Source organism: Pseudomonas sp. P4_C3, from assembly GCF_056402075.1.
The window spans coordinates 1-57,286 of record NZ_JBFUIC010000007.1; the positions used below are offsets into that span (position 1 = coordinate 1).

General features: G+C 59.0%; 51 protein-coding genes, 1 tRNA gene and 2 pseudogenes (1 of these 54 cut by a window edge). 30 read left to right on the forward strand and 24 right to left on the reverse strand.

Features of this window, described 5'->3' with window-relative positions; genetic code table 11:
* Together AC1DVH_RS03015 and AC1DVH_RS03020 are read left to right on the forward strand one after the other, a co-directional pair.
* The coding region (locus tag AC1DVH_RS03015; RefSeq protein ID WP_477752620.1) for a hypothetical protein at positions 1-70 on the forward strand (70 nt) is incomplete at its 5' end.
* A 95-nt stretch (positions 71-165) separates the two neighbouring features.
* On the forward strand, positions 166-888 hold the full coding sequence (locus AC1DVH_RS03020) for an amidotransferase (RefSeq protein WP_477752568.1): 723 nt from the start codon (positions 166-168) through the stop codon (positions 886-888).
* A 110-nt stretch (positions 889-998) separates the two neighbouring features.
* Here the strand turns inward: AC1DVH_RS03020 and AC1DVH_RS03025 are convergent, their stop codons facing one another.
* The 3 genes from AC1DVH_RS03025 to AC1DVH_RS03035 all read right to left on the reverse strand — a co-directional run bounded on the left by AC1DVH_RS03025 (position 999) and on the right by AC1DVH_RS03035 (position 3,756).
* Positions 999-1,970 (reverse strand): magnesium and cobalt transport protein CorA, encoded by a 972-nt coding sequence (locus AC1DVH_RS03025; protein WP_218431334.1) that lies wholly within the window; start codon positions 1,968-1,970, stop codon positions 999-1,001.
* Between the two features lie 161 nt (positions 1,971-2,131).
* Positions 2,132-2,854 (reverse strand): lysophospholipid acyltransferase family protein, encoded by a 723-nt coding sequence (locus tag AC1DVH_RS03030; protein ID WP_477752569.1) that lies wholly within the window; start codon positions 2,852-2,854, stop codon positions 2,132-2,134.
* 212 nt (positions 2,855-3,066) lie between these two features.
* On the reverse strand, positions 3,067-3,756 hold the full coding sequence (locus tag AC1DVH_RS03035) for a crotonase/enoyl-CoA hydratase family protein (protein WP_477752570.1): 690 nt from the start codon (positions 3,754-3,756) through the stop codon (positions 3,067-3,069).
* A 308-nt stretch (positions 3,757-4,064) separates the two neighbouring features.
* Between AC1DVH_RS03035 and AC1DVH_RS03040 the strand changes: the two genes are divergently transcribed.
* Positions 4,065-4,154, forward strand: a tRNA-Ser gene (locus AC1DVH_RS03040).
* A 310-nt stretch (positions 4,155-4,464) separates the two neighbouring features.
* On the opposite strand, the gene AC1DVH_RS03045 is transcribed toward AC1DVH_RS03040, so the two are convergent.
* The 4 genes from AC1DVH_RS03045 to phbB form a co-directional block, all read right to left on the reverse strand.
* Positions 4,465-4,731: a hypothetical protein gene (locus AC1DVH_RS03045; RefSeq protein WP_477752571.1), complete on the reverse strand. Its 267-nt coding sequence runs from the start codon at positions 4,729-4,731 to the stop codon at positions 4,465-4,467.
* An 81-nt stretch (positions 4,732-4,812) separates the two neighbouring features.
* Positions 4,813-6,516, reverse strand: coding sequence for a class I poly(R)-hydroxyalkanoic acid synthase (gene phaC, locus AC1DVH_RS03050; protein ID WP_477752572.1), 1,704 nt, complete (start codon positions 6,514-6,516; stop codon positions 4,813-4,815).
* Positions 6,517-6,676: 160 nt separating this feature from the next.
* Positions 6,677-7,855, reverse strand: coding sequence for an acetyl-CoA C-acetyltransferase (locus AC1DVH_RS03055; protein WP_477752573.1), 1,179 nt, complete (start codon positions 7,853-7,855; stop codon positions 6,677-6,679).
* 64 nt (positions 7,856-7,919) lie between these two features.
* Entirely contained in the window at positions 7,920-8,666 is a 747-nt protein-coding gene (gene phbB / locus AC1DVH_RS03060; protein ID WP_477752574.1) for an acetoacetyl-CoA reductase, read from the reverse strand.
* Positions 8,667-8,936: 270 nt separating this feature from the next.
* On the opposite strand from phbB, the gene AC1DVH_RS03065 reads away from it, so the two are divergent.
* A complete protein-coding gene (locus AC1DVH_RS03065) occupies positions 8,937-10,046 on the forward strand; it encodes an AraC family transcriptional regulator (RefSeq protein WP_477752575.1) in 1,110 nt (369 codons plus the stop codon).
* Positions 10,047-10,072: 26 nt separating this feature from the next.
* Here AC1DVH_RS03065 and AC1DVH_RS03070 read toward each other — a convergent pair whose 3' ends face one another.
* On the reverse strand, positions 10,073-12,511 hold the full coding sequence (locus AC1DVH_RS03070; protein ID WP_477752576.1) for a DUF3141 domain-containing protein: 2,439 nt from the start codon (positions 12,509-12,511) through the stop codon (positions 10,073-10,075).
* Between the two features lie 252 nt (positions 12,512-12,763).
* Here AC1DVH_RS03070 and phaP point away from each other — a divergent pair, with 252 nt between their 5' ends.
* The gene (gene phaP, locus AC1DVH_RS03075) at positions 12,764-13,348 is read left to right on the forward strand and encodes a TIGR01841 family phasin (protein ID WP_477752577.1); all 585 of its coding nucleotides are present in this window, start codon (positions 12,764-12,766) and stop codon (positions 13,346-13,348) included.
* 35 nt (positions 13,349-13,383) lie between these two features.
* Here the strand turns inward: phaP and phaR are convergent, their stop codons facing one another.
* Positions 13,384-13,917 (reverse strand): polyhydroxyalkanoate synthesis repressor PhaR, encoded by a 534-nt coding sequence (phaR, locus tag AC1DVH_RS03080; RefSeq protein ID WP_477752578.1) that lies wholly within the window; start codon positions 13,915-13,917, stop codon positions 13,384-13,386.
* Between the two features lie 59 nt (positions 13,918-13,976).
* Positions 13,977-14,210: pseudogene (locus tag AC1DVH_RS03085) on the reverse strand (IS630 family transposase); the annotation flags it as partial.
* A 370-nt stretch (positions 14,211-14,580) separates the two neighbouring features.
* On the opposite strand from AC1DVH_RS03085, the gene AC1DVH_RS03090 reads away from it, so the two are divergent.
* The 8 genes and pseudogenes from AC1DVH_RS03090 (at position 14,581) to AC1DVH_RS03125 (ending at position 17,735) form a co-directional block, all read left to right on the forward strand.
* Complete coding sequence (locus AC1DVH_RS03090; RefSeq protein ID WP_477752579.1) at positions 14,581-14,775, forward strand: type II toxin-antitoxin system HicA family toxin; 195 nt, start codon at positions 14,581-14,583, stop codon at positions 14,773-14,775.
* Positions 14,772-15,104 (forward strand): type II toxin-antitoxin system HicB family antitoxin, encoded by a 333-nt coding sequence (locus AC1DVH_RS03095; protein ID WP_477752580.1) that lies wholly within the window; start codon positions 14,772-14,774, stop codon positions 15,102-15,104. Before AC1DVH_RS03090 ends, AC1DVH_RS03095 begins: the two co-directional genes overlap by 4 nt.
* A gap of 59 nt (positions 15,105-15,163) precedes the next feature.
* Positions 15,164-15,579: pseudogene (locus AC1DVH_RS03100) on the forward strand (6-aminohexanoate hydrolase); the annotation flags it as partial.
* A 39-nt stretch (positions 15,580-15,618) separates the two neighbouring features.
* Positions 15,619-15,939: a YbjQ family protein gene (locus AC1DVH_RS03105; RefSeq protein ID WP_477752581.1), complete on the forward strand. Its 321-nt coding sequence runs from the start codon at positions 15,619-15,621 to the stop codon at positions 15,937-15,939.
* 146 nt (positions 15,940-16,085) lie between these two features.
* Entirely contained in the window at positions 16,086-16,274 is a 189-nt protein-coding gene (locus tag AC1DVH_RS03110; RefSeq protein ID WP_032829518.1) for a hypothetical protein, read from the forward strand.
* Positions 16,275-16,586: 312 nt separating this feature from the next.
* The gene (locus AC1DVH_RS03115) at positions 16,587-16,955 is read left to right on the forward strand and encodes a hypothetical protein (protein WP_007988063.1); all 369 of its coding nucleotides are present in this window, start codon (positions 16,587-16,589) and stop codon (positions 16,953-16,955) included.
* Positions 16,956-17,068: 113 nt separating this feature from the next.
* Positions 17,069-17,536, forward strand: coding sequence for a glycine zipper domain-containing protein (locus AC1DVH_RS03120; protein ID WP_477752621.1), 468 nt, complete (start codon positions 17,069-17,071; stop codon positions 17,534-17,536).
* A gap of 16 nt (positions 17,537-17,552) precedes the next feature.
* On the forward strand, positions 17,553-17,735 hold the full coding sequence (locus tag AC1DVH_RS03125; protein WP_477752582.1) for a hypothetical protein: 183 nt from the start codon (positions 17,553-17,555) through the stop codon (positions 17,733-17,735).
* A 30-nt stretch (positions 17,736-17,765) separates the two neighbouring features.
* On the opposite strand, the gene AC1DVH_RS03130 is transcribed toward AC1DVH_RS03125, so the two are convergent.
* Positions 17,766-21,077, reverse strand: coding sequence for an RHS repeat-associated core domain-containing protein (locus tag AC1DVH_RS03130; RefSeq protein ID WP_477752583.1), 3,312 nt, complete (start codon positions 21,075-21,077; stop codon positions 17,766-17,768).
* A gap of 247 nt (positions 21,078-21,324) precedes the next feature.
* Between AC1DVH_RS03130 and AC1DVH_RS03135 the strand changes: the two genes are divergently transcribed.
* A complete protein-coding gene (locus AC1DVH_RS03135; RefSeq protein ID WP_477752584.1) occupies positions 21,325-22,020 on the forward strand; it encodes an HAD-IA family hydrolase in 696 nt (231 codons plus the stop codon).
* A 51-nt stretch (positions 22,021-22,071) separates the two neighbouring features.
* Here AC1DVH_RS03135 and AC1DVH_RS03140 read toward each other — a convergent pair whose 3' ends face one another.
* Positions 22,072-22,818, reverse strand: a complete 747-nt coding sequence (locus AC1DVH_RS03140; RefSeq protein WP_477752585.1) for a 3-oxoacyl-ACP reductase family protein — start codon at positions 22,816-22,818, stop codon at positions 22,072-22,074.
* A 124-nt stretch (positions 22,819-22,942) separates the two neighbouring features.
* On the opposite strand from AC1DVH_RS03140, the gene AC1DVH_RS03145 reads away from it, so the two are divergent.
* The gene (locus tag AC1DVH_RS03145) at positions 22,943-23,866 is read left to right on the forward strand and encodes a LysR family transcriptional regulator (protein WP_477752586.1); all 924 of its coding nucleotides are present in this window, start codon (positions 22,943-22,945) and stop codon (positions 23,864-23,866) included.
* A gap of 130 nt (positions 23,867-23,996) precedes the next feature.
* Here AC1DVH_RS03145 and AC1DVH_RS03150 read toward each other — a convergent pair whose 3' ends face one another.
* The 3 genes from AC1DVH_RS03150 to AC1DVH_RS03160 all read right to left on the reverse strand — a co-directional run bounded on the left by AC1DVH_RS03150 (position 23,997) and on the right by AC1DVH_RS03160 (position 27,606).
* Positions 23,997-24,725 carry an aspartate/glutamate racemase family protein gene (locus tag AC1DVH_RS03150; RefSeq protein WP_477752587.1) on the reverse strand — a complete coding sequence of 243 codons (729 nt, stop codon included), beginning with the start codon at positions 24,723-24,725 and terminating at the stop codon, positions 23,997-23,999.
* A 56-nt stretch (positions 24,726-24,781) separates the two neighbouring features.
* Positions 24,782-26,323 (reverse strand): NCS1 family nucleobase:cation symporter-1, encoded by a 1,542-nt coding sequence (locus AC1DVH_RS03155; RefSeq protein WP_477752588.1) that lies wholly within the window; start codon positions 26,321-26,323, stop codon positions 24,782-24,784.
* A 548-nt stretch (positions 26,324-26,871) separates the two neighbouring features.
* On the reverse strand, positions 26,872-27,606 hold the full coding sequence (locus AC1DVH_RS03160) for a phosphoadenylyl-sulfate reductase (RefSeq protein ID WP_477752589.1): 735 nt from the start codon (positions 27,604-27,606) through the stop codon (positions 26,872-26,874).
* A gap of 173 nt (positions 27,607-27,779) precedes the next feature.
* On the opposite strand from AC1DVH_RS03160, the gene thrH reads away from it, so the two are divergent.
* Entirely contained in the window at positions 27,780-28,397 is a 618-nt protein-coding gene (gene thrH / locus AC1DVH_RS03165) for a bifunctional phosphoserine phosphatase/homoserine phosphotransferase ThrH (protein WP_477752590.1), read from the forward strand.
* Positions 28,398-28,522: 125 nt separating this feature from the next.
* Here thrH and pabB read toward each other — a convergent pair whose 3' ends face one another.
* From pabB to rloA, 4 genes are all read right to left on the reverse strand, one after another.
* On the reverse strand, positions 28,523-29,866 hold the full coding sequence (gene pabB, locus AC1DVH_RS03170) for an aminodeoxychorismate synthase component I (protein ID WP_477752591.1): 1,344 nt from the start codon (positions 29,864-29,866) through the stop codon (positions 28,523-28,525).
* Positions 29,867-30,002: 136 nt separating this feature from the next.
* Complete coding sequence (locus AC1DVH_RS03175; RefSeq protein WP_477752592.1) at positions 30,003-30,989, reverse strand: alpha-L-glutamate ligase-like protein; 987 nt, start codon at positions 30,987-30,989, stop codon at positions 30,003-30,005.
* On the reverse strand, positions 30,989-32,524 hold the full coding sequence (rloB, locus tag AC1DVH_RS03180) for an osmotic stress tolerance membrane protein RloB (protein ID WP_477752593.1): 1,536 nt from the start codon (positions 32,522-32,524) through the stop codon (positions 30,989-30,991). The genes AC1DVH_RS03175 and rloB overlap by 1 nt, the downstream gene beginning before the upstream one ends.
* 5 nt (positions 32,525-32,529) lie before the next feature.
* Positions 32,530-33,066, reverse strand: a complete 537-nt coding sequence (rloA, locus tag AC1DVH_RS03185) for a retropepsin-like aspartic peptidase RloA (RefSeq protein WP_217837642.1) — start codon at positions 33,064-33,066, stop codon at positions 32,530-32,532.
* 297 nt (positions 33,067-33,363) lie between these two features.
* Between rloA and AC1DVH_RS03190 the strand changes: the two genes are divergently transcribed.
* From AC1DVH_RS03190 to prpD, 6 genes are all read left to right on the forward strand, one after another.
* Positions 33,364-34,083 (forward strand): GntR family transcriptional regulator, encoded by a 720-nt coding sequence (locus AC1DVH_RS03190; protein WP_218431358.1) that lies wholly within the window; start codon positions 33,364-33,366, stop codon positions 34,081-34,083.
* The gene (gene prpB / locus AC1DVH_RS03195) at positions 34,080-34,970 is read left to right on the forward strand and encodes a methylisocitrate lyase (protein WP_477752594.1); all 891 of its coding nucleotides are present in this window, start codon (positions 34,080-34,082) and stop codon (positions 34,968-34,970) included. The genes AC1DVH_RS03190 and prpB overlap by 4 nt, the downstream gene beginning before the upstream one ends.
* A 164-nt stretch (positions 34,971-35,134) precedes the next feature.
* Positions 35,135-36,262, forward strand: coding sequence for a bifunctional 2-methylcitrate synthase/citrate synthase (gene prpC / locus AC1DVH_RS03200; protein WP_477752595.1), 1,128 nt, complete (start codon positions 35,135-35,137; stop codon positions 36,260-36,262).
* A gap of 203 nt (positions 36,263-36,465) precedes the next feature.
* Positions 36,466-39,060, forward strand: coding sequence for a Fe/S-dependent 2-methylisocitrate dehydratase AcnD (gene acnD / locus AC1DVH_RS03205; RefSeq protein WP_477752596.1), 2,595 nt, complete (start codon positions 36,466-36,468; stop codon positions 39,058-39,060).
* Between the two features lie 66 nt (positions 39,061-39,126).
* Positions 39,127-40,317 carry a 2-methylaconitate cis-trans isomerase PrpF gene (gene prpF, locus AC1DVH_RS03210; RefSeq protein WP_477752597.1) on the forward strand — a complete coding sequence of 397 codons (1,191 nt, stop codon included), beginning with the start codon at positions 39,127-39,129 and terminating at the stop codon, positions 40,315-40,317.
* A gap of 148 nt (positions 40,318-40,465) precedes the next feature.
* The gene (gene prpD, locus AC1DVH_RS03215) at positions 40,466-41,950 is read left to right on the forward strand and encodes a 2-methylcitrate dehydratase (RefSeq protein ID WP_477752598.1); all 1,485 of its coding nucleotides are present in this window, start codon (positions 40,466-40,468) and stop codon (positions 41,948-41,950) included.
* A 132-nt stretch (positions 41,951-42,082) separates the two neighbouring features.
* Here the strand turns inward: prpD and ppsR are convergent, their stop codons facing one another.
* Positions 42,083-42,901 carry a posphoenolpyruvate synthetase regulatory kinase/phosphorylase PpsR gene (gene ppsR / locus AC1DVH_RS03220; protein ID WP_477752599.1) on the reverse strand — a complete coding sequence of 273 codons (819 nt, stop codon included), beginning with the start codon at positions 42,899-42,901 and terminating at the stop codon, positions 42,083-42,085.
* Positions 42,902-43,075: 174 nt separating this feature from the next.
* Between ppsR and ppsA the strand changes: the two genes are divergently transcribed.
* From ppsA to AC1DVH_RS03260, 8 genes are all read left to right on the forward strand, one after another.
* Positions 43,076-45,451, forward strand: coding sequence for a phosphoenolpyruvate synthase (gene ppsA / locus AC1DVH_RS03225; protein ID WP_477752600.1), 2,376 nt, complete (start codon positions 43,076-43,078; stop codon positions 45,449-45,451).
* Positions 45,452-45,669: 218 nt separating this feature from the next.
* The gene (locus AC1DVH_RS03230) at positions 45,670-46,659 is read left to right on the forward strand and encodes an alpha/beta fold hydrolase (RefSeq protein WP_477752601.1); all 990 of its coding nucleotides are present in this window, start codon (positions 45,670-45,672) and stop codon (positions 46,657-46,659) included.
* Positions 46,660-46,799: 140 nt separating this feature from the next.
* Complete coding sequence (rraA, locus tag AC1DVH_RS03235) at positions 46,800-47,288, forward strand: ribonuclease E activity regulator RraA (RefSeq protein ID WP_477752622.1); 489 nt, start codon at positions 46,800-46,802, stop codon at positions 47,286-47,288.
* Positions 47,289-47,315: 27 nt separating this feature from the next.
* Positions 47,316-48,311, forward strand: coding sequence for a zinc transporter ZntB (locus AC1DVH_RS03240; protein ID WP_477752602.1), 996 nt, complete (start codon positions 47,316-47,318; stop codon positions 48,309-48,311).
* A gap of 62 nt (positions 48,312-48,373) precedes the next feature.
* Positions 48,374-48,622, forward strand: coding sequence for a hypothetical protein (locus tag AC1DVH_RS03245; RefSeq protein ID WP_007996720.1), 249 nt, complete (start codon positions 48,374-48,376; stop codon positions 48,620-48,622).
* 2 nt (positions 48,623-48,624) lie between these two features.
* Positions 48,625-49,449, forward strand: coding sequence for a mechanosensitive ion channel family protein (locus AC1DVH_RS03250; RefSeq protein WP_477752603.1), 825 nt, complete (start codon positions 48,625-48,627; stop codon positions 49,447-49,449).
* A gap of 90 nt (positions 49,450-49,539) precedes the next feature.
* Positions 49,540-50,130: an RNA polymerase sigma factor SigX gene (gene sigX, locus AC1DVH_RS03255; RefSeq protein ID WP_477752604.1), complete on the forward strand. Its 591-nt coding sequence runs from the start codon at positions 49,540-49,542 to the stop codon at positions 50,128-50,130.
* A gap of 107 nt (positions 50,131-50,237) precedes the next feature.
* Positions 50,238-51,284, forward strand: a complete 1,047-nt coding sequence (locus AC1DVH_RS03260) for an OmpA family protein (RefSeq protein ID WP_477752605.1) — start codon at positions 50,238-50,240, stop codon at positions 51,282-51,284.
* Positions 51,285-51,359: 75 nt separating this feature from the next.
* On the opposite strand, the gene cobA is transcribed toward AC1DVH_RS03260, so the two are convergent.
* The 4 genes in view from cobA to nirB are tightly spaced (at most 10 nt apart) and all read right to left on the reverse strand, a layout consistent with a single transcriptional unit that may run on beyond the window.
* Positions 51,360-52,145, reverse strand: coding sequence for a uroporphyrinogen-III C-methyltransferase (cobA, locus tag AC1DVH_RS03265; RefSeq protein WP_477752606.1), 786 nt, complete (start codon positions 52,143-52,145; stop codon positions 51,360-51,362).
* 10 nt (positions 52,146-52,155) lie between these two features.
* The gene (locus tag AC1DVH_RS03270) at positions 52,156-54,873 is read right to left on the reverse strand and encodes a nitrate reductase (RefSeq protein WP_477752607.1); all 2,718 of its coding nucleotides are present in this window, start codon (positions 54,871-54,873) and stop codon (positions 52,156-52,158) included.
* The gene (gene nirD, locus AC1DVH_RS03275) at positions 54,873-55,190 is read right to left on the reverse strand and encodes a nitrite reductase small subunit NirD (protein ID WP_046042889.1); all 318 of its coding nucleotides are present in this window, start codon (positions 55,188-55,190) and stop codon (positions 54,873-54,875) included. Before nirD ends, AC1DVH_RS03270 begins: the two co-directional genes overlap by 1 nt.
* Positions 55,187-57,286, reverse strand: the 3' portion of a protein-coding gene (gene nirB / locus AC1DVH_RS03280) for a nitrite reductase large subunit NirB (protein ID WP_477752608.1). 354 nt of this gene lie beyond the right edge of the window; only the last 2,100 of its 2,454 coding nucleotides appear in the window; its start codon lies off the right edge, out of view; its stop codon occupies positions 55,187-55,189. The genes nirD and nirB overlap by 4 nt, the downstream gene beginning before the upstream one ends.

Sequence of the window (57,286 nt, forward strand, 5' to 3'; positions counted from 1 at the left end):
GCAATATGGCGAGCGGTTCGCGCCGCCCGCCTTGCTGCTGGAGAAGGCGGCCAAAGGGGAGGCGTTCTAAGGGGGAGATGTTGCATTTCGGGGCTTGCCTTGTCACAGCGTTTCAAGGCAGGCTCTGAGGTGTGCATTATTCCCATCACGTGTCAGGTATTTTTTATGTCGTTACGCATCTGCATTCTGGAAACCGACCACCTGCGTCCGGAATTGGTTGACCAATATCAGGGCTACGGGCAGATGTTCAAACACCTGTTTTCGCAGCAGCCGATTGCCGCCGAGTTCACCGTCTACAACGTGGTGCAGGGTGAATACCCAAGCGACGACCTGACGTTCGACGCCTACCTGGTGACGGGCAGCAAGGCCGACTCCTTCGGCACCGACCCGTGGATCGAAACCCTCAAGAAGTATCTGCTGACCCGCTACCAGCGCGGCGACAAGTTGCTGGGCGTCTGCTTCGGTCATCAGTTGCTGGCACTGCTGCTCGGTGGCAAGAGCGAGCGTGCGACCCAAGGCTGGGGCGTCGGCACCCACAACTACAAATTGGCCGCCAAGGCGCCCTGGATGAGTCCGGTGCGCGAAGAACTGACGTTGTTGATCAGTCACCAGGACCAGGTTACGTCACTGCCGGAGAACGCCACTGTCATCGCTTCCAGCGATTTCTGCCCGTATGCCGCCTACCACATCAACGATCAGGTGCTGTGCTTCCAGGGGCATCCGGAGTTCATCCACGACTACTCCCGCGCCTTGTTGGAGATTCGCCAGCAGGCACTGGGTGAGCAGGTCTACTCCAAAGGTATCGCGAGCCTGGAACAGGAACACCACGGCGCCACGGTGGCCGAGTGGATGATGCGGTTTGTGGCGCACAAGCCAGCAGCTGATTGAAACTAAAAGCATCGCGAGCAGGCTCGCTCCTACATTGATCTCTGCAACACCGAAGATCCACTGTGGGAGCGAGCTTGCTCGCGATCGAGTGCGAAGCACTCGCCTTGGATTTAAAGCCACCCCGACTTCTTGAAACTCGCCCACAACCCCAGACAACCCACCGTAATAAACCCCAGCACTCCGAAATACCCGTAGTGCCAGCTCAACTCCGGTATGTTCTGGAAATTCATCCCGTAAATCCCCGCCACCGCCGTCGGGAAAGCCAGAATCGCCGCCCAGGCCGCAAACTTGCGTTGCACCACGCTCTGGCGAGAGGCCTCCAACAGCACCCCGACCTCAATCGTCTGGCTGGCAATATCCGCCAGCGTCGTCAGGTCTTCCATCTGCCGCGTTACATGAATCTGCACATCGCGAAAGTACGGCCGCATGTTCTTGTCGATGAACGGGAAGCTCAGCCTCTGCAATTCCTCTCCTATCTCAATCATCGGGGCCACATAACGACGCAAGCGCAAAACATCACGACGCAGGCCATGTAGCTTCTGGATGTCGTAATCATTCAGCGAGCCACACAACACATTGCGCTCCAGTTCATCGATTTCCCCGTGAATGGCTTCGCCCATCGGCTGGTAGTTCTCGATCACAAAATCGAGGATGGCATAGAGTACAAAATCTTCCCCGTGCTCAAGCAACAGCGGACGCGCCTCACAGCGTTGTCGGACATGGGCGTAGGACGCTGAGTGGCCGTTGCGCGCAGTAATGATGTAGCCATTGCCGGCAAAGATATGTGTCTCGATGAACTCGAGTTTGCCTTCATGGCGGATGGGCGAATACGTCACGATGAACAGTGCATCGCCGAAGGTTTCCAGCTTCGGCCGGCTGTGCTTTTCCAGGGCGTCTTCGATCGCCAGTTCGTGCAGGTTGAACTGGCGTTGCAGATTGTAGAGTTCCTCGGCGTTCGGCTCTTCGAGGCCGATCCAGACAAAGTGTCCGGGCTTGGCAGCCCAGGCTGCGCCTTCGTCGAGGGTGATATTGGTGACTCTCTTACCGGCGCTATAAACCGCTGAAGCAACAACTCTACCCATGATGGTGATTCACTTCTTTTGGCAGCTTTCAAGTGGCAACAAATGCAATGGCAGTGTGGATCAGCTTAGCCTCGCAATGGTTGAGAGTCAGTTAAATCTGGCGAGTTCTGGGGGAAAGACTCGCAGGCAAAAGAAAACCCGCACCAGGCGGGTTTTCTTGTTCAGGCGGCTTGCAGTTGCCGGTCCATCGACTCGATGCATTCACGCATCTGCTCGCGGCACTGGGCGATCAGCAGGGGCATGTCGTCCAGGCTCAATCCGGCGGTGGGGATCGCTGGCAACGAACGAATCAGGATTTTCCCGCTGCGCCAGCGGTTCAATCGCATGTGTTTGACGTAACTGCTGACACACACCGGCACGATCGGCACCCCGGCGGCAATGGCCATCTGGAAGGCGCCTTTCTTGAAGGGCAGCAAGTCCTCACCCAGGTTGCGTGTGCCTTCCGGGAAAACCCAGATCGAGGTGTCTTTGTTTTGCAGGGTGTGGGTAGTGGTCAACATCGAGTTGCGCGCCTTGTGCGCATTGCCGCGGTCGATCAGCACATTGCCGGCCAGCCAGAACAACTGTCCGAACAGCGGCACCCATTTCAGGCTCTTTTTGCCGATGCACACGGTACGGCGGGGCACCACATTGCCAAACACAAACAGGTCGTAGTTGGACTGGTGATTGGCGATGATCACGCAACTGTCCGGTTTATCCATCAACGGCCCGACGTCGGCTTTCACCCGCAAACGCAAAATACACATGGCCGGCCATGCGTACAGGCGTGCGCACAGACGGCTGTTGTCCGGGTTGAATGGCCGGCACAGGCCGAGAATCACGCCCAGCACACCCGCCACGATAAAGTGCAGGCCCATCAATGACATACGAAACAAAAACAGCATCTACAGGCCCACCGGGACAAAAGGTGGCGCAGTGTACGGATGTGCACTGTTTTCGGCAATTACTGCCAGGGAAGTGGGAGATAGCCGATGTTTGTGCTGATGTTTCCGACCAGTCGGTCAGAAGCAGTCTAGAGCGGTTACAGAGGTTTAACACAGACATGTATGAAAAAGCCCGACACGACGGTCGGGCTTTCGTTGTTGCAGATTCGGGTTTAACCCAAATGTTCCTGGTCCTGGATGATTGCGTTGTCCAGAGCCTCCAGCAGTGCTTTGCGCACTTTCAATTTGGTGTTCTTGTGCGCGGTCATGTTGATTTTCTTCAACTGGCGAGCCGCCGCCAGTGCCGCGCCCTGCAGTTCTTCAGGCGAGACCACGACATCAAGGAAACCGGCCGCCACGGCGCCTTGTGGATTGAACATCTCGCCGTTGACCACCGAACGCTGCAGCGCCACTTTGTTCAGGCGGTCACGGGCAATCTCGATACCCGCGTGGTGCATGGTCATGCCGATCTGCACTTCGTTAAGGCCAATGCTGAACGGACCGTCTACGCCGATGCGATAGTCGGCCGACAACAGCAGAAACGCACCCTTGGCCACCGCATGCCCCGGGCACGCGACGATCACCGGGAAGGGATGCGACAGCAGGCGGCGGGCCAGGGTCGAGCCGGAGGTCACCAGTGCCACGGCTTCTTTAGGGCCGGCCGTCATCACCTTCAAGTCATAACCACCGGAGAGAATGCCCGGCTGGCCAGTAATGATCACCACCGCACGATCAGTCACGGCCTGATCCAGCGCAGCGTTGAGCTCGGCAATCACATCCGGGGAAATGGCATTGACCTTGCCATTGCTCAAGGTCAGGGTCGCGATACCGTCTTCGAGATGGTAGGAAATCAACTCACTCATGACGCTATTCCTTTCAATAAAGTTGGGCAGACGTTACCCACCGCCGCAGGCCAGGTAAAGCGCCGTGACTGACCCGCCAGTCACCCTTTGCCTGCCCGCCAGGCCTGACCCGCCGTGCCTGCCGCGCATTCCCCTCTATATAGAAGAGGGCACGAAGCCGGAGATTGGCCGGTTTGCCATGGCCCGGAGTGACGGGAAACGCTGAACCGCGTTAACCGCATGAAAATTCTGAAAAAAATGTTTGCCATCGGAAAAGCTTTCGACTACATTAGCGCGCCTCGACAGACAGAACTTGTTTGAAGAGATACGGTGAAGTGTCCGAGTGGCTTAAGGAGCACGCCTGGAAAGTGTGTATACAGGAAACTGTATCGAGAGTTCGAATCTCTCCTTCACCGCCACATTTAAACGTTAGAGCCCCGATTATTCGGGGCTTTTTCGTTTCTGCGGTTCTGAAAAATTCAGCCCATGCTTTGGCCCATACCCTGGACGGCTCAGTGCTTTGCGACCAAAGGCTGATTTTTCGACAGTTTCCAAGCGGTGCGCATCATTCGACGCATTGTATTTCAGTGATGATCCCCGCATCGCGAAAGCCCAAGGCATGGCCCTCTGCACGACTGGCTGATTCCAACACCAGGTGCATGAGGCTGCCTTCGATGATCTTGAGAGTGGAGTATCCGGCGGATCACCGGTCGCGGTCCGCGAGAATGCTTACTCTGGCATTGTCCAGGACTGTAGCTTGTAGCCTTCCTGGCTCAACTCGGCGCGCACCTCTTCCAGCAGAATTTCCAGCTGTGCCGGGTCGGAATAGGTACTGGTTGGAATCTGTTTGCGACAAATACGAGTGTTGGCCCGGTCGATGATGCTCAGGCTCAGTTCGCCATTACCGCCTTGCGCGGCCCAGGCGACGCATTGAAAAGGTTCGAATGCGTGGCCCGCAATCAAAAGTGCTTCGTTGATGCGCAACGCGGTGCTCATGGGGCCTCTCTCCTTGTACCGAAACAAATGATCCGCAGTTGACCTGCTGCATGCAGTCATGCAGCAGGGCATTTCAGTCTTTCATTGCTTTACATAACTGCCTGGCGCCGGCTCCAGAGGCGGGAATTTGTCATTCCCTATGTGCGCAACCGCTGGTTGGCGCTCGCCGGAGTGTCCCGCCAGCCAGTTGAACCAATCATTCCACCAGCTACCGGGTTGCTGCTCAGCATTCTTGAACCAGGTTTCCGGGTTTTTCGAGACCCGATTATTGGTCCAGTAATGGCGCTTCTGCTTGGCCGGTGGATTGATGACGCCGGCGATATGCCCTGAAGCTCCTAATACAAAACGCTTGGCCCCGGAGAGCAGGTTGGTGCTGGCGTAGGCGCTTTTCCAAGGCACGATGTGATCGTCATGGGTGGCGAGGATGTAAGCGGGAGCGTCAATTGCACGCAAATCAAGCTTGACCCCACAGCACTCCAGCTCGCCTGATTTCAAATCGTTCTGCAGATAGGTGTGGCGCAGATACCAGCAGTACATCGGCCCCGGAAGGTTGGTGCTGTCGTTGTTCCAGTACAGCAGATCAAGCGGGATCGGCTTCTGCCCCTTGAGGTATTTGTCGACGTTGTAGTTCCACCACAGCTCGTTGGGGCGCAGTAGGGAAAAGGTATTGCCCATGTCCTCACCACGAAACAGACCGATGGGACCATTCATGCCGCCGATGGTGCGCTCTCGATAGGCCACCAGTTCTTCGTCGACGAATATGTCGATGGGACCGGTATCCAGGTAGTCAAGGAACGTGGTGAACAGGCTCACGCTGGCGATCTCCCTGTCGCCGCGTGCAGCAAGTACTGCCAGCGCCGTGCTCAGCAGGGTGCCGCCGATGCAGAAGCCCACGCAATTGAGTCGCTGCTCGCCACTGATGTCGCGGGCCACCTGCAAGGCGTCGATTACCCCGTGCTCAATCAGGTCATCCCAGGTGGTACCAGCGTGTTCCTCGTCAAAGTTGCGCCAGGACATCAGGAATACGGGATGTCCCTGTTCCAGCAGGTGGCGGACCATCGAGTTGTCCGGGCGCAGATCAAGGATGTAGTACTTGTTGATCGACGGAGGTACGACGAATACCGGGTGTCGGTACTGGGTTTCGCTTTGCGGGTAGTACTGAATCAGCTGGAATAGGTGATTCTCGAAGACGATTTCGCCGGGGGTGTTCGCCAGATCGACGCCAACCTTGAAGGCGTCGCTATCACACTGGCGCATTTTGCCTTCGTTCATGTCGCTGGCCAGATGCTGCATACCTGTGAGCAGGCTGGCACCTTGAGTCTCAACCACACGCTGGAGCGCATCAGGGTTACTGACCAGGAAATTGCTTGGCGCACTGGCGGCAATGGCTTGCTCCACCAGATAGCGCAGGCGTTGGCGCGGTTTTTTTTCGTCGATCAGCAGCTTGTCCAGCAGTTTCAGGAGAAAGCTTGCGTTGAGCAGGTAAAACGCAGCGAGGGAGCCGAACAGTGGCTCGCTCCAGTTGCCGCTGGAGAAGCGTCGATCATCGAAGCTGAAGGGTTGGCCGGTCAGCAGTTTTTGGCCGAGTTGGCCCCATTGAACCTGGTAGTCCGCTTGAAGGCTGTCCAGGGTTTCGCGAGGCAGCTCGAACCAGGCGCCGTGCTCATGCCCGGAAAACCACGGATTAGTGCTGACCCATAGGCGTAATTGTTGCACTGCAAAGGAAGCGATGAACGGAACCTGGCCTGACCAATAGGTTTTGAATGTATGTGCGTTGTTGTCCATAAAGTTCCTTGCCCATACAGATGAGCCGGGCAGAAAAAAGCCGCGCTTTGCCGGACTCCGACATAGCGACGGCAGGAATGCGGGCAGCGTTGACTGACGCCAACCTGATGCGCGGAACAAGGGTCCCAAGTCCGCGCATGGGCTACTCAGATGCCGTTGGTTAGCGCTCGATAGCCAGGCCGACGCCTTGTCCGCCGCCGATGCACAAAGTGGCCAGCCCCTTCTTGCCGTCGCGACGGATCAGTTCGTGCACCAGCGACACCAGAATCCGTGCCCCCGACGCGCCGATCGGATGGCCAAGGGCGATAGCGCCGCCGTTGACGTTGACTTTGCTGGTGTCCCAACCCAACTCTTTGCCAACCGCCAGCGCCTGGGCGGCGAAGGCTTCGTTGGCTTCGATCAGGTCCAGGTCCTCGACACTCCAGCCGGCCTTTTGCAGGGTCAGGCGTGTAGCCGGGACTGGGCCGATGCCCATGATCGACGGGTCCACACCGGCGCTGGCATAGGCTTTGATCCGTGCCAGTACCGGAAGGCCGAGCGCTTGTGCTTTAGCGGCGCTGGCCAGCAACAGCACGGCCGCACCATCGTTGAGGGTCGAAGCGTTGCCGGCGGTCACGCTGCCGTCTTTCTGGAATGCCGGTTTGAGTTTCGCCAACGCTTGCGCAGTGCTGTCGATACGCGGCTGTTCGTCGGTGTCGAAGACCAGCGGTTCGCCCTTGCGCTGAGGAATCAGGATCGGGGTGATTTCGCTCTGGAAACGCCCTCCCTCAATGGCTGCGGCGGCTTTCTGTTGCGAGGCGGCAGCGAAGGTATCCTGTGCTTCACGAGAGATCTCGTACTTCTGCGCCAGATTCTCAGCGGTGATACCCATGTGATAGTCGTTGAAGGCGTCCCACAGGCCATCCTGGATCATGCTGTCTTGCAGTTGCGCATGGCCCATACGCAGGCCGGTGCGTGCCTTGGGCAGAACATAGGGGGCCAGACTCATATTTTCCTGGCCGCCAGCGATGACCAGTTCCGCGTCGCCGCAACGGATTGCCTGGACGGCGAGATGGACCGCCTTGAGACCGGAGCCGCAGACCTTGTTCAGGGTCAGGGCAGGCGTGGTGTGTGGCAAACCAGCCTTGATCGCTGTCTGGCGTGCCGGGTTTTGCCCAGCGCCGGCAGTGAGTACCTGGCCGAGTATCACTTCATCAATTTGAGCAGCATCGATACCGGTCTGCTCAAGCAGGCGGCGAATCACTGCGGCACCCAGTTCGGTCGCGGGAATTGCAGACAGAGCACCCTGGAAGCTGCCAATGGCGGTACGAGTAGCGGCAACGATTACGACTTCGTTCATGCGTGACCTCATCGAAAAGACAAAATTCGTCGAACAAACCAGGGCATTCCTGCCCTGATCGGGGTTACTGCATGTTCATGCCGCCGTTTACCGAGAAATCGGCACCGGTGCTGTAGGCGGACTCATCGGAAGCCAGCCAGGCTACGATTGAGGCGATCTCTTCGGGTTGGCCAAGGCGACCAACCGGAGTTGCTGCGATCATGCCTTCGAGAATGTCCGGACGAATTGCCGCAGTCATGGAGGTCTGGATGTAGCCTGGGGATACGGTATTGACGGTCACGCCCTTGCCGGAGACTTCCCGGGCCAGTGCCATGGTGAAACCATGGATGCCAGCCTTGGCGGCGGAGTAGTTGGTCTGACCGAACTGGCCACGCTGACCGTTGATCGAGGAGATATTGATGATCCGCCCCCACCCGTTGGCCAGCATGCCTTCAATGACCTGCTTGGTGGTGTTGAACATGCCCGTCAGGTTGGTCCCGATCACGCTGTTCCAGTCTTCCGGGGTGAGCTTGCGAAAAGAGGCGTCGCGAGTGATGCCGGCGTTGTTGACCAGCACATCGATCGGGCCGAATTGTTCACGAGCCATCTCGAAAGACTTGCGGGTCGTCTCCCAATCGGTGACGTCGCCATAGATGCACTCAAACTGATAACCCGCCGCCAGCTGACTGGCAATCCAGTCGTCCTTGCGGCTGGAATCAGAGCTGCAGCCGACGATTACCTTGAATCCTTCCTTGTACAGACGCTGGCAAATTGCCGTACCAATGCCGCCCATACCACCCGTTACCACAGCAATACGACTACGCGACTCCATATTTCTACTTCCTTTTTTTTTGCGCTGCAGGAGAGATGATTGTTCGATATCGACGGGCCGTGCGGAAGTGTTTGAAGGTGACGTTTTCATGTCCATTGGTGCCACGCGGGGAGGTGCTCGCTGGCAAAAAGTGAGGAGTACCTATACTGGGGTCAATGTTTGAAACTGAATGGATGGTTAATATTCCTGCAACGTAGTTGAAATATGTTCAACGCATGTCAGTATCGGCTCCGGACAGGACGTTCGGTTCCATTGGTCACTGAGGACGCCATGTATAGAATGAGTTCAGGTTATGCCAGCATGCTGGCAAATACGTTTTTGGCCCAAGGACTGGACCTTGCCGGTCTGTGCCAAGAGGCGGGACTGGATGTCGAGTTCGTGAATAAACCAGGAGCATTCTGCGAGCGAAGCGTTATCTATCGTCTTTGGGACCTGGCTGCTCAGGCTTCGGATGATCTGAATATCGGTTTGAAAGCCTACGGGGAATTCCATCCCAGCAGTTTTCAGATCGTGGGCTACACGATGATGTCCAGTTCGAATCTGAAAAGGGCGCTTGAACGTCTGGTTCGTTTCAGCCCGCTGATTGGCACCGGACTAAGCCTTTTCTTTGTCCCGGAGCAGCAGCATTACCGACTGGCCAGCCTCGAGCATCAACAACCTGGCTCGGTCAAACCCCGGCAATATACGGATGCAGGCTTGGCGTCGCTGCTGGGTTTCTGCCGTTGGCTGGCGGGTGGCAAGTCGCTGCAACCGTTGAGTGTGGAGTTCACTTATCCCGAACCTGAAGATACCTCCGAGCATCGACGGTTGTTTGGCTGTCCGCTGCGTTTCGGGGCGGCTTATGACAGCATCTTGTTCGATGGCCAGGAGCTTCTGAGTCCTTTGAGTATGGCCAACGAGGCGTTGGCCATACTCCATGACAGTTTTGCCGAGGCTCAATTGGACCTGTTGTCCGGCTACTCTATTGTTGGCAGGGTTCGCGCGCTGATTAACGAGCGCTTGAGCCAGGGGCAAGGCCAATGTGATATGGAATCGATTGCTGCGGCACTGAGCATCAGCAAGCGAACGCTCCAACGAGGCCTTGAGAAGGACGGCACACAATTCAAGGATGTCCTGAACGATGTGCGCCGGCAGTTGGCCGACTTCTATTTGCGCCATTCTCATTTCAACATGAAGCATGTGACTTACCTGCTCGGCTTTCATGATCACAGCAGCTTCCATAAGGCATGCACCCGCTGGTTCGGTATGACCCCCGGTCAGTATCGAACCGACGAGTCGTTGCTTATGCTCGAGGAACTCGCGCCGGTTAGACTCATGAACCCCGTCGGTTTGCGCAGAGATCAAAAGATCGCAGGCTTCGCCAAACGGATGCACCGCTAGTCCCTTGTGAAGGCGCATTGAGGCGTTCATTGAGACTTTGGACCTTTTGTCCTTTTGCTCGCTTTGCGTTTTGGGGCTTTAGCTACGATGACGGGGGCGGGCGCCGGTGTGATCTCCGACGGCAGCACTGCCACAAACGGGGATGGCTCCAGAGGGGGCGCCTGCTGAATGACATCTGTTTCACTGGGCGGTTGGGTCAGGCTGAAGCCCGGCAGGGGGACTTCGAGTAGCGCGTGCAGTTCACGCCAGAATTCCCGTTCAGCTCCAGTAATTGTCAGCAGTTCGGGCATCAATTGCCCAACGGCTGCGAGGACCTGTTGGCGTGCCTTGGTGTCCGGGAGTAGCAAGGGCAGGCTGCGTAAGCTTTCTTGTGGGTGGGCAAAAACCAGCAGGTTCTGCAACCGGATGGCTTCGCGCAGGGCAGCAGGCTCATTGCTGTAGTCCTGGACCAGCAGATGCACCTGCTGGATCAGTTTTTCAATGCTTTCCTTGCCCGCCTTGTCGCTGTCGCGGCCCAGCAAAAACAGAATCCGCACCAACGCTTCCAGCGGGCCCCCATGGGGCAGTGCATCCTGCAGGCGTTCGATCAGGGCTTGGTCTTGCTGATCAGCATGTGCCTGGAGATTTCGCACAGGCTTGTTGCTGGTGAGGACACTCAGTGCGCCGTAAATGCCATAGAAACACAGCTCCTGGGTGGCATCGCGGATATCGCGATAAGCATTCAGGGCGTCTTGCGTCTGGTTGGAGAACAGCTCCTGCCAGGCCAGCAACGGGTTATCTTTGCGTGCAGGACGACGATCACTGCTGACTTGGGAGGCGGTCCCGGCCAACCACCACAGCGCCGGGTTCAGGCTGCTCCATAGCACTTGCTGTTGGTGGAAGGGATGCGTCCTGCGCATCAGTTCGGCAACCGGCTCGTTGACTATCTGACGTAGCCACGGGCGTATGAACCCGTCGTAAAGCGTGCTGTTGATTTCAGACGCACGCTCCACCAGAGAGAATTCGCGATCGTCATCACGAGTCGGCTCGACGTCATCATGGATATCGGCGATTCGCCTTGATTCGAAACGCACTCGGTATTGCACGTCACCGCTGCCTGAGGCGGCCGGCAGATCGTCGATCAGCATTTCATATAGCCCTGCCGGCAGCGCATTGATGGCTTCCACCGCACCGAGCAACCCACGGTGTTCACGTTGCGCCACCTTGCCGGAAACAAAAATGCCCAAATGGCCGATGCTGGCGTGCCGCAGGTAGACGATGGTACGTCCTGCGTCATGCAAAGCGAGATCGCTGGGATAGACATCGGCGATCCAGTTCAATGCCTGCTGTGGAGGGGTGATGTTGTCTCCGTAGGAGCAGAACACCACCACCGGTACTTCGATCCGTTTCAGGTCAATGCCGGAGCTCTTGCGGCCGAGACCGCCGGACAACTGGTTGCCGATGAAAAGGTCATCGACAATCATCTCGATTTCTTCGCCATTGAGCAGGGTCGGGCTGCCCCACCAGCGTTCGAAGTCGAGGAAGCGTGCAGCCTCGCTGTCGACCTGGCTGAACAACTGGTAGTACTTGCCCCAATAGGTGTTGGCCGGGTCCAGGTTTTCGAAATTGCTGACCAGCCAGGTACCGTCGAAACGGCCATTGCCCAAGTCGCTGCCCAGGCGAGCCATCCAGCCGCCACCCAGCAGGCCACCGGTATAGCGCATCGGATTGCGTCCATTGACACCGGCCCAGTACGACAAGGGGGCACCATTGATAATGATCAACCCTGGCAGTTCCGGCCGTGTTGCCGCCAATCCCATCAAGGCCCAACCGGCCTGGCAGTTGCCGATGATGATCGGCTTGCTGTTGGCCGGGTGAAGGGCACTGACGACTTCGATGAACCGGGCCTGGGCTTCGACAATATCGGCCAGGGTTTGCCCAGGCTGTGGCGAGTGACTGAAAGAAATGAAATAGGTGGGGTGGCCGGCTCTGAGGCTTTCGCCTAATACCGAATCCTGTTTGAAACCGCCGATTCCCGAGCCGTGGCCGCCGCGTGGGTCAATGATGATCACCGGCTGGCCGTTGCTGTCGATTTTTTGCTCTGGCCCGGGGAGGATTTGCAGCAGTGAATAGTTGACCGGGCGCGGGAGATCGGCGCCTGCGATCAGGGTTTCATGATCGAACTTGAGCAGCAGCGGATACCCGGCGCGTTCATGGGCCAGTGTATTGTCGCCGCGCTGGCGCAGGGTGTCCCAGAACAGCAGGCTGCGTTGAGCGAGGTCGGTGAAGTATTCCTGCCAGTCAGCGGGCGTGGGTTGTCTGAGTTGGCCCCGCTTCAGAGGCATGAGGGTTTTTTCCTGGCGCTGGCGCAAAGCATCAAGGACGTTCAGGGTATTGAGGCGCTGCAGATGACTCAGGTGTTCGAACAGACCGCGTTGAGAGGAGAGTCTGTCATATTGCGATGCAATAATATCTTCCTGGCCCATGGTGATCTCCTGGCTTTATGCATGAGAAGCAGCTCGCCTGCATCTCATCATTAAAGAGAGCTTGGCTGGCCGTTCGCCTTTCAGGAGTCTATAGCGAATAGTGGCGGGAGGTGAAAGATTATTGTGCGGTGCACAAAAAAACATTGCCAAACGAATTTGTGCACTGCAATATCAAGGCTAACGCGATGATCGGCAGGATCGCTATCGCGTCCTCAGGCTCATGTCGGCCTTTCAGAATCAGGAGATTCAAGCATGACTTTTTTTAACTCGGAAAAATTGCAAGACGCTCAGAAAGCCAACCTAGACCTCCTGCAGCAAATCAGCGGCAAAATCTTCGCCAGCGTTGAACAGCTCACCCAATTGCAGATCAAGACTCTGCAGGCCTCCACCGAGGAGCAGTTCGACGGTTTGCGCAAACTGCTGGCAGTCCGTGATCCACAAGGGTTCGCTGAGCTCCAGGCTTCTTTCACCCAGCCAAATGTGCAAGCCGAACGCCTGGCTGAGTTCAATCGTCAAGTACACGCGCTGATTGTTGGCACCCAGTCGGAAATCGCCCAACTGACCACGCGTCAGGTCGAGGCGGGCACCAAGCAGGTGCAAGAGTTCGTTGAAGTGATCAGCAAGAATGCACCGGCTGGCTCCGAGCCTGTTGTGGCAGCGTTCAAGTCGTCGCTGGCCAATGCTGGCACCGTTTTTGAAAGCGCACAGAAAGCCGTAAAACAGGCTACTGACGTTGCCCAGAGCGGTTTCGAGGCAGCGACTGCAGCAACTGCAGCGACTGCCGCAGCCGGGAAAACCGCGCCAGAGACTGGCAAGGCAACAAGCGGTAACAAGTAAGTCAAGTTAGAACGGTTACACCGATGGCGATGGGTTTATTCCCCATCGCCATTTTTTTTCGACCCGCCACCCGCGCCTGGCTTGCCTGACGGTGTGCCGCCGAACAGGCCAAAGAGGTTCTGAGTGTTCAGGTAGAGGGCTTTTGACTGGTCGACGTACTGGCGCATCAAATCCTGCATGACCGGTGCTTGCTGATGCATGAACTCACCCCAGGCTTCAGAGGACTGAGCGCCGGTCTGGGTCTGGATGTCGATGACCGTCTGGATGCTTTTGTCCAGGTAGCTGCCGAGGACGCCCTGGTAAGGACCGTAGAACTGGATAATCCCCATGAGCATCTCAATGGAGAAGATCGGCTCACCACCACTTTCGGCTTCCAGAATGACCTGCAGCAAAATACTTCGGGTCAGATCCTCGCCAGTCTTGGCGTCGACCACCTCGAAGGGGATTTTATCGATGACCAATTGACGAATATCCGCAAGGGTCAAATGACTGCTGGTGTGCGTGTCATACAGGCGGCGATTCGGGTACTTCTTGATCAGACGGGTGGTGTTCCGACTGTTATCTGTCATGTGGGGCTACTCACAGCGAGCCTGATTTGCAGGCATCTTATCCTACTCTGACCACTGCCACTCCAATGCGTCGCCTCACGCGGCACGCGCTGGGTGGTCAGCGTACGAACTTTCTTCATCTTTTGAGTGCTGAGCTTGCGAGGCTGGCCACTTCGAGGCAGGGGCGTTCAATTCCTCAAGACCCGCCTGCGGATAGCGTTTTCGTCATTTGAACACCACAGGTTCTGGGGGCTGGGCTGATTGCTGATGTCTCTGGGCGTTAATCCAACACTCTGTGCACCGGCTCCTAAGTTGGCTAAGCAACGCTGAGCAAACAGGGTGCGCTTCTGTGATCGCCACATAGATTAGCGTGGGGGGGGAGGGACCAGCTAAAAACGCAGCAAGCGTAACGCTTTACGCAACTCTCGGAAATTGCCTACAAGCCCGGCGAGAGTCACCCCGATATCCTGCTTGCCGTGCAAAACAAACCCTTCCACACAAAAACGCCGCTTTCCTGATCTGGATAAGCGGCGTTTTTTTACGCACGTGTCAGAGGCTGCTCCCACGCATCAGCGATGTCATTCGCGGTTGCTAAATCTCGTGCGGTATCATGATTTAATACCATGAACAATAAACAACTCAGCGCCCTCAAAGCCATATTTTCAAGACCCACCTCCGGCCACCATGGAGTGGTCCCGCATCGAATCCTTGTTCAGCGCTGCAGGGGCCATAACCATCGAAGGTAATGGATCGCGAGTACGTTTTGAACTGAACGCAGTGGTCGCCACCTTCCACCGGCCGCACCCCGACAAAGAAGCCAAGCCCTATCAGGTGCGTGACGCCCGGGCTTTTCTTGAACAAGCAGGAGTTACCCCGTGAACGTAATGAACTACAACGGCTACTCAGCCCGGATCGAATACAGCGATGAAGACGGTCTGTTTGTCGGCCACATTGCGGGCATCAAGGATGTTGTCGGGTTTCACGGCGAGTCAGTCAAAGAACTTCGCACCGCATTTGAAGCGGCCGTCACCGATTATCTGGAGACTTGCGCCAAACTCGGCCGCACCCCACAGAAACCCTATTCAGGCCATCTCAGTCTGCGCCTGGCCCCAGCCCTTCACGCGACGGTTGCTGTGAAAGCTCAGTTAGCCCACAAAAGTATCAATCAGTGGGTTGCTGATGTTCTTGATCGCGAGGCGCATGCTTAAGCAGTGAATAAGCCGATCCGGCTGTAGACTGCTCAAACTCTTCGAACGGAATCGATATCATGCTCCATCCTCACGCCAGTTTTCGCGGCGCAGCCAAGCTCATCGCGGCTGTGTCGATTGTTGCCATGTCATCAATGGCCCTCGCATCCGCCCCTGCAACTTTTCCCGACGCTGAAGCCAGTGACCCTGCCAAACTCGGCTGGATGGTCGGTTCGCCACCCCCCGCTGATCGCACTGTGCGTTTTGAAGACGGCAGCTATTTCCAGTTCCCGGCAATGCGCTGGAGTGTTTCGAACTTTCGGCAACTGATGCCGACGATCAACGTTTCTCGCGGCCTGGGGGCTCCGGTTCCTCTGGAGATAGCACTACGCAAAGATATCGACGGGATCAGTTTCGTCCCGCTTGGCGCCAGGGCACCCATGACCTGGGAGCAATCCCTCGCGGGAAAGTTGTCTACGAGCGCTATTTCGGCGTTTGATGTGCTGGCTGAATTTCTGAACAGCAAGGAACACCCATGATCACCACCACAACCCACTCCATTGAAGGCCGACAAATTACCGCCTACCTGGACATCGTCAGCGCCGAGTCGGTGCAAGGGATCAACATTGTTCGAGACGTATTTGCCGGGATGCGCGATTTTTTCGGCGGACGCTCCCAGACACTGGAGCGAGCGTTGAAAGAAGCACGCATTCAGGCCACCGATGAAATCAAGGAGAGGGCGCAGGCGCTTCAGGCGGACGCGGTGGTCGGGCTTGATTATGAGATCAGTATGCCGGCCGGCAAAGGCGGGATGGTCGTGGTGTTCGTGACCGGGACTGCGGTCAAGTTGGGGTGAAAGGTGAGAAGCCATTCGTCGCTCACGGGGAAATAAGAACGGCAGGTCCATTAGTGACCGTCTAGTCTCAAAAACCTTGGCGGTCGATATTGTTCGGCAAAAGGGCTTGCCGGTGTCGATCCCGCTTTTTGACAAGGGGTGAAGAGATGGCTGATCCGTATATCGAGGACGATGGCGCAGAGTTTCCGATCAACAATTCCGTGCGGTGTGGCCAGACCCAGTATGTGGCCAGTTTCGGCGAGGACCAGACAGAGGTCGACAAGATCAAGACCAGGGCGTGCCGGGTACTGAAGGGCAAATTCTTACCCAAGGTGACAGCACCGGTCAGGAAGTAACCGAATGTTAGGCAGACCCCCTCATTGAACGGGGTTTTTAATGTCTGAAAGGGTTTTATGACAAGTATTTTAAAGTGGTGATCTTTCACAAACTTTTCACAGCAGTCTCCGTAATCTCGACTCATCCGTTAGAAAGCAACACCTGGCCCGTTTCCCCAGCGGGCTTTTTTTTGTCCGTCATAAAACCTTTTCCAGAAATGCTGTCCAACCGTCGCCAATCGCGAAGTTGGACCGGCGTGCTGGACTTTATCCGCGCAAAAGCATTCAATCTCGCCCCCTTTTTGTTTACCCCTATTGTTTGAGGTTTTTGTCATGCGTTTAACACTGCCTGCTCTGGTTCTGGGGCTTCTGGTTGCTCAAGGTGCAATGGCTGGTGACGGCACTGCCGCGCTGGGCGGTGGCTTGGGCGGCGCGTTGGGTAACGTGGTCGGCCAGAAGATGGGCGGCAGCACTGGTGCAGCGATTGGTGCGGGCGTCGCTGGCGCGGCGGGCAGCGCAGTTGCCGCCAAAAAAGGTCATCGCACCAGCGCTGCTATCGGTGGCGGTGTCGGCGCGGCCGGTGGTTCGGTGATCGGTAACAGCCTTGGCGGCAAGTCCGGTGCCACCATCGGTGCAGGCCTGGGCGGTGCATTGGGCGGCGGCGTAGGCAGCAACCTGGCCAATGGTCACAAGCGCCACTGATCCTGATTCAGATTTGAAAAGAGCCCGGCCTGATGCCGGGCTTTTTCATTTATGAACGTTTCACGCCGCAGCAGCTCAAATCTTCCATACCCTGGAAGAATGCGAGGCGTGCCATGAACCCGAAAACCAACGGCAAAAAAAACGGAAGCCTGAGTGCTCGACTATTGATGGTGCCTGCGATTGTTTTTGGATTGCTGGTCTCTCAGGTGGCGCTGGCGGGAGGTAATGGAGATGCCGCGGTAGGCGGTGGTCTTGGTGGGGTGCTGGGCAACGTTGTCGGTGGCCAGGTGGGCGGCAGTACGGGCGCAGCGATTGGTGCAGGTGTCGGCGGAGCGGCTGGCAGTGCCATTGCCGCGCCCAAGCACAGTCGCACCGAGGCGGCGGTAGGCGGTGGTTTGGGAGCGGCGGGTGGATCGGTGGTCGGCAACAGTCTTGGCGGTTCGACCGGATCGGCCATCGGTGCAGGCCTGGGCGGTGCAGCTGGCGGTGCGGTTGGCAATAATCTGGGGAGTGACAGCGGTCACTCCCATTCCGGTAACGGTTATAAACACGCGAACAAGCACCACAAAAAGCATCACTAGTTGAGCGAGGCATCCCATGACTGCGAAAAGCGAAGGCAAGGAAGAAAAGGACCCGAGCGGACTGCCATCCATCAACGATCCCGGCAATGAAGATCCGGGATCGCTGATGGATGATGCGACGGTGCCGCTTAACGATGCTGATGATTTGGGCGATGTGGGGAATATTGAGTTGGAAGATGAGGAAGAGGACGAAGATTGATCGAGTCGTGTTGCCGGATTGACCGGTTGTCTAGCTGATCGAATGCGTCCATCGCCCAGTCCTCGATATGTCGTGGCCTGAGTCTGCGTGATGCAAGTATCGGTTTGGAGGTTTTGGAGAGGGCGCATTGGGTCCACACTCATCAACCTTTACCCCACCCACCCCATTTGTCGCCGAGCCCCTGGCCTTGTTCGCCAGTGGACAGTTCCCCTTCGACCCCAGCGGATCAACCCACCCAGTCGGGTTCCGGGTGTACCGATACGGGTTCAACCCTGCGGCCAACTTGAGCGGATTCGGCGTCATATAACGACCGATGTCCGGATGGTAGTAGCGATGCCGGTTGTAGTGCAGGCCACTCTCAGCATCGAAGTATTGCCCCTGAAACCGTAGCGGCTGTTCGAGTCGCTCGCCGTCGCCGTGACTCAGTTCGCGCAGTTTGCCGTGGGCGGTGTATTTGGCCGACCAGACGATGACGCCGCCGTAGCTGGTCAGTTCCTGCGGGGTGCCGAGGTGGTCGAGTTGGTAGTAGAGCGGGCAGGCGTCTACCCGGCCTTTGCCGTCGAGCAGCGCCAGCGGGCGGAAGCTGCCGGGCTCATAGACGTAGCTGCGGTAGTGTCGGGGGCCGCTTTCGGCGATGAGTTGGTCGCCTTGCCAGAAGAATTGCGTGGTCTGGCCGTCGACGGTTTTGCCGATGCGCCGGCCGAACGCGTCGTAGCAGTAGCTGACACGTTTACCGTCCGGGGTGCTGACGCCGATCAGGCGGTGCTGGCTGTCGTAGGTGTATTCGGTGACCTGGGTCGGCATACCGCGGCGTTCGCGGATCAGGTTGCCGAAGGCGTCGTAGTCGTAGTGGCTGTCGAAACGGCGACGCAAACAGTTGCCCTCAAGCACACACGGGCCGGGGCGGTCGTGGATCAGCAGATTGCCGGCCGGGTCATGGGTGAAATTCTCCGCGAACTGGTCGCGGGCGTGGCGTACGCCGGTCAGGCGGTCGAGCGCATCGTATTGGTAGCGGCGTGAACCGTGGCGGCTGTCGGTAATCTGCAGGAGGTTGCCCTTGATGCTGTAGGCATACTTGCGGCGAAATAGCGGTCGGTGCTTTTGGCCGACGGCATGGGCCTGCAAACGGCCTTGCTCGTCGTAGGCGTAATCGCTGAGGAGCAGGCCCTGTTGGCGTTGTTGTTCGCGCCCGCCGACAAAGCGATGGCTGGTCAGGCGCGTGCCGTTGAGGTCAATGGCCGTGAGGTCGCCCCCCTTGGCGTGGTGGTAGACGAGGACACAGGCGTCCGGCAGGCGCAGGCGCTTGAGCCGACCGCAGGCATCATAGCCGTAACTCAGGGTGCCCCAGCCCTGACGCTCGGAGATCAGCCGGTCCTGGCGGTCGTATTCGAACGCCAGCGGATGGTCCTGGCCGTCATCGACGCGGACCAGTCGCCCGAGGTTGTCATAGCGGTACTCGACCTTGACCCCATCGGGCAGGGTTTTGACCAGTAACCGCCCAGCGCTGTCACGTTGATAACCGGTAACCAGCAGCGAACTGTCGTCGCCAAACTCGGTTTTCTTCAGCAATTGGCCATTGAGGTCGTAGCTGTAGGCGATACGACGGCCATCAAAGCCGGTTTCCTGTCGGATCAATCCGCCTGGGGTGTAATCCAGCCGGTAAGTGTCGCCAACCTCGTTTTCGATCTCGGTGAGCAACAATTGCGCATGGTCGTAGCGGTATTTCAGCGCGCTGCCGTCGGGGTTGATTCGACGGCTGACCAGGCGCAGGTCGTCGGCGTATTCGTAACGGGTTACCCGTCCCAGTTCGTCGGTGTCGGCGGTGACCTGGCCATAGGCGTTGTAGCGATAGGCACGGCGGGCACCGGAGGGCCGCGTGGTCCGGGTCAGTCGACCCACGGCGTCCCATTCATAACCGGTGACGGCACCGTGTTCGTCCTGCCGGGTAATCCGCCGCCCCAACGCATTGTAGGAAAAAGTGCGCTGAGCACCGTCCGGCAGGGTCTCTTCCAGCAATTGTCCCAAGGCGTTCCAGACATACCGGTGACCGCTCTGGTCGGGGAAACGGATCGTCAGCAAGCGCCCCTGCGAGTCGTAGAAATAGCGGGTGATCTGCCCGTCGGGATCGGTGACGGCAGTGATGTCGCCCTGGGCATTGCGCTGGTAGCTCCATGTCGCCTGACCGCAGATGCGGGTATGCAGGAAACCGTTGCGATACTCGTAGGACGTGAGCGCCTCATCCGGCGCAAGCAGCGCGATCAGCCGGCCGACCTCGTCATAATGGTATTCGGTGACAGCGCCGAGGGCGTCCTGTTCGGCGATCAGACGGCCCTGATCGTCGTAGGCCTTGTGCTGCTCACCGCCATCCAGCCCGACGTGGTGTAGCAACCGTGCACGGTCGTCATGAACGTAAACCTCTTCGCTACCGTCGGCGTTGTTCACCGTCACGCCGCCTTGATCGTCCCAGGCGTAACGCGCCTCTATCTGCGCAAACGAGGCCCAGTGATGAATGCAGCGGGCCGTCTTGCCGGAGCGTTCCCACGCCCAGAAGAAACTCGCGCCGCCAGCCAGTTGCCGTTGAAGGATGATGTGCTGATCGTCGTAGTCATAGCGCTCGCTTTCACCCGCGGCATTGGTCGCCTCGATCAGACGCTGGCGGGCGTCGTAGCGGTAGCTGACCAGTGTCTGTTCGGTGCGCCAGGTGGACGCCTTGGGGCCGCTGCGCTGAAACACCTGATAGTCGACGGCCACCAGGTGCTTGACATCGTAACGCAGCAACAAGGCGCGATCGGCGCCGTTGTCCAGGCGTTGGATCCGGTCAAAGCGGTCCCGCTGCACCGTCACGTGGTTGCCGTAGGCGTCGCTGATCGCGCTGAGCCGGCCGCCATGAAAGTGGTAGAACCGCGCGCAGTCGCCGGCCAGGGCGAGGATCAGTTCGTCCGGCTCCTCGCCGAGGTAAATCGCCGCCCGCGACAGGCTGTTGTGGATCACCGGGCGCGTCGCCGTTGGCCGTGGAAATGGCGTACGGTGGTTTTCGGGGTCGATCCACAGCACCCGCTCGTCGTGGAGTTCCAGGTGCTGGGACAGCGAATGGCTCCAGCCAAAACCGAGGCCGGTGTCGAGTTCGACGGCACTGGTGCGATAGATGCGGTTGAAGTCGAACGGCAAGATCCCGTCGAGGGTGCTGTCCGTGAAGGTCAGCAATACTTCGCCGGTGACCATCGACACCGGGCAGTTGTGGGTGGCGATGCACTCGATTGTGTCGATACTGGTGGCGAACCTGTGCACCTGTGTCAGTGGACCGCTGGCGGGACATGCCAATACCTTTTGGGGATCGAACATCTGCAGACTTTCGCTTGGCGGAATGTAGGACGTGAGACTCTGCGGAGGATCTTCAAGGAAAGAAGTCGGGAAAGTTGGCGTTTGATGTAGGGCGAATCGCTAATTCACGAGAGCCATTCGGCGTGGATCAGGATTTCATCGTTGCTCTAAGCCAGCGACGCTCGCTATGCTGCTGAATCCTTTAATCCATTCGGGGGCGGGCTTCACCTGCGCCGCCCGGGATGCCCTGGAAAACGGATCAGATGCGATGAATGCACCACTGAAAACATTCGGCCCGATCAAGGCCGTGATTTTCGATATGGACGGCTTGTTGCTGGATACAGAGGGCATCTACACCGAAGTCACGTCCATCATTGCCGCGCGTTACGGGCGGACGTTCGACTGGAGCATCAAACAGAACATTATCGGCCGCGGTGCAGGTGATCTGGCGTGCTATGTGGTTGAAGCGCTGGACCTGCCGATTACCGCCGAAGAGTTCCTGATAATCCGCGAACCGCTGATGCGCGAGCGTTTTCCTACAGCGCAGGCAATGCCTGGCGCACAGGAGCTGGTACGGCATCTGAAGGCCAACAACATACCCATTGCCGTGGGCACCAGTTCTTCGAGCCAGTCGTTCGGCCAGAAAACCACCCTGCACCGCGACTGGTTCGCCTTGTTCGACTTCATCGTCACCGCCGATGACCCCGAGGTGGGTGCCGCCAAACCGGCACCGGATATTTTCCTGACGGCGGCGCGGCGTCTGGGCGTTGCACCCGAAGATTGCCTGGTGTTCGAGGATTCGCCCTTTGGTGTTACTGCGGCGAAAGCAGCGGGGATGACGGCGATTGCAATTCCGGATGCGGCAATGGCCGACGCCAGGTATGCACACGCCGATGGCATTCTTCGTACGTTGAAGGCGTTCGAGCCGGGCGCTTGTGGTTTACCGGCGCTTGAGTGGACCTGACGACTGAAAATCTGGGAGCGAGCAGGCTCGCTCCCCCAGGACTGACAAATGTCAGGCGCCAAAGCCACCGTCGATGGTCAGGCTGGCCCCTGTGATGTAGCCGGCTTCAGGGCTGACAAGATAGGCGACGAAACTGGCGATCTCTTCGGCCTTGCCGTAACGGCCCACGGCCATCAGCGGGATCAGGCTTTGCGCAAAGTCACCGTGGGCCGGGTTCATGTCGGTGTCGACCGGACCCGGTTGCACGTTATTGATGGTGATGCCTTGCGGGCCGAGATCACGGGCCAGGCCTTTGGTCAGGCCGACCAGTGCCGACTTGCTCATGGCGTATGGGCCGCCACCGGCGAAGGGCATGCGGTCGGCGTTGGTGCTGCCGATGTTGATGATGCGTCCGCCTTCGGTCATGTATTTGGCGGCGGCCTGTGTAGCGATGAACACGCTGCGCACGTTGATGGCCAGGGTCTGGTCGAAGTCTTCGAGTTTGAACTCGGCCAGCGGTGCGACGGCCAGTACGCCGGCATTGTTGACCAGGATATCCAGGCGACCGAAAGCGTCTACCGTGGCGGACACGGCGCCGCGAATGGCGTCGGCGTCGGCGCTGTCGGCCTTGATGGCCAGGGCCTTGCCGCCTTTGGCGGTGATGCTGTCTTGCAGTTCTTCAGCTTTTGCCGTGGAGCTGACATAGGTGAAGGCAACGGTTGCGCCTTCAGCAGCCAGGCGCTTGACGATGGCTGCGCCAATGCCGCGGGAACCACCTTGAATCAATGCCACTTTGCCGCTGAGGTTCTGAGTAGTCATGTCGATCTCCAAGTCCCGAGGCGAGATGTCCCGGTTGATGGAGGCTAGTATCGATTCAGGATTCCATGCTGTGTAGACCATAATCGCGATAGTCTGTGTAAACCAAAAGTTTATAGTGGCGCCTATGGAAACCTTCAACAGTATCGAATGCTTTGTGCGCAGCGCTGAGGTCGGCAGCTTCGCCGAGGCCGCGCGGCGTCTGAGCCTGACACCGGCGGCGGTAGGCAAGAGCGTCGCCAAGCTCGAAGCGCGGCTGGGCGTCAGATTGTTTCAGCGCAGCACTCGCAGCCTGACGCTGACGGAGGCCGGCCAGTTGTTTCTCGGCGAAGTCAGCGGCAGCCTGCACACCATCCAGAATGCCGTGGCCAATCTCGCCAGTGCCGGAGGGCAGCCGGCCGGCACCTTGAAAGTCAGCATGGGGACGGTATTTGGCTGCCTGTACATTGTGCCGATGCTCGGTGAGTTTCTGCGGCGATTCCCGGCGATCAACCCGGACTGGCACTTCGACAACCGCCAGGTCGATCTGATCGGGCAAGGTTTCGACGCGGCAATCGGCGGTGGCTTCGAATTACCCCAGGGCGTGGTGGCACGCCGGCTGAGTCCCGCGCATCGGGTGTTGGTGGCTACGATGGACTACCTGGAGACACATGCGGCGATCAGCGAGCCGGATGACCTCAAGCACCATGACGGGATTCTTATCCGCTCGCCGCAGACCGGACGGGTACGCTCCTGGCAGTTGACCCATCGCAATCAGCAACACAGCCCGTTGACGCTCAAGGCGCGGATGACCATGAGCGATTCCGAGGCCGCCTGCGCCACGGCTGCGCAGGGTTTGGGCATTGCGCTGGTGAGCATGCCGTTTGCCTCGGGTTATCTGGAGTCGGGCAGGTTGCAGCGGGTGTTGCCGGACTGGTACATCGATGATGGTTACACCTCCATCTATTACGCCGAACACAAGCTGCTGCCCGGCAAAACCCGGGCGTTTGTCGATTTCATCATTGAGCAGTTTGCCGAACGGGGGTTGGAGCGGAGGTTCAGTGCGGTTTGAGTCAGGCTCAGGACCGAGGCGCGGCCATCGCGGGCAAGCCACGCTCCCACAGGTTTKGCGTCGTATACATCACTGAGGTGCGACGCCAAACCTGTGGGAGCGAGCTTGCTCGCGAAGGGGGCACCGCGGTCTACCGGGCAAACCGCGCCGGCCAGCCAATGATGTTCTTCGGCCGCGGTGCCGCATAAGTCCGCACTTTCGACGTCGACAGCCCCAGTCGCACCAAGGACTCGGCAATGGTCACCGCCGCCGTCACGCCATCCACCACCGGTACCCCGGTACGCCGGCGAATCTGCTCGTCCAGCCCGGCCATGCCGCCGCAGCCCAGGCAAATCACTTCGGCCTTGTCCTGGGTCACCGCCAGTTCGGCCTGATGCACGATGGCCTCCAGTGCGCGTTGCGGTTCGTGTTCCAGTTCCAGCACTGCCAAACCACTGGCCCGTACCGAGGCGCAACGGTCCCAGAGGCCGGAGAGCTTGAGGCGATCTTCGATCAGCGGCACGGTGCGATCGAGGGTGGTGACCACGGAATAGGCGTGTCCGAGAAACATCGCCGTGCTGGCGGCGGCATCAGTGATGTCCACCACCGGCACATTGAGCAGTTCCTGCAAGCCTTCACGGCCGTGCTCGCCATAGCCGGCCTGGATCACGGCGTCGAATGGCTGGTCGTAGGACATCACCCGATCCATGACCGCGATGGCCGCCAGGTAGCTTTCGAAATTGCCTTCGATGGAGTCGGCGCCGAAGTGCGGGGTGAGGCCGACGATTTCCGTGCCGRGCGACGCGACGGCTTGCGCCGAACGGGCGATGGCCTGGGTGATGGATTCGGTGGTGTTGACGTTGACCACGAGAATGCGCATTGAAAGTCCTTATTGCAGTTGGTTCTGCGGCCCGACCACGCCGGGCCGCGACAGGATCAGTGGCTGACGTTGTCGACGGCGATGGCTTCGCCGCTGACATCGGCGTAGTGCGGTTGGCGCTTGGCGATGATCAGGTAGAGCATCCCGGCGATGCCGGCACCGATCAGCCAGGAGAACGGCGATACGCTGTGGAACCCTGGCACCAGGGCCAGGACGATGGCGATCAGGGCAGCGGGAATGAACGCCGCCACGGCGCGCAAATTGACCCCGCGGCTGTAGTAATACGCGCCGTTCGGGTCTTCGCTGTACAACTGCGGCACGTTGACCTGGCCTTTGCGTACCAGCCAGTAGTCGACCATGATCACCCCGTACAGCGGGCCGAGCAGGGCACCGAGGCCGGACAGGAAATACACGATCACCAGCGGACTGTTGTAGAGGTTCCACGGCAGGATCAGCACGGCGATGGTCGCGCTGATCAGCCCGGCGCGGCGGAAGGTCAGGTACTTGGGCGCCAGGTTGCTGAGTACGAACGCCGGGGCGACGAAGTTGGCCATGATGTTCACCGCCACGGTGACGATCAGGAATGCCAGGCAGCCGAGCACCAGGAAGAAGGTGTTGGGGATCGAGGCGATGATTTCGGTCGGGCTTTCGATGATCCGGCCATTGATCTGAAATTGCGCGCCGCACAGCAGGACCGTGATGCTGGCGAATACCAGGATATTCACCGGCAAGCCCCAGAAATTTCCGACCTTGATGGTCTTGCGGCACGGCGAAGAGCGGGCGAAGTCGCAGAAGTTGAGGATCAAGGTGCCGTAGATCGCCAGCCACAGTGCGCCACCGGCAAAGATGTTGCGCCACATCTCACCGCCAGTCAGCGGCTCGCGGATCGACCAGGCAATCGTCGCATCGGCCTGGGTGTACATCCACGCGGCGAGTGCGGCGACGGTCAGCAGAATCACCGGGCCGGCAAACGCCTCGTAGCGCCGCACCATCTCCATGCCATAAGCAAGGATCGCCAGTTGCACGAACCAGATCGCGACGAAACACACCCAGCCCAGGGTCGACAGGCCGAGGATCGAGTCGTGGTCGTAGTCGGCGAACCCTGGATGGACCGCCGTCAACAGCACGCGAAACACCACGGACGCAAGGTACGTCTGAATACCGAACCAGGCGATGGCGATCACGGCGCGGATCAATGCAGGAATCTGCGCACCATGAATGCCGAAACTGATCCGGCTGATGACCGGAAACGGCACCCCGGTTTTCTGGCCCATGTAGCCAGACAGGTTCATGAAGAAGTAAACCAGCGCCGCGCCGATACCCAGGGACAGCAGGATCTGCCAGCCACCCAGACCCAAAGCGTACAGACCGATGGCAAACGAGTAGTTGGCAATGTTGTGAACGTCGTTGGTCCATAGGGCAAAGATGCTGTAGCGGCCCCAGCGCCGGCCTTCGGCCTTGGTCGGTGCCAGGTCCTTGTTGTGCAGTCGGGGGCTGAGCACCACGGGGGCGTGATGCGCCTGGTTGTCGGCGGTGTGGGTGGAATGGGAAGAGGGTAGATCCAGCGCGATGTTGTTATTGGAGAGACTAGTACGCATTCCGGCAGGCTCCTGATGCTCGACGCCGCGATGACTGTGCATGAGCGTTGGCTCGACAAATCTTCGTCGCGGGTGGCGAATATCATTGGTTACGGGGCATCTGCAGCCTGTACGGGATAGGGCGCTTCAGGCTTGCGGATATAAAGTGTGCGTATGTTTTGATTTGATTGTATACAAAACATGTATGCACTTAAGCCAGATTTGTGCCAGTTGCGATTCTATAAAAACCAGTGCTCATTTCGTTTTGTTATCGAAAACGAATAACTGACTGAAAAATAGAAAATTTAAATTGACCGATTGAACAGGTATTTATTTTTGGAGAGGGAGGATGTGGGCGAGGTGATGAGAAAGGAGATGTAACTTTTTGGGGCGCTGAAACTAAAAGTGCACACACAAATGGCACTTATGGTGACATTCGTGTGTACACGTTGTGTGTTGTGGCACATTGACTCTGTAGGAGCGAGCTTGCTCGCGAAAAACTCGAGAGCGTCGCGGGGGAATCAGGTTTACAGCGTTTTCGTTGACGACCATCGCGAGCAAGCTCGCTCCTACCCCTTGCTGATGATATTCCCCGCATGCAACCCGCATTCCTTCTGCGTCGCTTCTTCCCACCACCAGCGGCCTTCACGCTCATGCTGGTTCGGCAGTACCGGGCGGGTGCAGGGTTCGCAGCCGATGCTGATGAAACCGCGTTCGTGCAGGCTGTTGTACGGCAGTTCCAGCATGCGGATGTAGCCCCAGATCTCTTCACTGGTCATTTGCGCCAGCGGGTTGAACTTGTACAAGGTGCGTTCCGGGGTGGAGAACGCGGTGTCGATTTCCATCACTGCGACGGCGCTGCGGGTGCCGGGGCTCTGGTCCCGGCGCTGGCCGGTGGCCCAGGCTTTCACGCCGGACAGCTTGCGGCGCAGCGGTTCGATCTTGCGGATACCGCAGCATTCGCCATGGCCGTCCTTGTAGAAACTGAACAGGCCTTTTTCCTTCACGAAGGGTTCGAGTTTGGTGTGGTCCGGCGACACCAGCTCGATGTCGATCTTGTAGTGCTCGCGCACCTGATCGATGAAGCGGTAGGTCTCGGGGTGCAGGCGGCCGGTGTCGAGACTGAACACTTTGACGTTCTTGTTCAGCTTCCAGGCCATGTCCACCAGCACCACGTCCTCGGCACCGCTGAAAGATATCCACAGGTCATCGCCGAACTCGGCAAAAGCGAGCTTCAGGATGTCCTGGGCGGATTTGTTGGCATAGGTCGTGGCGAGTTCCACGACGTCGAACGTTGGGCTCATCAGGGCGGCTTCCTACAGGTCGGTGGCGCTGGGCGCTCTATATGGGGTCGATGGTAACAAAAAGCTGCACGGGCCGGGGCATCCTCTGCGTTGCGCAGGCAGGCCCGAGTCGCTAGAGTTCGGCAGGCTTTATGCTCGCTCGACTCAATAATCAATACAAATGGGAGTGTCTTGTGGAAATTGCCTGTCTGGATCTTGAAGGTGTGCTGGTCCCGGAAATCTGGATCGCCTTCGCCGAAAAAACCGGGATCGAGTCCCTCAGGGCCACCACCCGGGACATTCCCGACTACGACGTGCTGATGAAGCAGCGCCTGCGGATTCTCGACGAGCACGGCCTGAAACTTTCCGACATTCAGGAAGTGATCGCCACGCTCAAGCCACTGGATGGCGCCATCGAGTTCGTCGACTGGCTGCGCGAGCGCTTCCAGGTAGTGATCCTGTCGGACACCTTCTATGAGTTCTCCCAGCCACTGATGCGCCAACTGGGCTTCCCGACCTTGCTCTGCCATCGTCTGATTACCGACGACAGCGGGCGCGTCACTGGCTACCAGTTGCGTCAGAAAGATCCCAAGCGTCAGTCGGTCCTGGCCTTCAAGAGCCTCTACTACCGGGTGGTCGCAGCGGGGGATTCCTACAACGACACCACGATGCTGGGCGAGGCCGATGCCGGGATTCTGTTCCATGCGCCGGAAAACGTGATTGCGCAGTTCCCGCAGTTCCCGGCGGTGCACACGTTTGAAGAGCTGAAGCAGGAGTTCATCAAGGCTTCGAACCGGACGTTGAGCCTGTAAGTACATTTCCTGTAGGAGCGAGCTTGCTCGCGATGAATCTGAAAACGCTGCGGGATGTCAGGCATGCCGCGTTATCGTTGACGACCATCGCGAGCAAGCTCGCTCCTACAGGGACGGGTGTGGTGTCAGAGGTTTTGCAGGGTATCGAGCAATACCTTCACCTTGGTGATCGACTCCTGATATTCAGCCTGCCACTCCGAGTCCGCGACAATCCCGCCGCCGCCCCAGCAACACACCTGCCCGTCCTTGACCAGCAAGCTGCGGATGGCGATGGAGCTGTCCATTTCGCCACGCACGTCCAGGTAGACCAATGAACCGCAATACAGTCCGCGTCGGGTCGGTTCCAGCTCATCGATGATCTGCATGGCGCGAATCTTTGGCGCGCCGGTAATCGAGCCCCCCGGGAAGCTGCCAGCAATCAGGTTCAGGGCATCGCGGTCATCCGCCAGTTCACCGGTGACACTGCTGACCAGGTGATGCACGTTCGGATAGCTTTCCAGGCTGAACAGTTCCGGTACCCGAACCGAACCGGTGCGGCAGGTCCGGCCGAGGTCATTGCGCAGCAGGTCGACGATCATCAGGTTTTCCGCGCGATCCTTGGGGCTGGCCAGCAGTTCGGTGGCGTTCGCGGCGTCTTGCTCAGGCGTCAGGCCCCGAGGTCGAGTGCCCTTGATCGGGCGGGTTTCCACATGGCGCTGGCTGACTTTGACGAAGCGTTCCGGCGACAGGCTGAGTACGGCATCGCCGTCAGGCAAGCTCTGGAAACCGGAAAAAGGCGTCGGGCACGCTGCGCGCAGTGCGCAGTAAGCGGTCCAGGGATCACCTTGGCAGGGCGCACGAAAACGCTGGGCGAAGTTGACCTGATAACAGTCGCCGGCCTGAATGTATTGCTGGATGCGCTCGATTGCCTGTTGATACTGGTCAGCGCTCAAGTCGGCAGTCATCGGGGTGAGCAGTTTGAAGGGCGCGACCACTTCCGGTGCAGGCTGGCTGAACAGATCGATCAGGCGCTGGCGTTCGCCGGTGGGCAGTGTCGGGTGGAACACCAATTGACTGGTCAGCGAAAGGTGATCGCTGACCAATGCCCAGCCGTACAGGCCGAAACGCGCGTCAGGCAGTTGCAGGTCGTCCTGTGCCTGGCTCGGCAGGCGCTCCAGATGCCGGCCGAAGTCGTAACTCAGGTAGCCGATCAATCCACCGGCAAACGGCAACTCATAAGGTACCGGCAGAGTCGCTTCGCCCAGGCGTGTCAGGTTATCGCGCAGGCGTTGCAGGAAGGCATCGCCACTTTCGTCGGGCGATACCGTCAGTTGTTCCAGTGGCCAGGCGCTGAGCAGGTCATAGCGACCGCGGTCAGCACTGGGGCGGCCGCTGTCGAGCAGCACGGCGCCGGGGGCATGGCGAATCGCCGCGAAGTATTGGGCGGGGTTGGCGCGATAGGGCAGCGGGTGTACGGAGCAGGTCAACATGGGCGGGGGAAGTCAGCCATCGAGGCGGGGTGGCGATTGTAGTCCTCTGCAGGATTTGGTCCTAGAGGGAAGGCACATCGGAAGCGACTGAAATTACATTCTGTGGCGAGGGAGCTTGCTCCTTCGCCACAAAAGATCAACCCTCGACCGCAGGAATGTGCCCAAACATCTCCTGTACAAACGCCACACGCTCTTTGACCGATTCGGTCACGCCACGAGCCTTGAGGTCTTCCATTCGTGCTTCCACCGCATGAGTACGCAACGTCAGCCCGCAGTCATTGGCAATCTGAATATTCAGCCCAGGCCGGGCGTTGAGTTCAAGAATCAACGGGCCTTTTTCCTGGTCCAGGACCATGTCGACTCCGATGTAGCCCAACCCGCACAATTCATAACAGCCGGCGGCGAGTTTCATGAAACCGTCCCAGTAGGGCAGTTGCACGCCATCCACTGCATTGGTGGTGTCCGGGTGTTTGTTGATGATGTTGTTCAGCCAGGTGCCGCGCAGGGTCAGGCCGGTGGCCAGATCCACACCGACGCCGATGGCGCCCTGGTGCAGGTTGGCCTTGCCGTTGGACTGGCGGGTCGGCAAGCGCAACATGGCCATCACCGGGTAACCCATCAAAACAATGATGCGAATGTCCGGCACGCCTTCGTAACTGATGCTCTTGAAGATCTGGTCCGGAATCACGCGGTATTCGATCAGGGCCCGGTCGCGGTGACCGCCCAGGGAGTACAGGCCGGTCAGGATGCTGGAAATCTGATGCTCGATTTCTTCATGGCTGATGATCCGGCCGGACACCGAGCGATAGCGGCCTTCAAAGCGGTCGGCGATGACCAGGATGCCGTCGCCGCCAGCGCCCTGGGCCGGTTTGATCACGAAGTCGCTGCGTGCGCCGATGATCTCTTCGAGATTGTCGATTTCCTTCTCGGTGGAGATTACGCCATACAGCTCGGGCACATGGATGCCAGCGGCGATGGCGCGCTCCTTGGTGATGATCTTGTCATCGACGATCGGGTACAGRCTGCGCTTGTTGTACTTGAGCACGTAGTCTGCGTTGCGCCGATTGATCCCCATGATGCCCTGGGCTTCCAGGGCCTTCCAGGTCTTCCAGAAGCCGAACATCAGGCGTCAGCCTTTTTCAGGAAGGCCTTGAAGCGCACCAGTTCGGTCAGGCGATAACCGCGATAACGCCCCATGGCCAGCATGAAGCCCACCAGGATCAGCAGGATCGCCGGGAAGGTGAACACGAAGTACACCAGTTCCGGCACGGTCATGATCAGGTGCGCCAGGGACGCGGCGAACAGCGTGCCGATGGCCACTTTCATGGCGTGGCCGCCGCCGCGTTCTTCCCAGGTGATCGACAGGCGTTCGATGGTCATGGTCAGGATCACCATCGGGAACAGCGCCACCGACAAGCCACGCTCCAGGCCGAGTTTATGGCTGAACAGGCTGATCGCCGCAATCAACACCACCACGAACGTCAGCACCACCGACAGCCTCGGCAGCATTTGCAGTTTCAGGTGTTCGAGGTAGGAACGCAGCGACAGGCCCAGCGCCGTGATGATGGTAAACAGCGCGATACCGAAGCCGAGCTGGGTTTCGCGGAAGGCCAGGGCGATCAGCACCGGGGTGAAGGTGCCCAGGGTCTGGATGCCGATCAGGTTGCGCAGGATCAGGATCACCAGCACGCCGATCGGGATCATCACCATGATCATGAAGGTCTGCTGGGTTTGCAGCGGCAGGCCGTACAGCGAATATTCGAGGAAGTTGGCGTCGGTGTTTTCGTCGGTCAGCTTGGCCAGGCGAATGGCATTCATTTCGCTGTTGTTCAGGCTGAAGGTCACGTTGGCTTTCTTGCCACCATCGACGGTGATCAGGTTTTCGTCGCCGGTCCACCACAGCAGGCGGTCGGTCGGCAGGCCCTGTTCACCGGTTTCCGGATTGAAGTACAGCCAGTCGGTGCCGTTGAAACTGCGCAGCCACAGTTCCGGGATTTGCGGCTGATCGGCCACCAGGCGGATGGTGTGGACCTTCTCGATCGGCACGTGGGCGACGGACAGCAGCAACTCGACGATTTTCGCCTTGTGCGCGGTGGACGGATCACCGGCCAGCAACAGCTTCACGTTGTCGTCGTTGAGGTTGTTGACCCGCTTGATGGCTTCGCCGACGAAGGTTTCGACGTCGGCCGAGTGCTGGCGAATCGGAGCAAGCAGGGCTTCGGCGGCGATTTTTTCCGGGCCTTCGATGGTCATGCTGTCGCGAAAGGTCGGGCCTTTGATCTTGGCTTTCTCACCGGAATAACGCTTGGTCAGCACCAGGCGGTAATACAGCGTCTGATTGCCTTTGGCCCGGCGCGCCGACCAGGTGACCTTGCGGTTGCCGTCGACCCGGTTCACGGCCACGCCGTAGTTATTGGAGATGAAGCTCTCGTTGAGGCTGACGAAGTCGCGGCTCAGCGGTGGCACGAACATCTGGATCTTGACCGGGTCCTTGGCACTGGCGACGAACTCGACCTTGGCGTCGATGTTCCACAGGTCGTCGGTGGCGTCTTCGGTCACCGGGATGCCCAGCACGAAGATCTGATAGGCCGTAACTGAAATGCCCAGCGCCACCAGGATGGCGATCAGCAGTTTCAGATGAAGGGTAAGAGAGCGCATTGAAATTACTCGGCGGTATGAGCGTCGGTGGTGCAGGCAGGTTTGCCGGCAGCATATTTAAGGCTGGGGTCAACCAGTGCATCGAAGCGTTTGAGGGCTTCGGAGCCAATCAGTAGCGGATATTGGAAAGCGCTGCGGTCGGTCAGGTTCACTTCGATGCTACGCAGGGCCGAGCCCATGCAGATGTCCAGTTCGATCACCGGGCGGGCGGTGTACTTCTTGCCCTCTTCGGGGTCGTAGTCGCCGGCCCGGCGCTTGATCTTGCTGACACGGGCCAGCGGGCGTTCGATCGGGTGCGAATGGGCGGCGTCGATGGCCAGGTAAAAGCGCACCCATGACTCGCCGTTGCGTTTGAAACGTTTGATATCCCGCGCGCTCAGGGAAGCGGTTTTTGCCCCGGTGTCGAGTTTGGCCGCCACTTCCAGGTCAATGCCATTGAGCGATGCGTACTCATTAAGGCCATACACGGTCTTTTCCCCGGCCATTGCGAAACCAGGCAGACAAAGGAAATAAAGGAAGGCAGGGAAGGGCTTGAGTCTCATAAATCCTGATGCGCAGCGGTCCGACTTGATTCAAGGCCCTGGCATCGCTGCGCAAGCTCCCTCGTATGCCTGTCAGGTTTTTATGACAGGCAGTGCAGATGTGACAAACAAATGCGGGCGGCATTCTAGCACGGTAGTTTGATGGCGCCAGCGCTGGCCGGTGGCTATAAACAGAGGGATTGCTTCGTTATGGTGCAGCCGGTTATCAGAAGATTGTCGACAATATCGATTTAACCTTTGACTGTGTCGCCTGTATTCGTTAGTTTTTGCGGCATTGGCTCACAAGGTGTCGACAATATGCTGGATCAACTCGATCCCCCCGTTTCAACGCAAGACGATACGGAGACCCTGTCCGAGAACGTCTTCCGACGCATTCAGGCGGCTATCGTCAAAGGCGAGATTGCGCCGGGCAGCAAAATCTCCGAGCCGGAGTTGGCGCGCACCTACGGCATCAGCCGTGGCCCGTTGCGCGAGGCCATCCACCGTCTGGAAGGCCAGCGTCTGCTGGTTCGCGTGCCGCATGTCGGCGCCCGGGTGGTGTCGCTCAACCACGCCGAACTGATTGAGCTATACGAAATCCGCGAATCCCTGGAAGGCATGGCCTGTCGCCTGGCCGCCGAGCGCATGAGCCTCGAGGAAATCGACGAACTGCGTCGGGTCCTGGAAACCCACGAGCGCGATGAGGCGTTTCAGGCCGGGAGAGGCTACTACCAGCAGGAAGGCGATTTCGACTTCCATTACCGAATCATCCAGGGCAGCGGCAACCGCACGCTGACCCAAATGCTCTGCGGCGAGCTGTATCAACTGGTGCGCATGTACCGCATCCAGTTTTCCACCACGCCCAATCGCCCGCACCAGGCGTTCGCCGAGCACCACCGCATTCTCGATGCCATCGCCGACCGTGACGGTGAACTGGCCGAGTTGTTGATGCGCCGTCATATCGGCGCCTCCAAACGCAACATCGCCCGTCATTACCAGGACGGCGCTAACCCGACAGCCAAACGAGGTGAGTCATGAGTTTGAACAAGAGCACTCCAGGCCAGCGTTTCCGCGATGCGGTCGCCAGCGAGCATCCATTGCAAGTGGTCGGCGCGATCAACGCCAACCACGCGCTGCTGGCCAAACGCGCCGGTTTCAAGGCGATCTACCTGTCGGGTGGCGGGGTGGCTGCCGGCTCCCTCGGCGTGCCTGACCTGGGCATCACCGGTCTGGATGACGTGCTGACCGACGTGCGCCGTATCACCGATGTTTGCGACCTGCCATTGCTGGTGGATGTGGACACCGGTTTCGGTTCCTCGGCGTTCAACGTCGCTCGCACCGTCAAGTCGATGATCAAGTTCGGCGCCGCGGCGATTCACATCGAAGACCAGGTTGGCGCCAAGCGCTGTGGTCACCGTCCGAATAAAGAGATTGTGACCCAACAGGAAATGGTCGACCGCATCAAGGCCGCCGTCGATGCGCGTACCGATGACAGCTTCGTGATCATGGCCCGTACCGACGCCCTGGCGGTGGAAGGCCTGGAGTCTGCCCTGGATCGCGCCGCCGCGTGCATCGAAGCCGGCGCCGACATGGTGTTCCCGGAAGCCATCACCGAGCTGGACATGTACAAGCTGTTCGCCAACCGCGTGAAAGCGCCGATCCTGGCCAACATCACCGAGTTCGGCGCGACGCCGCTGTACACCACCGAGCAACTGGCCGCTGCCGACGTATCGCTGGTGCTGTACCCGCTGTCGGCGTTCCGCGCCATGAACAAGGCTGCAGAAAACGTCTACACCGCGATCCGTCGCGACGGCACTCAACAAAACGTCATCGACACCATGCAGACCCGCATGGAGCTTTACGATCGCATCGACTACCACACCTTCGAGCAGAAGCTCGATGCGTTGTTCGCCGCGAAGAGGTAGGAGCAAGCTCGCTCGCGATGGTCGTTAACGATGACGCGGGAAAATTGGCACCCCGCGGTGTTCGGTCCACCATCGCGAGCAAGCTCGCTCCTACAGGACCGGGATGATTCCCGACCCGTGTGTTTGCCGATTTCCTAAAAAATTCAAGAATATTGGAGACAAAAATGGCCGAAGCAAAAGTACTCAGTGGCGCCGGGCTCCGTGGCCAGGTAGCCGGGCAAACCGCACTGTCCACCGTGGGCCAGTCGGGTGCCGGTCTGACCTATCGTGGTTATGACGTACGTGAACTGGCGGCTGACGCACAGTTCGAAGAAGTTGCCTATCTGCTGCTGTACGGCGAACTGCCGAGCAAAGCGCAACTTGCAGCCTACATCACCAAGCTGAGCAAGCTGCGTGACTTGCCGCAAGCGCTGAAAGAAGTGCTGGAACGCATCCCCGCCGACGCCCACCCGATGGACGTGATGCGCACTGGCTGCTCGTTCCTGGGCAACCTGGAGCCGGAGAACAACTTCTCCGAGCAGCACGACAAGACCGACCGCCTGCTGGCCGCGTTCCCGGCGATCATGACTTACTGGTATCACTTCAGCCACGAAGGCAAGCGCATCGATTGCGTGAGCGACGAGCAGTCCATCGGCGGCCACTTCCTGCACCTGCTGCACGGCAAGAAACCGAGCGAGCTGCACGTCAAGGTGATGAACGTTTCGCTGATCCTCTACGCAGAGCACGAGTTCAACGCTTCGACCTTCACCGCACGTGTTTGCGCCTCGACCCTTTCCGACCTGTATTCGTGCATCACCGCGGCCATCGGCTCGCTGCGCGGCCCGCTGCACGGCGGTGCCAACGAAGCGGCGATGGAAATGATCGAGCGTTTCTCGTCGCCGGAAGACGCGATCAAAGGCACCCTCGGCATGCTCGAGCGCAAGGACAAGATCATGGGCTTCGGCCACGCGATCTATAAGGACAACGATCCGCGCAACGAGGTGATCAAGGGCTGGTCGAAAAAACTCGCTGACGAAGTGGATGACAAAGTGTTGTTCCCGGTTTCCGAAGCCATCGACAAGACCATGTGGGAGCAGAAGAAACTGTTCCCGAACGCCGACTTCTACCATGCCTCGGCGTACCACTTCATGGGCATTCCGACCAAGTTGTTCACACCGATCTTCGTCTGCTCGCGCCTGACCGGCTGGGCTGCCCACGTGTACGAACAACGTGCCAACAACCGCATCATCCGTCCAAGCGCCGAGTACACCGGCGTTGAACAGCGCAAGTTCGTACCAATCGAACAACGCTGAATGGTGGAGGTCGGCACCGGGATCTGAAATCAACGCAGATCCCTGTGGGRGCGAGCTTGCTCGCGATGACGGGCTGACATTCAACATCAATGTCGCCAGTTACATCGCTATCGCGAGCAAGCTCGCTCCCACAGTGGATTGTGTTCAATTCAAGTCTGGTGCCAGGCCCCACCTTTTGTAACTACCGTGACCGAGTCCTGACGATGAACACTCAATTCCGTAAACCGCTGCCCGGCAGCAAACTGGATTACTTCGATGTCCGCGCAGCGGTCGAGGCGATCCAGCCTGGCGCCTACGACACCCTGCCGTACACCTCCCGTGTGCTGGCGGAAAACCTTGTGCGTCGCTGCGACCCGGCCACGCTCACCGAATCCCTGAAGCAATTCATCGAACGCAAGCGCGACCTCGACTTCCCGTGGTTCCCGGCCCGCGTGGTGTGTCACGATATTCTCGGCCAGACTGCTTTGGTCGACCTCGCCGGCCTGCGTGATGCCATCGCCCTGCAAGGCGGCGACCCTGCACAAGTCAACCCGGTGGTGCCGACCCAACTGATCGTCGACCACTCCCTGGCCGTCGAGCGCGGTGGTTTCGATCCGCAGGCGTTCGAGAAGAACCGCGCCATCGAAGACCGTCGCAACGAAGACCGTTTCCACTTCATCAACTGGACCAAGAAGGCGTTCAAGAACGTCGACGTGATCCCGCCGGGCAACGGCATCATGCACCAGATCAACCTGGAGAAAATGTCCCCGGTGATCCAGGTGCGCGACGGTGTGGCCTTCCCCGACACCTGTGTCGGCACCGACAGCCACACCCCGCACGTCGATGCGCTGGGTGTGATCGCCATCGGCGTTGGCGGCCTGGAAGCAGAGAGCGTGATGCTCGGCCGCGCCTCCTGGATGCGCCTGCCGGAAAGCGTCGGCGTCGAACTGACCGGCAAGCTGCAACCGGGCATCACCGCCACCGACATGGTGCTGGCGTTGACCGAGTTCCTGCGCCAGCAAAAAGTGGTCGGTGCGTGGCTGGAGTTCTTCGGCGAAGGCGCGTCAAAGCTGACCCTCGGCGACCGCGCGACCATCTCCAACATGGCCCCGGAATACGGCGCCACCGCGGCGATGTTCTACATCGACCAGCAGACTATCGACTACCTCAAGCTCACCGGCCGTGAAGACGAGCAGGTGCAGTTGGTCGAGAACTACGCCAAGCAGACCGGCCTGTGGGCTGATAGCCTCAAAGGCGCGCAATACGAGCGCGGCCTGACCTTCGACCTGTCTTCGGTCGTGCGCAACATGGCTGGCCCGAGCAACCCGCACGCCCGTGTCGCGGTTTCGGATCTGGCAGCCAAAGGCATCGCCGGTCAGTGGGAAGACGTACCTGGCCAGATGCCGGATGGCGCGGTGATCATTGCCGCCATCACCAGTTGCACCAACACCAGCAACCCGCGCAACGTGATCGCCGCCGGCCTGCTGGCGCGCAACGCCAACAAGCTCGGCCTGACCCGCAAGCCGTGGGTCAAATCGTCCTTGGCACCGGGTTCGAAAACCGTCGCGCTGTACCTCGACGAAGCCGGTTTGACCGATGAGCTGGAGCAGCTCGGATTCGGCGTCGTGGCCTTCGCCTGCACCACCTGCAACGGCATGTCCGGCGCGCTGGATCCGGTGATCCAGCAAGAGATCATCGACCGCGACCTGTACGCCACTGCCGTGTTGTCCRGTAACCGCAACTTTGACGGCCGGATTCACCCGTACGCCAAGCAGGCGTTCCTCGCGTCGCCGCCATTGGTCGTTGCTTACGCCATCGCCGGTACCATCCGTTTCGACATCGAAAAAGATGTGCTGGGCGTGGTGGATGGCAAGGAAATCCGCCTGAAAGACATCTGGCCGAGCGACGAAGAAATCGACTCGGTGGTGAAGGCCTCGGTCAAGCCGGAGCAGTTCCGTCAGGTCTACATCCCGATGTTCGCCATCCACGAAGACACCGGTCCGAAAGTCGCGCCACTGTACGACTGGCGCGAGATGAGCACCTACATTCGCCGTCCGCCGTACTGGGAAGGTGCATTGGCCGGGGCACGTCCGCTCAAGGGCATGCGTCCGCTGGCGGTGCTGCCGGACAACATCACCACGGATCACCTTTCGCCGTCCAACGCCATCATGCTCGACAGCGCCGCCGGCGAATACCTGGCGAAAATGGGCCTGCCGGAAGAGGACTTCAACTCTTACGCGACTCACCGTGGTGACCACCTGACTGCGCAGCGCGCAACCTTCGCCAACCCGAAACTGTTCAACGAAATGGTTCAGGAAAACGGCAAGGTCAAGCAGGGTTCGCTGGCCCGTGTCGAGCCGGAAGGCAAAGTGATGCGCATGTGGGAAGCCATCGAAACCTACATGGATCGCAAGCAGCCGCTGATCATCATCGCAGGTCAAGACTACGGCCAGGGTTCGTCCCGCGACTGGGCGGCCAAGGGCGTGCGCCTGGCGGGTGTGGAAGCGATTGCCGCCGAAGGTTTCGAACGCATTCACCGCACCAACCTGGTGGGCATGGGCGTGTTGCCGCTGGAATTCAAAGCGGGCACCAACCGTCATACCCTGGCCATCGACGGCAGCGAAACCTACGACGTGATTGGCGAGCGCACGCCACGTGCCGAGCTGACGCTGGTGATCCATCGCAAGAACGGCGAACGCGTCGATGTGCCGGTGACCTGCCGCCTCGATACCGCCGAAGAAGTGTCGATCTACGAGGCTGGCGGTGTGTTGCAACGCTTCGCCCAGGACTTCCTCGAAGAATCGGCGGTCGCCGTCTAAAACAGGCTGTACCGACACGGGACTTCAAGTCCCGTGTCTGCTTTCAGATTAGGAGTAACGAGCACCATGGCTCATGCACCGCAGATCAAAATTCCAGCGACTTACATGCGCGGCGGCACCAGCAAAGGCGTGTTTTTCAGCCTGAAGGATTTGCCTGAAGCGGCACAGGTCCCAGGCCCGGCCCGCGACGCTTTGCTGCTGCGCGTAATCGGCAGCCCCGACCCGTACGACAAGCAAATCGACGGTATGGGCGGCGCGACTTCCAGCACCAGCAAAACCGTGATCCTGTCGAAAAGCATCAAGGCCGATCACGATGTCGACTACCTGTTCGGTCAGGTGTCGATCGACAAGCCGTTCGTGGACTGGAGCGGCAACTGCGGCAACCTGTCGGCGGCGGTCGGTTCGTTCGCCGTCAGCAATGGTCTGGTGGACGCCAGCCGCATCCCGCACAACGGCGTGGCGGTGGTTCGCGTGTGGCAGGCCAACATTGGCAAGACCATCATCGCCCACGTGCCGATCACCAATGGTGAAGTGCAGGAAACCGGTGATTTCGAACTCGACGGCGTGACCTTCCCGGCGGCCGAAGTGCAGATCGAGTTTCTCGATCCGGCAGCGGATGAAGAGGGTGGCGGCGGTTCGATGTTCCCTACCGGCAACCTGGTGGATGACCTGGAAGTACCCGGTGTCGGTACCTTCAAGGCGACCATGATCAACGCCGGCATCCCGACAATTTTTATCAATGCCGAAGACATCGGCTACAAAGGCACCGAGTTGCAGGGCGCGATCAATGGCGATCCGAAAGCCTTGCTGATGTTCGAAACCATCCGTGCCTACGGCGCGCTACGCATGGGTCTGATTTCGAACATCGACGAAGCGGCCAAGCGGCAGCACACGCCGAAGGTGGCCTTCGTGGCCAAGCCTGCGGACTACGTGGCATCAAGCGGCAAGGCGATAGCGGCGGGGGATGTCGACCTGCTGGTGCGTGCATTGTCCATGGGCAAGTTGCACCACGCGATGATGGGCACGGCGGCAGTGGCGATCGGTACGGCCGCAGCGATTTCCGGCACTTTGGTGAACCTCGCTGCAGGCGGTATCGAACGCAATGCGGTGCGCTTCGGCCATCCGTCCGGCACCCTGCGTGTCGGCGCCGAGGCCAGTCAGGTCAATGGCGAATGGACCGTGAACAAGGCAATCATGAGCCGCAGTGCGCGGGTGTTGATGGAAGGTTTCGTTCGCGTGCCAGGCGACTCGTTCTGACACAAACCCCGTAGGAGCTGCCGCAGGCTGCGATCTTTTGATCTTGATTCTAAAAAAAACAAAGTCAAAAGATCGCAGCCTGCGGCAGCTCCTACATTGCCCTGAACCGAGGTCCCATCAACGACCCACTTCATAGAGTGAATCGAACATGAGTGCCAACGTCGACCTGAACAACCGTCCGGACTACGACAAGGTCCTGCAGGACATTGCCGATTACATTCTCAACTTCAAGATCGAGTCTGAAGAGGCGCTGGATACCGCGCGTAACTGCCTGATCGATACCTTGGGTTGCGGCTTGCTGGCCCTGCGTTTCCCGGAGTGCACCAAGCACCTGGGGCCTGTGGTCGAAGGCACCGTCGTGCCGTTCGGCGCCCGCGTGCCGGGCACCAGTTACCGGCTCGATCCGGTGAAGGCGGCGTGGGACATCGGCTGCATCGTGCGCTGGCTCGACTACAACGACACCTGGCTCGCCGCCGAGTGGGGACATCCGTCGGATAACCTCGGCGGTATTCTCGCGGTGGCCGACCACCTGTCGCAAAAGCGCCTGGCCAATGGCGAGGCGCCGCTGACCGTTCGCACGGTGCTTGAATCGATGATCATGGCCCACGAGATTCAAGGCGTGATCGCCCTTGAGAATTCGTTCAACCGCGTCGGCCTCGATCACGTGATTCTGGTGAAAGTCGCCTCGACCGCGGTTGCGGCCAAGCTGATGGGCGCCAATCGCGAACAGTTGTTGTCGGCGTTGTCCCACGCCTTTGCCGACGGTCAGGCCTTGCGCACGTACCGGCATGCGCCGAATGCCGGCTCGCGCAAGTCCTGGGCGGCGGGCGATGCGTCCAGTCGTGGCGTGCGCCTGGCGGACATTGCGATGCGCGGCGAGATGGGCATCCCCGGCGTATTGAGTGCCAAGCAGTGGGGTTTTTACGACGTACTGTTCAGCCACACCAATAGCGATCTGGCACTCAAGCCAGAAGACAGGCGCGGGTTCAGTTTCTCGCGGCCGTACGGCAGTTATGTGATGGAACACGTGCTGTTCAAGATCAGTTTTCCCGCCGAGTTCCATGCGCAAACGGCCTGCGAAGCGGCGGTGACCTTGCATCCGCAAGTGCGTAATCGCCTGCACGAAATCGACAGGATCGTCATCACCACCCATGAATCGGCGATTCGCATCATTTCCAAAGTCGGTCCATTGGCAAACGCCGCCGACCGCGATCACTGCATCCAGTACATGACCGCCGTGCCGCTGGCCTTCGGCAATCTGGTGGCGGAGCACTACGAGGACGATTTCCACAAGGCGCATCCAATCATCGATGTGCTTCGCGAGAAAATGGTCATCGTCGAAGAGCCGCGTTACACCCGTGAATACCTGGAGGCGGATAAACGCTCGATTGCCAATGCGGTGCAGGTGTTCTTCAAGGATGGTTCGAACACTGAGAATGTGGTGGTGGAATACCCGATCGGGCATCGTCGGCGCCGGGTTGAAGGTATCCCGTTGCTGGAGGAGAAATTCAGGGCGAACTTGCTGACACGATTCACCGCTCAGCGCAGCGAAGAGATTTTTGCGCTTTGCAAGGATCAGCAGAAACTTGAGGCGACAGCGGTGAACCGGTTCGTGGATTTGTTTGTTACCTGAAAGACCGCGTTATCGTTCAATCGTCGGAACGCCGCCCGGAGCCGGCTCGCTCCTACAGTTGATTTGTGTTCACCGCAGATCCCCTGTAGGAGTGAGCCGGCTCGCGATGAGGCCGGAACAGGCAATAAAGGTTTACTTGAACCGCCGCTCCACACCTTTCTCCACCAGAATTTTCGCAGATATTTCTTCCACCGAAAAATGCGTGGAGTTGATGTGCGGGATGTTTGCGCGGCGGAACAGGTTCTCGACCTCGCGCACTTCGAACTCGCACTGGGCGTAGCTCGAATAGCGGCTGTTGGGCTTGCGCTCGTTGCGGATCGCGGTGAGGCGGTCTGGGTCGATGGTCAGGCCGAACAGCTTGTGCTGGTGGGCGCGCAGGGCGTTTGGCAGTTGCAGGCGTTCCATGTCGTCTTCGGTCAGCGGGTAGTTGGCTGCGCGGATACCGAATTGCATGGCCATGTACAGGCACGTCGGCGTCTTACCACATCGCGACACGCCCACTAGTATCAGGTCGGCCTTGTCGTAATAGTGCGTGCGGGCGCCGTCGTCGTTGTCGAGGGCGAAGTTCACCGCCTCGATGCGTTCCATATAATTGGTGTTCGAGCCGATGGAATGGGATTTGCCCACGGTGTAGGAAGAATGCTCGGTCAGTTCCTGTTCAAGCGGTGCCAGGAACGTCGAGAAAATGTCGATCATGAAACCATTCGAGGTTGCGAGAATCTCACGAATGTCCTGATTGACGATGGTGTCGAAGATAATCGGACGGAAGCCGTCTGTTTCGGCGGCTTTGTTGATTTGTTGTACCATGGCCCGCGCTTTGTCCACGTTGTCGATGTACGGACGCGTGACTTTGCTGAAGGTAATGTTTTCGAACTGCGCCAGAAGGCTTTGGCCGAGGGCTTCGGCGGTAATGCCGGTACCATCGGAGATAAAGAAAGCAGATCGTTTCATTTGCACCTTGGGCCTTAAGCTAGTGACGAATCTTGGATATGATAGGCGCGATTTGCCGGCCGCCAATGGCCCGCATTCTCACTTATTTTCCAGGTCCAGGCCATATAGCCGGTAAATGCTCATTCAAGCAGCCGGTTTCTGAGCTTTTCCAACACAGTTAGTGGAGAGATCACCTTGGTAGAGTACGTAGTTTCCCTCGATAAGCTCGGCGTCCATGATGTAGAGCATGTGGGGGGCAAGAACGCATCCCTCGGCGAGATGATCAGCAATCTGGCAGGCGCCGGTGTATCGGTGCCCGGTGGCTTCGCCACGACCGCTCAGGCTTATCGTGATTTTCTGGAGCTGAGCGGCCTGAACCAGCAGATTCACGACGCCCTCGATGCCCTGGACGTCGATGACGTGAATGCCCTGGCCAAAACCGGTGCCCAGATCCGCCAGTGGATCATGGAAGCCGAATTCCCTGAAAAACTGAATGCCGAAATTCGTACCGCGTTCGCTACGCTGTCCGCCGGCAACCCTGACATGGCCGTGGCCGTGCGTTCTTCCGCCACCGCCGAAGACTTGCCGGACGCTTCCTTCGCCGGCCAGCAGGAAACCTTCCTGAACATCCGTGGTGTGGAAAACGTCATCCGCGCCGCCAAAGAGGTGTTCGCTTCGCTGTTCAACGACCGCGCCATTTCCTATCGCGTGCACCAAGGCTTCGACCACAAGCTGGTTGCCCTGTCCGCTGGCGTGCAGCGCATGGTCCGTTCCGAAACCGGCACCGCCGGCGTGATGTTCACCCTCGATACCGAATCGGGCTTCCGTGACGTGGTGTTCATCACCGGCGCCTACGGCCTGGGTGAAACCGTCGTACAAGGCGCGGTGAACCCGGATGAGTTCTACGTCCACAAGGGCACGCTGGCGGCTGGTCGTCCGGCCATCCTGCGCCGCAACCTGGGCAGCAAGGCCATCAAGATGATCTACGGCGACGAGGCCAAGGCCGGTCGTTCGGTGAAGACCGTCGACGTGGACAAGGCCGATCGCGCCCGCTTCTGCCTGACCGACGCCGAAGTCAGCGAGTTGGCCAAGCAGGCGATGATCATCGAGAAGCACTACAAGTGCCCGATGGACATCGAGTGGGCCAAGGACGGTGACGACGGCAAGCTGTACATCGTGCAGGCCCGTCCGGAAACCGTGAAGAGCCGCACCCAGGCCAACGTCATGGAACGTTACCTGTTGAAAGAGACCGGCACCGTGCTGGTGGAAGGCCGCGCCATCGGCCAGCGCATCGGCGCCGGCAAGGTCCGCATCATCAAGGACGTGTCCGAAATGGACAAGGTCCAGCCAGGCGACGTACTGGTTTCCGACATGACCGACCCGGACTGGGAGCCGGTCATGAAACGCGCCAGCGCCATCGTCACCAACCGTGGCGGCCGTACTTGCCACGCGGCGATCATCGCCCGTGAGCTGGGTATCCCGGCAGTAGTGGGTTGCGGCAACGCTACCCAGCTGTTGAAAGACGGCCAGGGCGTGACCGTTTCCTGTGCTGAAGGCGACACCGGTTTCATCTTCGAAGGCGAACTGGGCTTCGACATCAAGAAGAACTCCGTGGACGCCATGCCGGAGCTGCCGTTCAAGATCATGATGAACGTCGGCAACCCGGACCGCGCCTTCGACTTCGCGCAGCTGCCGAACGCCGGTGTGGGTCTGGCCCGCCTGGAGTTCATCATCAACCGCATGATCGGCGTGCACCCTAAAGCACTGCTGAACTACGACGGCCTGCCGCTGGACATCAAGGAAAGCGTCGACAAGCGCATTGCCGGCTACAACGACCCGGTCGGCTTCTACGTCGAAAAACTGGTCGAAGGCATCAGCACCCTGGCAGCTGCGTTCTGGCCGAAGAAAGTCATCGTGCGCCTGTCGGACTTCAAGTCCAACGAATACGCCAACCTGATCGGCGGCAAACTCTACGAGCCGGAAGAAGAGAACCCGATGCTGGGCTTCCGCGGCGCTTCGCGTTACATCAGCGAATCGTTCCGCGACTGCTTCGAGCTCGAGTGCCGCGCTCTGAAGCGTGTGCGCAACGAGATGGGCCTGACCAACGTCGAAATCATGGTGCCATTCGTCCGTACCTTGGGCGAAGCGAGCCAGGTGGTCGATCTGCTGGCGGAAAACGGCCTGGCCCGTGGCGAAAACGGCCTGCGCGTGATCATGATGTGCGAACTGCCGTCCAACGCCATCCTGGCGGAAGAATTCCTCGAGTTCTTCGACGGTTTCTCCATCGGCTCCAACGACCTGACCCAGTTGACCCTGGGCCTGGACCGTGACTCCGGGATCATTGCGCATCTGTTCGATGAGCGTAATCCGGCAGTCAAGAAGTTGCTGGCCAACGCCATTGCCGCGTGCAACAAGGCCGGCAAGTACATCGGCATCTGCGGTCAGGGCCCTTCGGACCACCCGGACCTGGCCAAGTGGCTGATGGAACAGGGCATTGAAAGCGTTTCGTTGAACCCGGACTCCGTACTGGAAACCTGGTTCTTCCTGGCAGAAGGTCAAGCTTCGGCCTGATAGCGTGTGAACGGCCCGCTCTCATACCTTGTAGGAGCGAGCTTGCTCGCGATGGACGCAATCGATAACGCGTTTAATCTGGATAAACGCGGTGTCCTGAAGTTTTTCGCGAGCAAGCTCGCTCCTACAGGGGACGACGTAGCGTCAGGGAGCGGTCTTTTTGAGATTCAAGCAGGGCGGGCTCCATCTGGATGCCGCCCTTTTTTGTGCAAGAGATTATGCAAAGCAGCAGCAACCTATTTCCTGTCGCTCTGATCAGCGCCGAACGGCGCGGCGATTTGAGCGAAGATGTCTATCGTTTGAAACCCGGTAACAGCCCCGACTTCACCGTCGAACTGGCTGTGACGCGTCTTGGCATGGCCGATGAATCGTCCTCCCGTGGCGTGCCGGTGATCCTGCTGCACGGCAGCTTTTCCAATCGCCGGTTCTGGTTTTCTCCCAAGGGCCTGGGGTTGGGCGCTTATCTGGCTCGATTGGGGTTCGACGTGTGGATTCCGGAAATGCGCGGTCACGGCCTGTCCCAACGTAACCACGACTACCGCAAGAACCGAGTCGCCGACTACGCTCGCTATGATCTGCCGGCCATCGGCGCGTTCGTGCGCGAGCAGAGCGGGCAGGCCCCGCACTGGATCGGTCACTCACTGGGCGGTATTACCCTGGCGGCGGCGCTGGGTGGCGAGTACATCGGTGAGTCGGTCGTGGCCTCGGCGGCGTTTTTTGGCACCCAGGTCAGCCGCACTTACTGGCCCTTGAAGATTCCACCGGTGGAGTGGGGCGGCCGCTTCATTCTCAAGCGTTTCGCCCAGTTGTCCGGTTCAAGGCTCAAGCGCGGCCCGGAGGACGAGCCGATCGGCCTGGCCCTGGAAAGCATGCGTTGGTTTGGCCTGTTCGGGCGTTTTGGCGATGCCGAGAAAAACTGGTGGGCGGGTTTGGCCGAGGTCAAGTTGCCGGTGCTCGCCGTGAGCGCAGCGGGTGATCATCAGGATCCTGCGTGGGCGTGCCGCAAACTGTTCGAGCAATTCGGTTCGGAGCACAAGCAATTTATCAACCTGGGTCGAGACCAAGGTTTCGCCGACAATTTCGGCCATGTTGAAATGCTCGTCAGCAAACCCGCCCAGGCCGAAGTCTGGCCGTTGGTGACCCGCTGGCTGGCGGATCAGCAGGCACCGTTGTTGGGAGATCAACGGGATTTGGCCGCGGCGGTTTGAGCCTGACGCTCTAACAAGGGCATTTCGCTCTGATCGGCTTGCGGCTAAGATATGACGCATTGAGCTGTTCCGGTCACTTTCCGTGGCTGAGTCATCACTGATGTTCGTGCTGTCTTCCTCTTTACAGGAGTTTCTCGATGATCCATTACCTCACGCCTGACCTGTGCGACGCCTATCCGGAACTGGTGCAGGTGCTGGAACCGATGTTCAGCAATTTCGGCGGCCGTGATTCCTTCGGTGGCGAAATCGTGACCATCAAGTGCTTCGAAGACAACTCGCGGGTCAAGGAGCAGGTCGAGCTCAAGGGGAATGGCAAAGTGCTGGTGGTAGACGGTGGCGGTTCCCTGCGTCATGCGTTGCTGGGTGACATGCTGGCCGAGAAAGCCGCGAAAAACGGTTGGGAAGGGCTGGTAATCTACGGTTGCATCCGCGACGTCGATATCGTCGCGCAGACCGATTTGGGCGTTCAGGCCCTCGCCAGCCACCCGAGGAAATCCGACAGGCGCGGGCTCGGCGATCTCAACGTTGTGGTGACGTTTGCCGGTGTGACGTTCCGTCCAGGCGAATACATTTATGCGGACAACAATGGCGTGATCGTCTCGCCAAGCCCGCTGAAGATGCCTGAATAAAACGTCGAGCCAACCAAAGGAGTGCGGATGTTCGAGGAAGAAAACGCGCAATGGGGGCTGGTGCATGCCCTGGTGCTGGACGGTAGAGGCGGCGCGCGTTCGATTGCCCGGACTGAACTCGATGACTTGCAGCTGCAGGCCCATGAAAGCCTGTGGCTGCATTGGGATCGCAGTCATCCGCAAACCCGGACCTGGTTGCGCAAATCCAGCGGTCTAAGCGAATTCAGCTGTGACCTGTTACTCGAAGAAAACACCCGTCCGCGACTTTTACAGCTTTCAGACAGCGAACTGCTGCTATTTTTGCGCGGGGTCAATCTGAACCCCGGTGCCGAGCCTGAAGACATGGTGTCGGTGCGGATCTTCGGCTCTGCACAGCGCGTCATTTCCCTGCGTTTGCGTCCGTTGCGCGCCACTGAAGAACTGTTGGTGCAACTGGCCGACGGCAAAGGGCCGAAAACAGCCTCCGAACTCATCCTGTACATGGCGCAGTACCTCACCAACAAGGTGCAGGATCTGGTCAGTGACCTCTCGGAGGTGGTCGATGAGGAAGAAGAAAAGCTAGATTCCGACGAACGGTATGCGCCGGAGCACGGTGCTGTATTGCAGATCCGTCGCCGGGCCGCCGCGTTGAAGCGTTTTCTCGCTCCGCAGCGGGATATTTTCGGGCAATTGACGCGGATCAAGTTGCCCTGGTTCGTCGAGGACGATGGTGATTACTGGAACGAATTGAACAACAGCCTGACCCGCTACCTCGAAGAGCTGGAATTGACCCGGGAGCGGGTGGGGCTGGTCCTGGAAGCTGAAGACCGTCGGTTGAGCGTGCGCATGAATCGCACGATGTATCGCTTTGGCGTCATCACCGGGATCTTTTTGCCAATGAGTTTTCTGACCGGGCTTTTGGGGATCAACGTCGGTGGCATTCCATTCTCTGCCAGCCCTTATGGCTTTCTGATCGCCTGCCTGATGATGGTCTCGGTGGCGCTGGGGCAGTGGTGGTTATTCCGACGTTTGTGCTGGGTCTGAGGGAAACCATGTGACCCGAGCAAAACTGACCGCGTCTCCCACAGACATCACGAGAGGTGCGTATGCACGATCCGTTTGAACAGTCTTTACGCGACATGCTCAAGGCCTCACCGTCCACGCGGGATGACGATGCGTGCCTGGGGCGTGTGCTGAAAACCGCCAACCGCCAGGTTGGCGCCGGTGATTTGTTCAGTCTGCTGGGGCGCTGGTTGCCCGCACTGATGATCGCCCTGAATAACGGATCGGCCCATGTCGCGCCGGTATCCCGTCTTCGTAAACCTGCTGCTCGCACTGCTGATAAGGCTGATTGAATATGGAACTTGATCTCTGGACTCAGAGCCTCGTCACTGCAATGACTGCGTTGTGGACCAAGGTTGCGAACTTCATTCCGAACCTGTTCGGCGCACTGGTTGTGCTGCTGTTGGGTTTTGTCGTGGCCAAACTGCTGGACACCCTGCTCTCCAAGTTGCTCGCCAAACTGGGCCTTGACCGCTTGATGGGCGGCACTGGCCTGACCAAGCTGCTGTCCCGCGCTGGACTGCAAGTTCCTATCTCGACCCTGATCGGCAAGATCGTCTATTGGTTCATTCTGCTTATTTTTCTGGTTTCTGCCGCAGAATCACTTGGGCTTGAGCGGGTTTCAGCTACGCTGGATATGCTAGCGTTGTATCTGCCGAAGGTTTTCGGCGCGGCGCTGGTGTTACTGGTAGGTGTTTTGCTGGCGCAACTGGCCAACGGGCTGGTGCGTGGAGCGGCAGAAGGCGTGGGCCTGGACTATGCTTCAGGGCTTGGTCGAATTGCCCAGGGCCTGGTGATCATCATCAGTATTTCGGTTGCGATCAGCCAGCTGGAGGTCAAGACTGACCTGCTGAACCATGTGATCGTGATTGTGTTGATAACCGTTGGTCTGGCGGTAGCGCTGGCCATGGGGTTGGGAAGCCGGGAAATTGCCGGCCAGATTCTTGCGGGAATCTACGTGCGCGAGCTGTACCAGGTTGGGCAACAAGTACGTGTTGGCGAGGTCGAAGGCCAGATCGAAGAGATCGGCACGGTTAAAACCACATTGCTGACCGATGAGGGTGRGCTAGTCTCTCTTTCCAATCGGATCCTCCTTGAGCAGCATGTGAGTAGCCACTAACCCGGCAAACCCTGCTAATGTATGCCGCCGCAAAATGCCTGCTGATGCTGGCTGCGGCGGACATTGACCTGACTGTCGGCCCGACTTGTTTTGAATAAAACCCAATCGTTATCCATGCGCTACGACCCCCGCGAGCTCTCTGATGAGGAGTTGGTCGCGCGCTCGCATAGCGAACTGTTTCACGTAACACGCGCCTATGAAGAGCTGATGCGGCGTTACCAACGAACATTATTTAACGTGTGTGCACGATATCTCGGGAACGATCGCGACGCAGACGATGTCTGTCAGGAGGTCATGTTGAAGGTGCTGTATGGCCTGAAGAACTTCGAAGGTAAATCGAAGTTCAAGACGTGGCTATATAGCATCACGTACAACGAGTGCATCACACAATATCGAAAGGAACGGCGAAAGCGTCGCTTGATGGACGCATTGAGTCTTGACCCCCTTGAGGAAGCGTCCGAAGAAAAGGCGCCGAAACCTGAGGAAAAGGGTGGACTCGATCGCTGGTTGGTGTATGTGAACCCGATTGACCGCGAAATTCTGGTGCTACGATTTGTCGCAGAGCTGGAGTTTCAGGAGATCGCAGACATCATGCACATGGGTTTGAGTGCAACAAAAATGCGGTACAAGCGCGCTCTAGATAAATTGCGTGAGAAATTTGCAGGCATTGCTGAAACTTAGTTCAGCGCAAATATCTCTTACGTGTAGGCAAGTTCTGTTAGACTTGCCGCCGAGTTGTCCCCCGGTTTGCGGGACTGCTTCACAATCACCAGATGGGGATTTAACGGATGAAACTGAAAAACACCTTGGGCTTGGCCATTGGTACTCTTATTGCCGCTACTTCGTTCGGCGCACTGGCACAAGGCCAAGGCGCAGTTGAAGGCGAGCTCAACTACGGGAAGAAGTACAACGACAGCGTTAACAACGTTGAAGACGGCTACACTCCTGGCGCCTCCATCGGTTACTTCTTGACCGACGACGTATCGTTGAACTTCACCTACAACAACGATGACTACACCCGTTCGAACAACAACACCGGCAACCAGAAAATCGAAGGCGACCAGTTTGGTCTGAACGCTCAATACCACTTCAACAACGCTGGCGACGCTCTGCGTCCTTACGTTCAAGGTGGTGTCAAGCACGGCAGCATGACCAACGTAGCCGCTGACGGCCACACCGGTCGTGACCAGTCGACTTTCCTGACTGCTGGTGCTGGCGTTAAGTACTACTTCGTTGAAAACGTTTACGCTCGTGCTGGCGTAGAAGCTGACTACAAGCTGGACAACGGCCGTTGGGACTACATCCCGTCCGTAGGTCTGGGCGTGAACTTCGGTGGCGGCAACAAGCCTGCTGCTGCTCCGGTTCCAGCTCCAGAAGTCTGCTCCGACAGCGACAACGATGGCGTTTGCGACAACGTTGACAAGTGCCCGGACACCCCAGCCAACGTTACTGTTGACGCTGATGGCTGCCCAGCTGTTGCTGAAGTCGTTCGTGTAGAGCTGGACGTGAAGTTCGACTTCAACAAGTCGGCAGTCAAGCCAAACAGCTACGGCGACATCAAGAACCTGGCTGACTTCATGAAGCAGTACCCGTCCACCACCACTACTGTTGAAGGTCACACCGACAACGTCGGTCCTGACGCTTACAACCAGAAACTGTCCGAGCGTCGTGCAAACGCCGTTAAGCAAGTTCTGACCAACCAGTACGGTGTTGAGTCGTCCCGCATTCAGTCCGTTGGCTACGGCGAATCCCGCCCRGTTGCTGACAACAAAACTGAAGCTGGTCGCGCTGTTAACCGTCGCGTAGAAGCGCAGGTTGAAGCTCACGCTAAGTAATTAGCTCGCAGCTCTGAGAAAAGCCCGGCTTAGGCCGGGCTTTTCTTTGTCTGCGATTTAGTGAGGAGGGACGCGTCAGGCGCGTTGATATCCAACATTGATGTCGACGGACAGAACCTCTTCGCGAGCAGGCTCGCTCCCACAGGAGGAGATGGCGTTGGCTGCGACTGCGCCAATCACCAGGATTGCCGGGCTTTTCAACTCGAAAGCACAGGCATCTTCCTCCATTGCCGTCAGGCTGCTTCGACATTCCCGTTGATGCGGCAACGATGCATTTTCAATCATTGCCACCGGCGTATCTGCCGCCATTGCCCCGGCCAGCAGTTGCTCACGGATCTCGCTGAGCTTCGCCACCCCCATGTAGATCACCAGTGTCGTGCCGCCTTGGGCCAGCGCTTGCCAGTTCAGGCTGCTGTCATCCTGAGTGTGGGCGGTCACCAGAGTCACCCCTCGTGCCACGCCGCGCAGGGTCAATGGAATATCGCATTGCGTCGCGCCCGCCAGGCCGGCGGTGATGCCATTGACCAGTTCAACCTCGACACCACGCTCACGCAACCACTGCGCTTCTTCACCGCCACGCCCGAAGATGCACGGGTCGCCACCCTTGAGGCGCACCACGCATTTGCCCTGACGGGCATAACGCAACATCAGGCGATGGATAAAGGCTTGCGGCGTTGAACGACAGCCGCCGCGCTTGCCCACCGGAATTATCCGCGCGCCGGGACAGTGCTCCAGCACCACGTCGTTGACCAGATCGTCGATCAGCACTACATCCGCTTCTCTCAACGCCCGAACAGCTTTGAGGGTCAGTAATTCAGGATCACCGGGACCTGCACCCACCAGCCAGACTTTTGCGCTCATAGTGTTTTCCTCACGAGATGGCGGCTTGCGGCTGCGCGGTGGCGGCCAGCAAACGCTTGATTTCCGGGACGCAGGAGCCGCATTGCGTGCCGCAACCCAATTCTTGTTTCAAACCCGGCAAGTCCAGGCCGCGGCGGATGCCAGCGCAGACCGCGTTTTGGCTGACGTTTTTGCAGTTGCACAGGGTTTTGTTGCCGATCGCTTCGGCGTCAACCTGGCCCGGTGGGGCACTCAGTGGCGCGAGCAGCCAGCGCCGTAGTTGTTCATCGGAGCGACCTTCGAGCCAGAGGTTTTGCAGCCAGTGCCGGGCGAGGGTTTCACCCGCCAAGCGGATCGCTGTGATCCGGCCGTTCTCGATCCGCACCCGCTTACCGATGGAGCGTCGTGGATCGTCGTAGGCCAGGACCGGTCCATCGTTTAGCCCCAGGCATTGATCGATATCGCGCAGCAGTTGCGGATCTGGCGCCGTGGCGCTGGCAGCGCGTATAAGCAGCGCAGGGCGCTCACGACCGGTCAAACTGAGGCTGACGTAGGAAAACGCCTCGCAGAGGGGGCGCAGAGTCTCAAAGTGTTGTTGGACATCGCCCTCTATCAGCGCAAAAAGGTGCCAAGGTAAATGCACCGGTTCCAGGCGCACGCCGCTGTGTTTGAGTTCCGGTTGTTTCGACAACGGGTCGAAGGCGGGCAGGGTGAGGCTGTTCACGCCCCCCTTGAGGAAACGGTCACCAAAATGCATCGGCAAGAAGGCTTGGCCCGGACGCACGCTATCGTCACTGGCGACCGGCAAGATCACCGCGCCGCGGCGGCTTTTCAGGCTGATCAAATCGCCGGTTTGCAGGCGATGCCGGCGCAGCTCATCCGGGTGCAGGCTCAATACGGCTTCACTGACATGACCGAACAACTGCGCTGCGGTGCCGGTGCGGCTCATGCCGTGCCATTGATCGCGCAGACGACCGGTGATCAGCGTTAGCGGGAAACGCGCCTCACGTTGTTCCTTGGCGGCGCGATAGGGATCGGCCACGAACTGCGCGCGTCCGCTGGAAGTCGGGAAAATGCCGTCGAGATAGAGGCGGGCGGTGCCTGCGCTGGACCCCGTAGGAAAGGGCCATTGTTGCGGGCCGATTTTGTCGATCAACCCGTGGCTGATCCCGGACAAATCCAGATCCCGGCCACGCGTCAGCTGTTTGTATTCGTCGAAGACCTGTGCCGGGGTTTCAAAGGCAAACAGGCTGGTCGCTTCCGGACGCAGATGTTTCTCCAGGCGCTGTGCGAAATCCACCGTGATCGCCCAGTCCGGACGCGCTTCACCTGGTGCGGCGATCGCGCGGCGGACGTGGGAAATACGCCGTTCGGAGTTGGTCACCGTACCGTCCTTTTCGCCCCAACTGGCGGCGGGCAACAACAGGTCGGCAAACCTGGCGGTTTCAGTGGTGCGAAAGGCCTCCTGCAAGACCACGAATGGGCAGGCTTGCAGTGCCGCGCGCACGGCAGTCTGATCGGGTAGAGATTGCGCGGGGTTGGTGCAGGCGATCCACAAGGCTTTGATCTTTCCGTTGCCCACCTGCTCAAACAACTCGATGGCAGTCAGCCCCGGGTTTTCAGGCAGTTGATCAACGCCCCAGTAAGCGGCCACATCGGCACGGTGCTCAGGGTTGGCTGCGTCACGATGACCCGGCAGCAGGTTAGACAGACTACCGGTTTCCCGCCCACCCATGGCATTCGGCTGACCGGTCAACGAGAAAGGTCCTGCACCCGGGCGACCAATTTGCCCGGTGGCCAGGTGCAGATTGATCAGTGCACTGTTTTTCGCGCTGCCAGCGGTGGACTGGTTCAACCCCATGCACCACAACGACAGGAAAGACGGTGAAGTACCGACCCATTCAGTGCATTGCTGCAGTTGCTCAACGCTGATTCCGCACAGCTGCGACACCATCTGCGGTGTGTAATCGCGCACCAGTTTCTTCAGCTCGGGCAAGCCTTCGGTATGGTCCTTGATGAAGTCACGATCGATCCAGTCTTCCCACAGCAGCAAATGCAAAATCCCATGGAATAAAGCGACATCGGTGCCCGGCAAGATCGGCAGGTGCAGATCAGCCAGATCGCAGGTGTCTGTACGACGTGGGTCAATGACGATGACCTTCATCTGCGGCCGGCGGACTTTGGCCTCTTCCAGCCGACGGAACAGCACCGGATGGGCGTAGGCCATGTTGCTGCCCACGATCATTACGCAATCGCTCAATTCCAGGTCTTCGTAGCTGCAGGGCGGCGCGTCGGCACCCAGGCTGCGCTTGTAGCCGACCACCGCCGAGGACATGCACAGCCGCGAATTGCTGTCGATGTTGTTGGTACCCACCAGGGCACGTGCCAGCTTGTTGAAGGCGTAGTAGTCCTCGGTCAACAGTTGCCCGGAAATGTAAAACGCCACGCTGTCCGGGCCATGTTCGGCAATGGTCGCGGCAAAAACGCTGGCGGCGTGATCGAGGGCGGTATCCCAGTCGGTGCGGTGGCGGGCCAGGCCTTTGCCGAGGCGCAGTTCGGGGTACAGCGCCCGCGCGGTCTCGTCGCCGGTCAGGTGCAGGGTCGAGCCCTTGCTGCACAGTTTGCCGAAATTGGCCGGGTGCGCCGGATCGCCGCTGACGCCGAGGATGCGTGAACCGTCATGTTCGATCAGCACCCCGCAACCGACTCCGCAGTAACAGCAGGTGGACGCAGTGATCTGGCGGTCCATCAGCCTGCATCCCGCAGGGCCAGCATCACCCGGCCATTTTCCACCCGGGCGAGATGGTGATGGGCACAGCCGATGTCCGGGGCCAGGGCTTCGCCGCTTTCCAGGTCGATTTGCCAGTTGTGCAACGGGCAGGCCACCCGCTTGCCGTAGACCAGACCTTGGGACAACGGGCCGCCCTTGTGCGGGCAGCGGTCGTCGAGGGCGAACACTTCGTCGTCGCTGGTACGAAAAATTGCGATGTCTCCCTTTGGCCCGGCGATGATCCGCGAGCCCAGGGCATTGATCTCTTCCAGTGCGCAGATATCCAGCCAGTTCATGCCAGCACCTCCAGGTTTTTCACGGGGATGACGTCGAATTCTTTTTTCAGCAGGGGCTGTTCCAGGCGCTCCTTCCACGGGTCCTGTTCGAACGACAGGGAGAATTGCAGGCGATCGTTGAGCGCTTTGCGACGCTCCGGATCTTCCAGCACGGCTTTCTTGATGTGTTCCATGCCGACCCGTTGCAGGTAGTGCACGGTGCGTTCGAGGTAGAAGGCTTCTTCGCGATAGAGCTGCAGGAACGCACCGTTGTATTCGCGGACTTCTTCAGCGGTTTTCAGTTTGACGAAGAATTCCGCGACTTCGGTCTTGATCCCGCCGTTGCCACCGATGTACATCTCCCAGCCGGAGTCCACGCCGATAATTCCCACATCCTTGATGCCGGCTTCCGAGCAGTTGCGCGGGCAACCGGAGACAGCCAGTTTCACCTTGTGCGGTGACCACATGTTGAACAGGTCATGTTCCAGTTCGATACCCAACTGTGTTGAGTTCTGGGTGCCAAAGCGGCAGAACTCGCTGCCGACGCAGGTTTTCACCGTGCGGATGGATTTGCCGTAGGCGTGGCCGGACGGCATGTCCAGGTCTTTCCATACCCCCGGCAGGTCTTGCTTGCGGATGCCTAGCAAGTCGATGCGCTGACCACCGGTGACTTTGACCATCGGCACGTTGTACTTGTCGGCAACATCGGCAATGCGCCGCAGTTCCGAAGGATTGGTCACACCGCCCCACATCCTCGGGACTACAGAGTAAGTGCCGTCTTTCTGAATGTTGGCGTGAGCCCTTTCGTTGATCAGGCGCGATTGCGGGTCGTCCCTGGCTTCCCCTGGCCAGGTGGAAATCAGGTAGTAGTTGAGCGCCGGCCGGCAGGTGGCGCAGCCGTTGGGTGTGCGCCAGTTCAGGTAGCTCATGGTGCCGGCGATGGTCAGCAGGTGCTGCTCGCGGATGGCCTGGCGGATTTGCCCGTGATTGAGGTCGCTGCAGCCGCAGATGGCCTTTTCGCTTTTTGGTTTGACGTCCGCGGCGCCGCCCACGGTGTTGATCAGGATCTGTTCGACGAGGCCGGCGCAGGAACCGCAGGAGCTGGCAGCCTTGGTGTGTTTCTTGACGTCGTCGACACTGAATAGCCCATGTTCCTGAATGGCCTTGACGATGGTGCCTTTGCACACACCGTTGCAGCCGCAGACTTCGGCCGTGTCGGCCATGCTCATGGCTTTGTCCTGGCCCTGATGTCCTACGTCGCCCAGTGCATTTTCACCGAACATCAAGTGATCGCGGATCTCGTCGATGGCGTGATTCTCGCGGATCTGCCGGAAATACCAGCCGCCATCCGCCGTATCGCCGTACAGACAGGCGCCGACCAGCACGTCATCCTTGATCACCAGTTTCTTGTAGACGCCGCCAATCGGGTCCGAGAGGGTGATGGTCTCGGTGCCTTCACCGCCCATGAAGTCGCCGGCGGAGAACAGGTCGATACCGGTAACCTTCAATTTGGTCGAGGTCACCGAACCCTTGTAGGTGGCAAAACCCAGTTGGGCCAGGTGGTTGGCGCAGACTTTGGCCTGTTCGAACAGCGGCGCCACCAAACCATAGGCGATGCCGCGGTGGCTGGCACACTCGCCGATGGCATAGATCCGTGGGTCGTAGGTTTGCAGGGTGTCGTTGACCAGAATCCCGCGGCTGCACGGAATGCCGGATTTCTCCGCCAGTTCGGTATTGGGGCGAATGCCGGCGGCCATCACTACCAAGTCAGCGGGGATGATGTCGCCGTTCTTGAATTGCACCGAACCGACCCGGCCATTGCCCGCGTCGTGCAGGGCCTGGGTCTGCTCGCACAGACGGAAATGCAGGCCGCGAGACTCCAGGGCGGTTTGCAGCAGTTGGCCGCTGGTCTTGTCCAGCTGCCGCTCCAGCAACCACTCACCGATATGCACCACGGTCACGTGCATGCCCCGCAGCATCAGGCCGTTGGCAGCCTCCAGACCGAGCAGGCCGCCACCGATCACTACGGCGTGGCGGTGGGTTTTCGCGGTGTCGATCATGGCCTGGGTGTCGGCGATGTCGCGGTAGCCGATCACGCCCTCAAGGGTGTTGCCGGG

What these genes read in the sequence shown, in the direction of transcription:
- AC1DVH_RS03270 (WP_477752607.1), bottom strand. Translation starts at nt 54,873, where the DNA reads ATGGACCGCCAGATCACTGCGTCCACCTGCTGTTACTGCGGAGTCGGT.
- AC1DVH_RS03055 (WP_477752573.1), bottom strand. Translation starts at nt 7,855, where the DNA reads ATGAACGAAGTCGTAATCGTTGCCGCTACTCGTACCGCCATTGGCAGC.
- AC1DVH_RS03160 (WP_477752589.1), bottom strand. Translation starts at nt 27,606, where the DNA reads ATGAGCCCAACGTTCGACGTCGTGGAACTCGCCACGACCTATGCCAAC.
- phbB (WP_477752574.1), bottom strand. Translation starts at nt 8,666, where the DNA reads ATGGAGTCGCGTAGTCGTATTGCTGTGGTAACGGGTGGTATGGGCGGC.
- AC1DVH_RS03020 (WP_477752568.1), top strand. Translation starts at nt 166, where the DNA reads ATGTCGTTACGCATCTGCATTCTGGAAACCGACCACCTGCGTCCGGAA.
- AC1DVH_RS03025 (WP_218431334.1), bottom strand. Translation starts at nt 1,970, where the DNA reads ATGGGTAGAGTTGTTGCTTCAGCGGTTTATAGCGCCGGTAAGAGAGTC.
- AC1DVH_RS03190 (WP_218431358.1), top strand. Translation starts at nt 33,364, where the DNA reads ATGCTGGATCAACTCGATCCCCCCGTTTCAACGCAAGACGATACGGAG.
- phaR (WP_477752578.1), bottom strand. Translation starts at nt 13,917, where the DNA reads ATGACAGATAACAGTCGGAACACCACCCGTCTGATCAAGAAGTACCCG.
- cobA (WP_477752606.1), bottom strand. Translation starts at nt 52,145, where the DNA reads ATGAGCGCAAAAGTCTGGCTGGTGGGTGCAGGTCCCGGTGATCCTGAA.
- AC1DVH_RS03030 (WP_477752569.1), bottom strand. Translation starts at nt 2,854, where the DNA reads ATGCTGTTTTTGTTTCGTATGTCATTGATGGGCCTGCACTTTATCGTG.
- ppsR (WP_477752599.1), bottom strand. Translation starts at nt 42,901, where the DNA reads ATGAAACGATCTGCTTTCTTTATCTCCGATGGTACCGGCATTACCGCC.
- prpD (WP_477752598.1), top strand. Translation starts at nt 40,466, where the DNA reads ATGAGTGCCAACGTCGACCTGAACAACCGTCCGGACTACGACAAGGTC.
- AC1DVH_RS03125 (WP_477752582.1), top strand. Translation starts at nt 17,553, where the DNA reads ATGACTGCGAAAAGCGAAGGCAAGGAAGAAAAGGACCCGAGCGGACTG.
- phaP (WP_477752577.1), top strand. Translation starts at nt 12,764, where the DNA reads ATGACTTTTTTTAACTCGGAAAAATTGCAAGACGCTCAGAAAGCCAAC.
- AC1DVH_RS03105 (WP_477752581.1), top strand. Translation starts at nt 15,619, where the DNA reads ATGATCACCACCACAACCCACTCCATTGAAGGCCGACAAATTACCGCC.
- rloA (WP_217837642.1), bottom strand. Translation starts at nt 33,066, where the DNA reads ATGAGACTCAAGCCCTTCCCTGCCTTCCTTTATTTCCTTTGTCTGCCT.
- AC1DVH_RS03145 (WP_477752586.1), top strand. Translation starts at nt 22,943, where the DNA reads ATGGAAACCTTCAACAGTATCGAATGCTTTGTGCGCAGCGCTGAGGTC.
- prpB (WP_477752594.1), top strand. Translation starts at nt 34,080, where the DNA reads ATGAGTTTGAACAAGAGCACTCCAGGCCAGCGTTTCCGCGATGCGGTC.
- AC1DVH_RS03090 (WP_477752579.1), top strand. Translation starts at nt 14,581, where the DNA reads ATGGAGTGGTCCCGCATCGAATCCTTGTTCAGCGCTGCAGGGGCCATA.
- AC1DVH_RS03230 (WP_477752601.1), top strand. Translation starts at nt 45,670, where the DNA reads ATGCAAAGCAGCAGCAACCTATTTCCTGTCGCTCTGATCAGCGCCGAA.
- AC1DVH_RS03130 (WP_477752583.1), bottom strand. Translation starts at nt 21,077, where the DNA reads ATGTTCGATCCCCAAAAGGTATTGGCATGTCCCGCCAGCGGTCCACTG.
- nirD (WP_046042889.1), bottom strand. Translation starts at nt 55,190, where the DNA reads ATGAACTGGCTGGATATCTGCGCACTGGAAGAGATCAATGCCCTGGGC.
- pabB (WP_477752591.1), bottom strand. Translation starts at nt 29,866, where the DNA reads ATGTTGACCTGCTCCGTACACCCGCTGCCCTATCGCGCCAACCCCGCC.
- AC1DVH_RS03135 (WP_477752584.1), top strand. Translation starts at nt 21,325, where the DNA reads ATGAATGCACCACTGAAAACATTCGGCCCGATCAAGGCCGTGATTTTC.
- AC1DVH_RS03035 (WP_477752570.1), bottom strand. Translation starts at nt 3,756, where the DNA reads ATGAGTGAGTTGATTTCCTACCATCTCGAAGACGGTATCGCGACCCTG.
- AC1DVH_RS03240 (WP_477752602.1), top strand. Translation starts at nt 47,316, where the DNA reads ATGTTCGAGGAAGAAAACGCGCAATGGGGGCTGGTGCATGCCCTGGTG.
- prpC (WP_477752595.1), top strand. Translation starts at nt 35,135, where the DNA reads ATGGCCGAAGCAAAAGTACTCAGTGGCGCCGGGCTCCGTGGCCAGGTA.
- AC1DVH_RS03110 (WP_032829518.1), top strand. Translation starts at nt 16,086, where the DNA reads ATGGCTGATCCGTATATCGAGGACGATGGCGCAGAGTTTCCGATCAAC.
- prpF (WP_477752597.1), top strand. Translation starts at nt 39,127, where the DNA reads ATGGCTCATGCACCGCAGATCAAAATTCCAGCGACTTACATGCGCGGC.
- AC1DVH_RS03245 (WP_007996720.1), top strand. Translation starts at nt 48,374, where the DNA reads ATGCACGATCCGTTTGAACAGTCTTTACGCGACATGCTCAAGGCCTCA.
- rloB (WP_477752593.1), bottom strand. Translation starts at nt 32,524, where the DNA reads ATGCGCTCTCTTACCCTTCATCTGAAACTGCTGATCGCCATCCTGGTG.
- AC1DVH_RS03065 (WP_477752575.1), top strand. Translation starts at nt 8,937, where the DNA reads ATGTATAGAATGAGTTCAGGTTATGCCAGCATGCTGGCAAATACGTTT.
- phaC (WP_477752572.1), bottom strand. Translation starts at nt 6,516, where the DNA reads ATGGACAACAACGCACATACATTCAAAACCTATTGGTCAGGCCAGGTT.
- AC1DVH_RS03140 (WP_477752585.1), bottom strand. Translation starts at nt 22,818, where the DNA reads ATGACTACTCAGAACCTCAGCGGCAAAGTGGCATTGATTCAAGGTGGT.
- AC1DVH_RS03155 (WP_477752588.1), bottom strand. Translation starts at nt 26,323, where the DNA reads ATGCGTACTAGTCTCTCCAATAACAACATCGCGCTGGATCTACCCTCT.
- AC1DVH_RS03045 (WP_477752571.1), bottom strand. Translation starts at nt 4,731, where the DNA reads ATGAGCACCGCGTTGCGCATCAACGAAGCACTTTTGATTGCGGGCCAC.
- AC1DVH_RS03120 (WP_477752621.1), top strand. Translation starts at nt 17,069, where the DNA reads ATGAACCCGAAAACCAACGGCAAAAAAAACGGAAGCCTGAGTGCTCGA.
- AC1DVH_RS03070 (WP_477752576.1), bottom strand. Translation starts at nt 12,511, where the DNA reads ATGGGCCAGGAAGATATTATTGCATCGCAATATGACAGACTCTCCTCT.
- AC1DVH_RS03115 (WP_007988063.1), top strand. Translation starts at nt 16,587, where the DNA reads ATGCGTTTAACACTGCCTGCTCTGGTTCTGGGGCTTCTGGTTGCTCAA.